The organism is Pseudoalteromonas sp. T1lg76, from assembly GCF_002964725.1.
Taxonomy (GTDB): domain Bacteria; phylum Pseudomonadota; class Gammaproteobacteria; order Enterobacterales; family Alteromonadaceae; genus Pseudoalteromonas.
Genome location: NZ_PQCE01000042.1, coordinates 1 through 41,965, shown reverse-complemented (window position 1 = coordinate 41,965; position 41,965 = coordinate 1). Strand labels below are relative to the sequence as shown.

General features: G+C 52.1%; 35 protein-coding genes and 2 pseudogenes. 19 read left to right on the top strand and 18 right to left on the bottom strand.

Features of this window, described 5'->3' with window-relative positions; translation table 11 throughout:
* The first annotated feature begins 598 nt into the window (after positions 1-598).
* Together C2M35_RS14510 and C2M35_RS14505 are read left to right on the top strand one after the other, a co-directional pair.
* Positions 599-1,279, top strand: coding sequence for a TorF family putative porin (locus C2M35_RS14510; protein WP_105265647.1), 681 nt, complete (start codon positions 599-601; stop codon positions 1,277-1,279).
* Between the two features lie 129 nt (positions 1,280-1,408).
* The gene (locus C2M35_RS14505) at positions 1,409-2,254 is read left to right on the top strand and encodes an endonuclease/exonuclease/phosphatase family protein (RefSeq protein ID WP_158677994.1); all 846 of its coding nucleotides are present in this window, start codon (positions 1,409-1,411) and stop codon (positions 2,252-2,254) included.
* Here C2M35_RS14505 and C2M35_RS14500 read toward each other — a convergent pair.
* From C2M35_RS14500 to C2M35_RS14480, 5 genes and pseudogenes are all read right to left on the bottom strand, one after another.
* Positions 2,251-5,835 carry an ABC transporter permease/M1 family aminopeptidase gene (locus C2M35_RS14500; RefSeq protein ID WP_105265645.1) on the bottom strand — a complete coding sequence of 1,195 codons (3,585 nt, stop codon included), beginning with the start codon at positions 5,833-5,835 and terminating at the stop codon, positions 2,251-2,253. The genes C2M35_RS14505 and C2M35_RS14500 overlap by 4 nt on opposite strands.
* Before the next feature lie 9 nt (positions 5,836-5,844).
* Positions 5,845-6,729: an ABC transporter ATP-binding protein gene (locus C2M35_RS14495; RefSeq protein ID WP_105215363.1), complete on the bottom strand. Its 885-nt coding sequence runs from the start codon at positions 6,727-6,729 to the stop codon at positions 5,845-5,847.
* A gap of 160 nt (positions 6,730-6,889) precedes the next feature.
* Complete coding sequence (locus C2M35_RS14490) at positions 6,890-7,945, bottom strand: efflux RND transporter periplasmic adaptor subunit (protein WP_158677993.1); 1,056 nt, start codon at positions 7,943-7,945, stop codon at positions 6,890-6,892.
* A pseudogene (locus C2M35_RS14485) lies at positions 7,935-11,203 on the bottom strand (efflux RND transporter permease subunit). The gene C2M35_RS14490 and the pseudogene C2M35_RS14485 overlap by 11 nt, the downstream one beginning before the upstream one ends.
* Positions 11,204-11,206: 3 nt before the next feature.
* A complete protein-coding gene (locus C2M35_RS14480; protein ID WP_233997945.1) occupies positions 11,207-11,494 on the bottom strand; it encodes an ArsR/SmtB family transcription factor in 288 nt (95 codons plus the stop codon).
* Positions 11,495-11,644: 150 nt separating this feature from the next.
* Between C2M35_RS14480 and C2M35_RS14475 the strand changes: the two genes are divergently transcribed.
* From C2M35_RS14475 to C2M35_RS14465, 3 genes are all read left to right on the top strand, one after another.
* Positions 11,645-11,833 carry a YgaP family membrane protein gene (locus C2M35_RS14475; protein ID WP_105200336.1) on the top strand — a complete coding sequence of 63 codons (189 nt, stop codon included), beginning with the start codon at positions 11,645-11,647 and terminating at the stop codon, positions 11,831-11,833.
* A 1-nt stretch (position 11,834) separates the two neighbouring features.
* Positions 11,835-12,179 (top strand): rhodanese-like domain-containing protein, encoded by a 345-nt coding sequence (locus C2M35_RS14470; RefSeq protein WP_105200337.1) that lies wholly within the window; start codon positions 11,835-11,837, stop codon positions 12,177-12,179.
* Between the two features lie 75 nt (positions 12,180-12,254).
* The gene (locus C2M35_RS14465) at positions 12,255-14,045 is read left to right on the top strand and encodes an alkaline phosphatase D family protein (RefSeq protein ID WP_105265644.1); all 1,791 of its coding nucleotides are present in this window, start codon (positions 12,255-12,257) and stop codon (positions 14,043-14,045) included.
* Here C2M35_RS14465 and C2M35_RS14460 read toward each other — a convergent pair.
* The 3 genes from C2M35_RS14460 to C2M35_RS14450 all read right to left on the bottom strand — a co-directional run bounded on the left by C2M35_RS14460 (position 14,042) and on the right by C2M35_RS14450 (position 16,789).
* Complete coding sequence (locus tag C2M35_RS14460) at positions 14,042-14,551, bottom strand: PH domain-containing protein (protein ID WP_442792764.1); 510 nt, start codon at positions 14,549-14,551, stop codon at positions 14,042-14,044. The two genes, C2M35_RS14465 and C2M35_RS14460, sit on opposite strands and share 4 nt — an antisense overlap.
* A gap of 71 nt (positions 14,552-14,622) precedes the next feature.
* Positions 14,623-15,027: a DUF3224 domain-containing protein gene (locus tag C2M35_RS14455; protein ID WP_105200340.1), complete on the bottom strand. Its 405-nt coding sequence runs from the start codon at positions 15,025-15,027 to the stop codon at positions 14,623-14,625.
* A 79-nt stretch (positions 15,028-15,106) separates the two neighbouring features.
* Complete coding sequence (locus C2M35_RS14450; protein WP_105258452.1) at positions 15,107-16,789, bottom strand: hypothetical protein; 1,683 nt, start codon at positions 16,787-16,789, stop codon at positions 15,107-15,109.
* A 130-nt stretch (positions 16,790-16,919) separates the two neighbouring features.
* Here C2M35_RS14450 and C2M35_RS14445 point away from each other — a divergent pair.
* Positions 16,920-18,714 (top strand): annotated as a pseudogene (locus C2M35_RS14445) (ABC transporter transmembrane domain-containing protein).
* Here the strand turns inward: C2M35_RS14445 and C2M35_RS14440 are convergent.
* Complete coding sequence (locus tag C2M35_RS14440; protein WP_105200343.1) at positions 18,711-19,355, bottom strand: OmpA family protein; 645 nt, start codon at positions 19,353-19,355, stop codon at positions 18,711-18,713. The pseudogene C2M35_RS14445 and the gene C2M35_RS14440 sit on opposite strands and share 4 nt — an antisense overlap.
* Before the next feature lie 115 nt (positions 19,356-19,470).
* Positions 19,471-20,217, bottom strand: coding sequence for a substrate-binding periplasmic protein (locus C2M35_RS14435; protein ID WP_158677992.1), 747 nt, complete (start codon positions 20,215-20,217; stop codon positions 19,471-19,473).
* Positions 20,218-20,323: 106 nt separating this feature from the next.
* Between C2M35_RS14435 and chrA the strand changes: the two genes are divergently transcribed.
* Positions 20,324-21,481, top strand: coding sequence for a chromate efflux transporter (gene chrA / locus C2M35_RS14430; protein WP_105200345.1), 1,158 nt, complete (start codon positions 20,324-20,326; stop codon positions 21,479-21,481).
* A gap of 79 nt (positions 21,482-21,560) precedes the next feature.
* Here chrA and C2M35_RS14425 read toward each other — a convergent pair whose 3' ends face one another.
* From C2M35_RS14425 to speA, 4 genes are all read right to left on the bottom strand, one after another.
* On the bottom strand, positions 21,561-22,754 hold the full coding sequence (locus tag C2M35_RS14425) for a mechanosensitive ion channel family protein (protein ID WP_105265643.1): 1,194 nt from the start codon (positions 22,752-22,754) through the stop codon (positions 21,561-21,563).
* 7 nt (positions 22,755-22,761) lie between these two features.
* Positions 22,762-23,685, bottom strand: coding sequence for an acyltransferase (locus C2M35_RS14420; protein WP_105200347.1), 924 nt, complete (start codon positions 23,683-23,685; stop codon positions 22,762-22,764).
* Positions 23,686-23,687: 2 nt separating this feature from the next.
* Positions 23,688-24,581, bottom strand: a complete 894-nt coding sequence (locus C2M35_RS14415; RefSeq protein ID WP_105200348.1) for an acyltransferase — start codon at positions 24,579-24,581, stop codon at positions 23,688-23,690.
* 100 nt (positions 24,582-24,681) lie between these two features.
* Complete coding sequence (gene speA, locus C2M35_RS14410) at positions 24,682-26,586, bottom strand: biosynthetic arginine decarboxylase (protein WP_105200349.1); 1,905 nt, start codon at positions 26,584-26,586, stop codon at positions 24,682-24,684.
* A gap of 161 nt (positions 26,587-26,747) precedes the next feature.
* On the opposite strand from speA, the gene speE reads away from it, so the two are divergent.
* Together speE and C2M35_RS14400 are read left to right on the top strand one after the other, a co-directional pair.
* A complete protein-coding gene (speE, locus tag C2M35_RS14405) occupies positions 26,748-27,611 on the top strand; it encodes a polyamine aminopropyltransferase (protein ID WP_105200350.1) in 864 nt (287 codons plus the stop codon).
* Positions 27,612-27,754: 143 nt separating this feature from the next.
* Positions 27,755-29,788, top strand: coding sequence for a glycoside hydrolase family 97 protein (locus C2M35_RS14400; RefSeq protein WP_105265649.1), 2,034 nt, complete (start codon positions 27,755-27,757; stop codon positions 29,786-29,788).
* A 19-nt stretch (positions 29,789-29,807) separates the two neighbouring features.
* Here C2M35_RS14400 and C2M35_RS14395 read toward each other — a convergent pair whose 3' ends face one another.
* Positions 29,808-30,185, bottom strand: a complete 378-nt coding sequence (locus C2M35_RS14395) for a DUF6768 family protein (protein ID WP_105265642.1) — start codon at positions 30,183-30,185, stop codon at positions 29,808-29,810.
* Complete coding sequence (locus tag C2M35_RS14390; protein WP_105265641.1) at positions 30,163-30,714, bottom strand: RNA polymerase sigma factor; 552 nt, start codon at positions 30,712-30,714, stop codon at positions 30,163-30,165. Before C2M35_RS14390 ends, C2M35_RS14395 begins: the two co-directional genes overlap by 23 nt.
* A gap of 164 nt (positions 30,715-30,878) precedes the next feature.
* Between C2M35_RS14390 and C2M35_RS14385 the strand changes: the two genes are divergently transcribed.
* Complete coding sequence (locus tag C2M35_RS14385) at positions 30,879-31,706, top strand: alpha/beta hydrolase (RefSeq protein WP_105265648.1); 828 nt, start codon at positions 30,879-30,881, stop codon at positions 31,704-31,706.
* A gap of 7 nt (positions 31,707-31,713) precedes the next feature.
* Here the strand turns inward: C2M35_RS14385 and C2M35_RS14380 are convergent, their stop codons facing one another.
* Together C2M35_RS14380 and C2M35_RS14375 are read right to left on the bottom strand one after the other, a co-directional pair.
* Positions 31,714-32,769 carry a potassium channel family protein gene (locus C2M35_RS14380; protein ID WP_105265640.1) on the bottom strand — a complete coding sequence of 352 codons (1,056 nt, stop codon included), beginning with the start codon at positions 32,767-32,769 and terminating at the stop codon, positions 31,714-31,716.
* 65 nt (positions 32,770-32,834) lie between these two features.
* Positions 32,835-34,613 carry a DUF885 domain-containing protein gene (locus tag C2M35_RS14375; protein ID WP_105265639.1) on the bottom strand — a complete coding sequence of 593 codons (1,779 nt, stop codon included), beginning with the start codon at positions 34,611-34,613 and terminating at the stop codon, positions 32,835-32,837.
* Between the two features lie 231 nt (positions 34,614-34,844).
* On the opposite strand from C2M35_RS14375, the gene ubiE reads away from it, so the two are divergent.
* The 9 genes from ubiE to hemB all read left to right on the top strand — a co-directional run bounded on the left by ubiE (position 34,845) and on the right by hemB (position 41,811).
* Positions 34,845-35,600 carry a bifunctional demethylmenaquinone methyltransferase/2-methoxy-6-polyprenyl-1,4-benzoquinol methylase UbiE gene (ubiE, locus tag C2M35_RS14370; protein ID WP_105200355.1) on the top strand — a complete coding sequence of 252 codons (756 nt, stop codon included), beginning with the start codon at positions 34,845-34,847 and terminating at the stop codon, positions 35,598-35,600.
* A 9-nt stretch (positions 35,601-35,609) separates the two neighbouring features.
* A complete protein-coding gene (locus tag C2M35_RS14365; protein WP_105258462.1) occupies positions 35,610-36,242 on the top strand; it encodes a ubiquinone biosynthesis accessory factor UbiJ in 633 nt (210 codons plus the stop codon).
* Between the two features lie 2 nt (positions 36,243-36,244).
* Positions 36,245-37,843 (top strand): ubiquinone biosynthesis regulatory protein kinase UbiB, encoded by a 1,599-nt coding sequence (ubiB, locus tag C2M35_RS14360; RefSeq protein ID WP_105265638.1) that lies wholly within the window; start codon positions 36,245-36,247, stop codon positions 37,841-37,843.
* 88 nt (positions 37,844-37,931) lie between these two features.
* On the top strand, positions 37,932-38,177 hold the full coding sequence (tatA, locus tag C2M35_RS14355; protein WP_105200358.1) for a Sec-independent protein translocase subunit TatA: 246 nt from the start codon (positions 37,932-37,934) through the stop codon (positions 38,175-38,177).
* Positions 38,178-38,183: 6 nt separating this feature from the next.
* On the top strand, positions 38,184-38,579 hold the full coding sequence (gene tatB / locus C2M35_RS14350; RefSeq protein WP_105265637.1) for a Sec-independent protein translocase protein TatB: 396 nt from the start codon (positions 38,184-38,186) through the stop codon (positions 38,577-38,579).
* Positions 38,572-39,324 carry a twin-arginine translocase subunit TatC gene (tatC, locus tag C2M35_RS14345; protein ID WP_105200360.1) on the top strand — a complete coding sequence of 251 codons (753 nt, stop codon included), beginning with the start codon at positions 38,572-38,574 and terminating at the stop codon, positions 39,322-39,324. The genes tatB and tatC overlap by 8 nt, the downstream gene beginning before the upstream one ends.
* Positions 39,321-39,887, top strand: coding sequence for a hypothetical protein (locus C2M35_RS14340; RefSeq protein WP_105265636.1), 567 nt, complete (start codon positions 39,321-39,323; stop codon positions 39,885-39,887). The genes tatC and C2M35_RS14340 overlap by 4 nt, the downstream gene beginning before the upstream one ends.
* A 1-nt stretch (position 39,888) precedes the next feature.
* Positions 39,889-40,659 carry a TatD family hydrolase gene (locus C2M35_RS14335; RefSeq protein WP_105265635.1) on the top strand — a complete coding sequence of 257 codons (771 nt, stop codon included), beginning with the start codon at positions 39,889-39,891 and terminating at the stop codon, positions 40,657-40,659.
* A 141-nt stretch (positions 40,660-40,800) separates the two neighbouring features.
* Positions 40,801-41,811 carry a porphobilinogen synthase gene (hemB, locus tag C2M35_RS14330; protein ID WP_105200363.1) on the top strand — a complete coding sequence of 337 codons (1,011 nt, stop codon included), beginning with the start codon at positions 40,801-40,803 and terminating at the stop codon, positions 41,809-41,811.
* The last annotated feature ends 154 nt before the right edge of the window (positions 41,812-41,965 follow it).

The following is a 41,965-nucleotide window of genomic DNA, read 5'->3' as shown; positions in this document are numbered from 1 at the left end:
TTGAAACGCAGATGTATCAGCCTAATCCCGTTAAAATTCGCGCTGAAGAAATCGGCTTTTGCTGCGAAGCGTGGCTAAGACAGCGAGGCAGGGCTGAAAGCGGAAATAAGAGAGTGAATAATTGCACTCTCGCCGCTTGAAGGCGAAGAGCTCTGCGATAAGCGGGGGCGACGAGTGACCGAAGCACCGCTTCGCAGCGCGAGGAGGTGGAGGCATGTATGCCGTAACTTCGTCACGAACAGGAACCCAGCTTCATGGACGAATTACTTGCATCCAAATTAATCACTCCCTCTTTGGGCGCCGTCCCCGGCCTTTCACTGGCTCAAGGCGTTCGCTTGGTAAAAATAGTCCACCGGACTATTTTCTTAACGCGCTCACCCACCGCGACAGATCTTAATTCAAAACCCATGCTTAAAATATGTGCAAAAGCATAAAATATGCACCACCGCAGTGCATCAGCACTCCCCCGCCCACCAGCCAACACAACCCAAAACACCACCAACCATCTGAAAAATAGTAACTTTTAAAAAATATTCCGTTATTGGCACACGCCTTGCCATCTAAGTATTCAACACAGCGTTACTACAGGAATGAGAAAATGAACAAAAAGAAATACGCGCCGGTGCTGGCTTTGTTGGCACTGTCCCTCACCCCGCTGGCCAGCCAGGCGGAAGTCACCGCCAATGTCGCCGCCAGTTCTAACTATTATTGGCGCGGTATTACCCAGTCGGACGATGGGGCCGCGGTATCCGGTGGCATAGACTACGCCTCCGACACCGGCTTTTATGCTGGCACCTGGCTGTCGAATATCGATTTCGGCGATGCTGCCAGCACCAGCTATGAAATGGACTTGTACGCGGGCTTCGCCGGTTCAATCGACGACATAGGCTACGATGTCGGCTATATCTATTACGCCTACCCGGATGCCGAGGGAGATATTGGTTTTGGTGAGATCTATGGCTCGGTGAGCTGGCAATGGCTCAGCGCCGGTGCCAGTTACCTGGTCAATGCCGAAGGCGATGCCACCGACGAAGAAGACATGCTCTACCTTGAGCTCAACGCCAGCTTTACCATTTTAAAAGATACCGAACTGGCGCTTCACTTCGGCCATTCCAGCGGCGATACCGTGGAGGAATGGTACGGTGAAGACGACAGTTACATAGATTATGGCGTCAGTATCAGCAAGTCAGGCTTTACCTTTGGTCTGCTGCAAACCGACCTGGACGCGGATGATGATTTAAAAGCGTATGTATCATACAGCTTAGACTTTGAGCTGTAAGGTAAAAGTCATACCCTCTTATTGTTGCTGCAAACCGGGGCCGTAAGGCCCTTTATCTTTTCTGTTTGGCATCTAAAGCCATTTTTGCCACTATAATTTTGCCAATCAGTAGGTTTACTAAGGCTGCCTGTGCCGAGTTTCTATTTTCTGCTTTATTTACTCTTTATTCAGTGGCAACAGGCCGTGCTGCCGGAGCCTTTGCCTGCGTCGCCCTTTAGTGCCGACTCACCCCAATCCTGCGCTGCTCTATTAACCCAGCCCGGTGAGCCGGTAAGCCTGCCCTTGCCGGTATCGGAACTCAGACTGCTCAGCTGGAATATTTATAAGGCAGCCAAGCCTGAACTACTGGCAGATCTGCAAGCCCTGTCAGAGCAAAGCCAGATTATGCTGCTGCAAGAAGCCATCACCGATGAGGCGCTGTTACAACTCAAGCCCCATACCCGTTTTTCGCCAGGCTACAAGGGCCTCAACCAGCAAACCGGGCTGGCCTTGCTAAGCGACTGGTCGCCCCAGCTTTATTGTCGTTTTTATCAGCGAGAACCTTGGTTGCGTACTCCCAAAGCATCGAGTATCAGTCGCTATCCTTTGGCTAATGGTGACTCCTTATTGCTGGTAAATATGCACGGCATTAACTTTACTCTTGGCATCAGCGACTATAGGCAACAGCTGGAGCGGTTAACGGGATTAATCAAGCTTCATTCCGGGCCGGTGATCTTTGCCGGAGACTTTAACAGTTGGAGTCGCGCGCGCTGGCAACTGGTGCAAGGGCTGCTGAGTGAACTAGATATGACAAGGGTCAGTTTTACACCGGATCATCGTACCCGGGTGTTTGATTTACCCCTAGATCAAATATGGATAAGAGGCGTGACCCTCACCTCGGCGCAAACGCTGGAGCGCACCAGTTCGGATCACAACCCTCTCTTGGTGTCTGTGCATATCACCACCGAGGAACCCGGCGGTGATAAACAGCCTTAGAGTTTCTTGATGTTATTGGCGCTGTCTCTGTCGACCAGCTTCACTAGGGGGTCAACCCCGGCATAGCTCGGCTTCTTGTCCACATACAGCTCCAGGGTATTTTCACCACTGGTGAGCTGATGCTTTTGCAGATAGATCACCGCGTCCTCGGCGCTCAACTTCTCTGGGTCCTCGCTAAACAAGCCAATATCCACCAGCTGTGCCATGGGCTGCTCGGTTTCATTGCCCTTACCATCGGCAAATGCCTTCTTAGCCGTTACCGTTAGCGTGACCTTAAACTTACCATCGGCATCGGCCTGCTCGGCCACTTCTACCTTTTCTACGCCCAGCTCAAACAGGGTAATGCGCTTAAACTGATCATCGATAAAGGCCTGCTCCTGCTCATCGACATCCGCTTTGAGGTAAGACAACAAGTCCAAGGTAGTTGGATAAGGGTCGTCTTTATACTTAAAGGCCTGTAAAAATGCCTTTAACGCCTCATTGGTGCGCTCTACACCGATGCGATCGGCGATGGCCATCATCACCACAGAACCCTTTTGATAGTGCAGGTATTGCTGGTTCTCCGAACGATACAGCGGCATTTCCTCATGGGCTTCACGGGTTCGCCCCTGCAGGTAGCGATCCAGCTCATACTTTAAGAACTTACGCAGCTTTTGCTCGCCATACTTTTCACGCAACACCTGAATGGCGCTGTATTGCGACAGGGTTTCGGAAATAACCGCCGAACCTTGTACATCGGCGGCACCCACCTGATGACCCCACCACTGGTGCGCCACTTCATGAGCGGTAACATAATAAGGCGCATCGATATCATCCGGGTCGCGCAGGTCGGTAATAAAACCGATATTTTCAGAGTAGGGCACGGTATTGGCAAAGCTTTGCGCAAACGAACGATAGCCGGGGAACTCCAAAATACGTAACTGCTTGTGCTGGTATGGGCCAAAGGCCTGGGTAAAGTAGTTGATAGAGTCCTTGGTGGACTGGATCATGGTATCTATATTCCAGGCATGGTCGCTATGATAGTACACCTCGATATCTATGCCCTTATACTCTTCCTTCTTCACCTCAAGCTGGGCCGACATAATGTTGTAGAAGTGCACCATGGGCGCATCCATCTCATAACGGAAGGTACGGCGTCCACGCTCCTCGTCCACCTCTTCATGCTGCAGGTAACCGGGCGCAATGGCGAATTGATCCAGACTCGTGCTAATGGTGGCGCTAAAGTCGATAAAGCCCACACCCTGACCAAAGAAGCTTTGCTGGTAATAACGGCTGTCTTTAAGGTCATGAGCGCGCTCCAGCTCCGGCAGGCCGCGCTTGCGACGTTCGTTGCGGTCTTGCAACTCATAGTCGCCACGGTAACCAAATACCGGGAAGAGTTCATAGTTATTGATAAAGGTGCCATTCTCAACCAACTGGGTATCAAAGCCACTGTTCTTAAAGCCCTGATGTTCACGCACCACGGACATTTCACCGCTGCGGGTTTCGCCTGGCTGTAACGGGGTATCAAATTCATACCACCAGGATTTAAACTCGCTGAGCTCCTCCCCTAACTGCCCGCCCTCAAGCTTAAGCTGCCACTGGGAGCTAAATCTTGGCTTGCTTACCAGGAAACGGCTGATTGGCTGCTCACTGGTATTGGTAAACTCCACCTCGGCCTTGGCGAGCATGCGACGTTCCTGCGGGTAAATATCCGCGGTGACATCCACCTTGGTAATTGCAGGAATAGGAGCATCCTTATACTGCACCAGTTGTTGCTCGTACTGGGCGCGCAGGTCTTCGCTCTGATCTTGGGTTTGGTAATCATTCAACACCCGGGTGTTGTGATATATCCAGCTGCCGCTGGCAACAAAGATCACCAGACCGCAGGTCGCGACCAGCTTACCCTTATTACCTAAGTGATAACCCAGCAAACGCAGGCGCGAAAGCAGCGTCTGCTGCGGACCACGGTGCCACAGGCCATAGCCTAGGGCCGCTAAGACCAGGGTTAAACCCAGCCAGTATAAGTTGTACCAGTGCACTGCGGTTAAGAAGTGACCATAGGTATTCAAATCGGAATAAGGTGCCGCCGGCGAAGAGGCAAAGCGATACATATTATGGCTAAAACCGTAATTGCTGAGCACCATGTTCACGGCGTAATAGATGATAAACAGCAGCATGCCCACGTATTTATTCCGGCTGATCACCTGGAAGAAAAACGCCAATATGGTGGTCATCACCAGGGGCACCATGGTCAGGTAACCAAGGCGGAACAAATACTGGCTAAGTTCGATATTAAACTGCCCCTTCACCAACTGATAGGTGATGGTAAAGAGCATGCCGGCACCGTAGAGCAGCACCAATACCGTGGTGATAGCCAACAACTTTGACGCCCAAAAAACCAGGTTATGGGTGGGGTAAGAGTCGATAATGTCACCGAAGTTGGAATTGCGCTCACGCCACACCACCTCGGCACTGTAATACACCAGGATGATGATCATAAACATGCCCATCACTCCCTTGATCAGCGGGATCATCGCCTGCGTCAGCGGCCAGTTTGAGGTGCCATACCATTGACCCGGCACCAGCAAGGGCGAGATCAACATAAACAGGGTCAGCGCCGCGAGAATCATAAAGGGCGCGCTAAAGACCACCTGTACTATCTCGAAGCGGGTACGCAGTAAAAACTGGCTTTTAGTGCTGATCTGCGCCGGATGCACGGCAATCTTATTGCTAAGCGCCTGCTGCGCGCGTTTAAGCATGGAAGCAGAAACCTGCTGCGGCTTTTTATCCTTACCGCCGCTTTGATACCCGCCCTTCAGGCCCATGGTGACAAAGAGCACCAGGGCAACAGTCAACCAAATCAGGCGGTTATAAAGAACATTTCCTTCCAAGGCCAAGGTTTGCGTGTCTTTCTCTGCCACCGTCCAATAGCGAGTGGCATCCATAAAGGCGCCAAAACCGAAGGGGTCGAACAGTGCCGCCCATAAGCGGAATTCCGGTTGCTCGAAAAACACCGACACCACGTTATAACCAATAAAGAGCACCACGGCGGCAATATATACCGCCATCATGGTACGAAAGCGCAGCGCCGCCACATGGCAGCTTACCGCCATCACCAGGAGGGTTGGCACCGCCAGGATCACAAAGGGCTGCAGGTAATATTGCAGTTTGTTGGGGGCCAGTAACTCAGGGTCTAACCAACCCACTAACGAGCCGAACCAGGTACCGAGGAAGATCCCTAGCGGCACAAAGGCAAAAACCAGCACGGTGACACAAAAAGCGCCAAGGAAGCGGCCGAGGTGATAACTGCGCTGAGCTATGGGTTTGCTGTACACCAGCTCAGCCATATGTTCGCTGTCGTTGCGTATGGTCGAGGAGGCGACAAAGTTCACCACGGCAAACAGAGCAAAGATCAACAGCACCGCCGTCATCATTAAGATGGTATAGGGACTGTTGGCGTTCACATTACTGCCGCCGATTTGCACCTTATCGGAAACGGTGGCGAAAAATGCCAGTAAAAAGAACAGCAGGCTGGACACATAGAATGATGGCTGGCGCACAAAATAGCGCAGCTCAAAGGTGAGCATTTTTAACAACATAACCCCTCCTTAGGCCGATGCTGCCAGGCGTTGCTGATGCAAGGTCGAGAAGTACACGTCTTCCAGATTACTGGCCACGGTTTCAAAGCCTTCCGGCGCCTGCTCGGCAAACACATGCAATATGGTGTTACCGGCAAACAGACGCTTGGAAATCACCGGCAGATTTTGTTCAAGCTCTTGTGCTTCTTGCTGGGTGACCACTTCTTTACGCCAGATACGGCCGTTAAGCTGTTGCGTCAGGTCGATGGGGTTGCCCTTAAGCAGGATTTCGCCACCGGCCAGTACCGCCATGTTCGGGCACAGCTCGCTGACATCATCAACGATATGGGTAGAGAGGATCACCACCTTTTGCTCGCCTAGGCTCACCAAGAGGTTATGGAAGCGGTTACGTTCCTCCGGGTCAAGCCCGGCGGTGGGTTCATCGACAATCAGCAGATCCGGGTCGCCTAGTAGCGCCTGGGCAATGCCAAAACGCTGGCGCATACCGCCGGAAAAGCCACTCACCGACTTAGACTTATGTTGATACAAATTTGTATGGGCGAGCAGACCTTCCACCACCTCTTTACGCTCTTTGGCCTGGTCTAAGCCTTTAAGAATGGCCAGGTGGTCGAGCAGCTCATAGGCGCTAATACGTGGGTACACACCAAAATCCTGAGGCAGATAACCTAAACGGCGACGAATTTCCTGGGGCTGGTTGAGCACATCGATACCATCGAAGGTGATGCTGCCACCGTCGGCACTTTGCAGTGTCGCTATGGTTCGCATTAACGATGATTTACCCGCGCCATTGGGGCCCAAAAGACCGAACATGCCCTTGGGGATATCTAAGTCCACGCCCTTTAAAGCCTGCACACCATTGCTGTAGGTTTTGGTAAGACCTTGAATTGTTAGCACCTGATTGTCCTTAAATTAGCTTTATTATTATAAAGTTACTCTTATATCACATGGCTAATTAGGTACAAAGGTGAAGTAAATATTAATAATGTAAATATTTATGAATGAGGATGCCCAAGAGCACCGACAGCGGTGATCTTGGGCATATCAATAAGGCAGGCTATAGCCTTGGTGGTTTGGCATCGATAGCGATTTCATCGCCAGGGCGCAGGCCGCTGAGTACTTCAACCTGATCGCCAATCACTCGCCCAAGGCGCACATAGCGACGTACCAACTGCTGATTCTCCACCACTAAGACCATATCGAGCTGGCCGTAGCTGTGCACATACTGCGGCGAGATCATCACCGCCTCATGCTGAGGCAAGGGCAGCTGTAACTGGGCATAAAGACCGGGCAGCAACTGCGCATTTTTAGGGGCCGACAATCGCACCAGCAGCGAGCGCGAAGCACTGTCGGCGGCGGGCACGATTTCTACTAACTCGGTGGCCTCGCTGACATCCAGGGCCGGGACCTCCACCTGGCGCATATCGCCCAAGCGCAGATTGACCGCCTGGCGCTCACGCACCGCAAATTCCAGCTGTAACTGCTGTGGGTTGTATATGGCCAACAAGTCGCGACCCGGCGTGGCTGTGTCGCCCGGCTCGGCAAAGCGCTCTACCACACGCCCGGAAATGGGCGCGGTAATGGTGGCATAACCCAAGGCAATTTGTGCCTGTTGCTGGCGCTGCCCCGCCTGTTGCAAGCTGGCGGATAAATTATCATGATTGGCGGTGGCCGCATCTATATCGCTTTGCGCAATAAGTCCCTGGGCAAAAAGCTCCTTTGCGCGCTGTAATTGCTTTTGCGCCTGGGTGAATGAAGCCTGCAGCGCCTGCACCTGGGCCTTGGCCTGTTGCAATTGAGTGGTTAGCTCCTGCTCATCGAGACGGATCAGCACCTGGCCCTGCTCCACCATATCGCCAGCACGCACGGTAATTTGCTCAATTTGCGCCATCACCCGTGCCGCTACCTTGGTATTTTGCTGGGCAATCACCTGACCGGGTACGGCCTCATAAGCAACTACCGGCTCGCTGCCAACGCGCTGGGTTTGCCCGCTGTAGGGCGCGGGCGCCTGTTTTGTTCCAGGCGCCAGATGTTGATCCAGCACCCCGGAAAACCAAATAATCGCAGCGACTAAGAAGCCGACCACAAGGACAATCACTAACTTAGGTTGCATGCGTGTGTTCCTCATCAGCAAAAACCAGGTAGTACACTAGTGGCACCACCAATAAGGTAAATAAAGTGGAGGCAATAATGCCGAAAATAATGGCGATAGCGAGGCCGCTAAACACGGGGTCAAAAACAATCACTATGTTGCCCAACAAGGTGGTGCCCGCGGTCAATAACACCGGGCGCATACGCACTCGTCCGGCGGTCACCAAGGCCTCCTTAATGGCCATGCCCTGAGCCCGAGCCTGATTAATAAACTCAACCAAAATGAGTGAGTTACGCACCACAATGCCGGCCAGCGCTATCATGCCTATCATGGCCGTAGCGGTGAATAACACCGGCTCTGGCGCACCGGCAACCTGGCGCTCGCCAAACTGATTCAGCAGCCAAAAGCCAGGCATAATGCCGATTACGGTCAAAGGGATGGCCGACATAATGATCAGGGATAAGCTCATGGAGCGGGTTTGCACACGCAAGAGCACCAAGATGGCGGCTAGAGCAAAGGCAAAGGCAATGCCCATATCGCGAAAGACATCTATGGTAATGCGCCACTCGCCTTCCCCACTGAATGACACATCAACGCCCGGGGGCAACTGCCAGGCTGCACTGCCGCCTGGGTTAAAGAAGCTACGTTGCTGCCAAGGTACCGGCTCCACTTCCTCTGGGCCACGGTCGGCACTGATATCGGCGATCACTTCCGCCGGAGTGCGACCGTTAAGCTCGGCGGTGACATAGATCACCCGTTTAAGATCCTTACGCATAATGGCCTGCGGTCGTGGCTCAAGATGAAACTCACCCACCTCGGACAAAGGCACCAGGGGTTGCGGCGCGCTCACCAGACCGAGATCGTTACTGGTCTGGCTAATTTGTCTTTGCCCCTTCACCTGCAAGGCCAATAAGTGGGCCTGATCACGCTGGGCATAGGGAAGCGAGACACGAATGGGCAGCATTTTTGCCTCTTCGGTCACATACAGGGCGCCCACTTCTCTGCCCTGCACCGCCACAGCTATGGCATCGACCACATCTGAGGTACTCAAGGCAGACAGCGCCGCCTTGGTTTTATCGGTGACAAAACGCAGTTGCTGCTGCTGGCGCTCCAGGGTGCTATCCACCTCCACCACATGGGGCTCCTGGCGCAAACGCTGGGCAATTAACTCGGCACCAAGACGATGTTGTTGCTCACTCACAAAGGGCTCGGCATAGACTTCGGCAACCAGGGTACTAAGTACCGGTGGCCCGGGCGGCACTTCGATCACCTTGATGCTGATCCCTTATTGGCCAGTGACGCCAACTGTTGACGCAAACGCAATACCACGGCATGGGACTGATGCTGACGCTCGGTTTTATCGCGTAACAGGATGCGTAACTCACCCAAATGATCGCCATAGCGGCGATAATAACCCCGCACCATGCCATTAAAGTCCATACTCGACGGCTGACCGGCATAAGCGGCTATGGTTTGCACCTCGTTCAACTGCCAGCTTAGCGCCTGCACCTTGCTCAGCAGCGCCGAGGTATCCTCCAACGAAGTGCCTTCGGGCATATCCACCAAGACCTGTACTTCACTCTTGTTATCGTAGGGCAATAACTTAAGCGGCACCGCGCGCAACAAAGGTAAACAGGCACTGAATACAAACAAGACCAACACCAACAGCAGCATCAGCTTGGCACGACTGCGGCGCAGTAATAAGTAGTCCAGCATCCGGGTATAGAGATTGGCGGCCTGGGCTTGTTCGGCCACCTCATCGCCCTCGGGCTTAAGAATTTTCATCGCCAGCCAAGGGGTTACAAAAAACGCGACTAATGTAGAAAGCGCCACACTGATCGGCACGTTAAAGGCCATGGGTGCCATATAGGGCCCCATCATCCCGGTTATAAAGGCCAATGGGAAAAAGGCCACCATAATGGTCAGGGTCGACATCAACAAGGGCGTGCGAATCTCCGCCATGGCCCCCACTATGCGATCCTGCACACTGCCTTGATGGCTAAAGAAGCGGCTGATGTTGTCGATACCGGTGATCGGATCATCCACCAACAAGCCCAGGGCCAAGATCAAGGCAAACAGGGTCACTCGGTTAATGGTGTAGCCAAAGGCCCAGTCAAAACTCAGGGTCAGGCCATAACAAATGGGCAGGGCCAGGGCGATCACTATGGCCGGACGCCAACCGAGGAACACACCAATAAAGAGCACGACCGTGACTATGGCAAATACCAGGCTGGCTCCCAGGTTATTGACCTTTTCATTGGCGGTTTGACCATAATCGCGCAGCGTCACCACCTTAACCTCGGGCGGTAACAACTCATCTTGCAGCTGTTGCATTTGCGCATGAACATCGCGAGCCACCGCCACGGCATTGGCACCGGCCTGTTTCGCCACACTCAGGGTAACCATGGGCAGTTGGGGCTGACCATCCTGGGTTTGCAACCATTGATAATGCTGCGCCTCACCGGGGCCATCGATTATGCTGGCAACGCTGTCGAGGCGCACCGCCTGACCATTCACCACATTGACCACCAGGGACTCAAGCTGCTCCAATGAGCGCAAGGCATCGCCGCCTTGTACTTGCAGGCGCCAGTGTCCCTGAGCATCTTTGACCTTACCCACATCCCGCAACTGGTTAGCCACGCTTAGGGCATAAAGCACATCCGAAATCGTCGTTTTATGGGCATTAAGGGCGGCGCTGTCGAGATAGATATTGGCGCTGCGGGTACGCCCGGTGATCACCTTAACCTCACTGGTGTCTTCGAGCCGTTGCAATCGGGTTGCCAGCTCCTGCGCCATACGTGTCAGTTGATAATCGTCGTATAACTGCGGCGCCGAGCTGTATAAACCCAGCATGACGATGGCCACATCATCCACTTCTATGGGTTTAATTTGCCACTGGCGTACCACCGCCGGCATGGTGTCCTGATAGGCATAAAGCTTGGCATAGGTATCAATCAGCGCCTGCTCGCGGGAATGACCGACCTCAAACCGTAAGGTACTGACCAGGCGGCCATTTTGGGTGGCCGAGTAAATATGCTCAACGCCCTTTATCTGCGCCAGCAGCTTTTCCAGCTCCACTGTCACCAGGCGTTCGACCTCTGGGGCTTCTATATCACTGACATCAACCAGGATATCGAACATGGGCACAACAATTTGCGGCTCTTCTTCGCGGGGCGTTTGCTGCAGTGCAAAGGCGCCGGCCACCAAGGCGATAATAAAGATAAACAAGGGCATTGGCCCACCCAGGCTGGCCCTCACTCCTCTATCTAACCAAGTCACGGCCTACTCCTCACAAAACAGCGTGTACAGGGTGTTGAGTACGGCCCGTACCTGGTCGTTGCACAAGCTATAATAAATGGTCTGACTCTCACGGCGGGTACTCACTATGTTTTCCTGCCTCAGTACCGCCAAGTGCTGAGACAAGGCGGACTGGCTTAAGGGCACACTTTCATTAAGCTGAGAAACACTGAGCTCACCTTGTTGCAGGCAGCAAAGAATCATCAGCCGATTTTTATTGGCCAGCAGTTTTAGTAAGGCTTGAGCCTGCTCGGCATTGTCTGCCATTTTCATCAAGTCCACGAGTTCCCCCGGTTAAGCTAGAGAATTGAAGTATGCAAATCAGTATAGAAGCTAACATTAGCAAAGTCTAATATTAACTATTGCTAAATTAGATTTTGCTAATATAATTAAATTGAACAAATTACCAACAAGGGGCTTACCATGAAAATACCCGCCGCACTCAGATTGATCGCTGGCATCATGATTTTATTGTCGCTATTGTTAACTTATCTGGTCAGCCCAATGTGGCTGTGGTTTACCGCGTTTATCGCCGTTAACCTGATCCAATCGGCGTTTTCCGGCTGGTGTCCAATGATGGCCTTACTACGCAAATTAGGCATGGAGGAATAATATGCTCACCCCAATCCCAGACTTACTAAAAACCATAGTTCCCAAGCAGCGCCGCGTTGATGCGCAACAAGCCAAGGCGGAGCTGGCCGAGAACCACGGCCTGTTAATTGACGTGCGTGAGCCTGCCGAGCACGCTACCAAGGCGGCTACTGGTGCCATTAATATTCCTCGCGGTGTGCTGGAAATGAAGCTGATGGAAATAGAAAAAGACGCCAGCCGTCCTATCTATTTGCACTGTGCCAGCAGCGCCCGCGCCACCTTAGCCGCCGAGCAACTCACCCGGGTCGGTTATGAAAATGTCACCGTGATCAGCTGTAAGGCCGAGGAGGTATGTAGCGTCTTCTAGTTGACATGCTTGTCACCGAACAGTAACACTGGTCGGATAAGCTCTGCATCATAAAAAAATAACAGGTACAAACCAATGCAGTTTACTCGTAGACGTTTTTTAAAAGCTTCGGCAGCGGGATTTGGCGCTGCCGTTTTATCTCTTGGTCTAAGCGGCTGTGTACTCGACAATGACAGCGACGAAGAACAGATTAATGTTAGCTTCGACCATGGCGTAGCCAGCGGCGATCCCCTTAACGATAGCCTGATAATCTGGACTCGCGTGACGCCCAAAGACCCAAGCGTTACTCGCGTAAAGGTACAGTGGCAAGCGGCCACCGACGCCAACTTTGAATCCCTGGTTCATGATGGCCAAACCGAGGTGAGTGCGGACACCGACTTTACCCTGAAGGTCGATTTACAAGGGCTGGATGCCAACACCACCTACTATTATCGCTTTATTTCCTACGGTATCACCTCGGCCACAGGTAAGGGTAAAACCCTGCCCGTCGGCGACATAGATCAGGTTAAACTGGCGGTACTTTCTTGCGCCAACTACCCGGCCGGTTATTTCCATGTGTATGGCGAAGTCGCCAAGCAGGAAAACCTAGATGCCATCCTGCATCTGGGTGATTACATCTATGAATATGGTGCCGGCGGCTATGCCAGTGAAGACGCCGCAGCCCTTGGCCGCGAGCTAGCCAGCGACAATAACGAAGAAATTATTACCCTGGACGACTACCGTAAACGTTACGCCCTGTATCGTCAGGATGCGGATCTGCAGGCGGCGCACGGCCATTGCGCCTTTATCACCGTCTGGGATGACCATGAAATCAGCAATGATACCTGGCACAGTGGTGCTGAAAACCATGATGATTCGGAAGGCCCGTTCGAAGAGCGAAAAATGCAGGCGCTGCGCGCCTATTTTGAATGGATGCCAATCCGCAACGTCGCCGACAAAGAAAAAATCTATCGTCGTTTCGACTTCGGCAACCTGGTTTCTTTGTACATGCTCGATACCCGCGTCTTGGCACGTGATGAACAACTCAGTTACGGCGACTTTGACCTCACCACGGCCGCAGGCCAGTACGACTTTGCCAGCGCCATTGGTGCTCCAAGCAGGACCTTACTTGGTGGCGAGCAGCTTACCTGGCTTACCGACGGTATCAGCACTTCAAGCCAGCAATGGCAGGTATTAGGTCAACAGGTATTGATGACCAAGATGCATCTGCCCGCCGAGGTGATGATGTTATTGGCCGCGGTGCAAGGCACCCTGGCTCAAGGTGGCGACACCGCGCCGCTATTGGCACAGGCCAACATTTTATTTGCCGAGCTGGCACAAATTAAGGGCCGCATTTTAGCCGGCGACCCCAGCGTCACTGAGGCTGAGCGCGCTCGTGTAGAAACCGTATTGCCTTATAATCTGGATGCCTGGGATGGCTATGCCTATGAAAGAGAAGTAATTTTAGGCACAGCCCTGGCGACGCAGAAGAATCTGGTGGTGCTGGCCGGTGATACCCACAACGGCTGGGCGGGACAACTGCGTACCGACGCTGCCAACCCCATCGCCGGCGCTCAGGCCGCCGGGGTCGAATTTGCTACCGCATCGGTTTCATCACCGGGTCTTGAAGAGTATTTGTCACTTAACACGCAAGACCCACAAGCCATAGCGCAAATGGAACAGGTGATTGCCCTGCTGATCGATGATCTGAGCTATAACAACCTGGTAAACCGCGGCTTTTTGACCGTGACCTTCAGCGCCGCTGCGGCGCAGGCACAATGGCATTATGTTGATACCATCAAGGCCCGCGCCTACCAGGTCAGCGCCGAGCGTGGCCAACAGCTGCAGATGCTGGCAGGCAATCCGCAGTTGCAACCTCTGGGCTAGTCGGACGAAGCCTTTGGCGTGGCCTTTGGCTCTTGTTCAAGGCGCGCTAAGCGCGCGTCTATGCGCTCCACCGCATCGACCAGGCGTTGCATAAGCGCCTGGTTATCTTGATTAGTGCCGCCTTGAGCGGCGCTTTGTCCATGATGGTGCTCACCCTGCTGTGTTGCGGCTCGCTCCTTTTGCGTTAAAATCGCTTCGCGAAAATGATGCGCATCCACCACCCCAAGCAAGGACACCAAGGCTCCCGGCCCGGACTGTCCGGCGGTTTCAAAACTTAACCTATGCAAGCCGAATACTCGCATCAGCGGGCCCTGAGTCATGGCCACATCGGTAATTTTATCAAGCGGAATGGATTTCTCCTCACGCACCCAGATACCACGCTTCACCACCAGCTTCTTTTCACTTAAGGTCGCCGACATGGCCGCCAAAATGCGCCCACCAAGCCACCATACCAAGACAGCGACAATGGGCAGTAAGGCGATGCCAAACAAGGTGATACTAGCCACTAGCAACCAAATTGGTCAGCCAGTATTGCTTAACCCTGGGGTCAAACTGGGCGGTGTTTAAAATCGTTTCGCTACTCATCATCAAACTCCAAGCGGTAATCGAATTCATAATGGTGCACACCCTTATCGATACGAATACGCATCAGCCCAGATAGACCACGCAATTCGCCACTGGCGGAGTCAGGCACCACTTCGAGGACGAGTCGGTCCTGGCCCTGATTCATGGTACCGAAGTGCTGCAACACAAAGCTGCCTTTTCTGCCATCCAGGGTACCGGTCACCTGCTCGATGGCAACATAACCGGCGGAGCCTTGTACCACAGTCATGGCGCTCAACATCTCTCCCTGGCTAATGCCATGCAGATCGCCGCTAAAGGTTTTGTCTATCGACATGCGCCCAAGGTTAATGCCGTCGACACCGGTGGCATAGGCATCCTGGGGGTTTAGTGTCACGGTAAAGGTGCCGATCGCGTTCATAAGTAAACCTGTTAATGATTGTTTTATGTTTATTAGTATATAAAAAAAGCCCGCAGTTCAATGCGGGCTTTATCAATAGTTATTCGACGTTTCGTCGCAGCTCTTTAAAATGGACACGCTGCTTAGCGTCAAGCTGAGCGTTGGCCTGCCATTGCAACCACTGCTTGAGGGCGATGGACATCTGCAAGGAATAGTCGAGCGAACGCCACTGCTTGGTATCATCATCGGCATAATTGGGCGCATTGCTGTCATGCATCAAGTTAACCTTCTGGCCCTGTTCATTGACCACCATCATGTTAAACGACTCTCCAGCACCCACATTGGTAAAATAAGTCGCATCCACTGTGTCAAACGCCACCTGATACTTCACTTCGGCACTGTCACCCCCTCTGTCGATTCCGGCACTGGTGCTGCTGATCAGCGGCGCCACACATTGATGGGTTTGATCGCCGGAAAACTGCGACAACAAGGGGGGTGTATCGAAGTTTTTATCCGGTACCGAAGCGCTGCCATGGCACGACATACAGGAGCTGTTGCTGTTATCGGCAGGACCATTGAGGCGCTGATTGCAGCCCAGGTGCCCAGGTGCTCGCATGCGTCCTGAGCCCGCGTATTTGTTCAGCTCATCGACGCTGTCCCAAATAATTACCGCCTCTTTAAAGCCATTTTCTCGGGGTGCCTGAGGGTAACTGATGGCATAGTGACCAGCGGGCGGTGTGTCATTACCCCACATCATGCCGAGCAGGCTGATGCGCTGCCATGGGTTTTTCTCTTTCGCTTTACGCAGGCCATCGGCGACGAAGGTGCCATAGACCCATCCCGTATCGCGAGCACGGCTGTCTTTGACGGCAAAATCGAATTGCAGCAGCTTTACATCACCCCATTGAGCATAGCTGCGCGGGCATTGCTGACTTTCTTCCTGCAAGGTGCACTCGTGACGATTGCTATCGCTGGGCTTACAGGCGCAAAAAGCCGGATCGGAAATATTGGCGTCCCAGCTGGGCATATTGGTCAATATCGGCAACTGTGCCACGGTTGAGGTATTAAATAAGGGCTTGGCGATCACCGCGCCCTCATCAAAGCGAATATTGTCGCTTGGTACCTTAGCACCGCCGTCTTGCCACACCTGCCCCAACGTATAAGCCGCGGTCGCATTGTAAATAGCCACCGCCCACATGGTAGATTGATCGGTGCCGGTGCCCGCCTGCACCGAGAAGGTCACCGGCGCTTCACGGGTTAAGCCATGGGTAAACTCCCGACCCGACATGGCATCATAGGTTTGAAACGGCATATGGAACCAGGGGCGCACCTGGTTTTCGCACACATCGAAGTCTTCCCTGTCCTGGCGCTGCACATTACCGGCGAGAATATAATCCATCACCGCCTCACTGTAGGCCAGCGCCAGCTTATACTTGTCTTTGGCGCTGGTGCCCTCGGCAAACAAGGCGTCGAAGCGTTTATCCCGCCAGGCCTGCGCCTGTTTATCGTCAACTGGCTGGCCAGGGAAGGCATCGGATAACTGAAACACCGGACCAGCGTAGGCCTGATTAGGCACATTGGTCAATGTTTGTCCCGCCCACATTGGCTGAAAATTCGGGTCCTGCCAATAGCTGGGATACTGGCCCTGACAGGTGTTGATGGATTGATACTGCTGATTATAAATCGGCTCGTTACGCCAGTCGGCCAGCGCCGCCGTGCTGGTCAGAGACATGGCCCCGACGAACGCACATAGGGCACGAGATAGGGTGTTTACCTGCTTCATTATCATTCCTTTTTATTAGTTGCTTTTAAATTGATAGCCATTAAAGCTTAGTCGCAAAAATAAAAGGCGTTATTACATTTGCTTACGCCGCTCTGTTACACTCAAATGGACAATTCAATCTGGTACCCCCATGGCTGCATCCAATACCGAAACATCCATTAATGAGAAAAGTGCACTGCGTCACTTACGACCGATTTTCCGCTTTCTTTTACCCTACAAGTGGGTGGTGGCCGCTGCGCTATTTGCCTTGGTACTCACCGCAGGCATTAACCTTTCCCTGGGTCAGGGCTTGAAGCAGGTGATAGACCAGGGTTTTATCGCCGGCTCCATGGAGCAATTGCGCGGCTCGGTCTTTTTATTGATCAGCTTGATTGCATTGATGGCGGTAGGCATCTTTTGCCGCTTTTATCTGATGTCCTGGCTTGGCGAACGGGTCAGCAGCGATATTCGTAAGGCAGTGTTTGCCCGCATTCTCGCTCTGCACCCCAAGTTATTTTGAAGAAAATCGCAGCGGCGAGATCATGTCACGCCTGACCACGGACACCACCTTGCTGCAAAGCATAGTCGGCTCGTCCTTATCCATGGCGCTGCGCAGCACCCTGATGCTGATCGGCGGCGTCATTATGCTCTTTATCACCAATGTGAAACTCACCCTGATAGTGCTCTTATGCGTACCCATGGTGCTGCTGCCCATGAAGCTTTTTGGCCGTCGGGTGCGCACTTTGGCCAGCAGCTCACAGGATGCCATCGCCGATATCAGCACTTATGCCGGCGAGGTGATGCAAAACATCAAAACCGTGCACAGTTTTAATCGCCAAGGCAGTGAACTGGCTGCCTTTGACGGCGAGGTTGATAAGGCTTTTGCGGTAGCTAAAAAGCGCATTATACAGCGCTCTTTTCTTATCGCCTTTGTGATCTTTATCAGCTTTTCCGGCATCAGCTTTATGCTCTACAGCGGCGGTGTCGATGTGCTTAGCGGGAAGATGTCCGGCGGCGAACTGGCCGCCTTTGTGTTTTACGCCATAGTTGTGGCCATGGCGGTGGGTACGGTGGCGGAAATTTATGGTGAGCTGCAAAGAGCCGCCGGCGCGGCCAAACGCCTGATTGAATTACTGGAAGTGCAAAGCGAAATTCTTGACCCGACACAGGCACAAAGCCTGAATACCCAGGCTCAGGCTGATGTTATCGAATTTACAGACGTCAGTTTTCATTATCCTTCCAGGCCACAGCAAAGCGCCCTATCGGCCTTTAACTTACAGATCACCCAGGGCGAAACTGTAGCCATAGTCGGCCCTTCCGGCGCCGGCAAAAGTACCCTGTTTGAACTGCTGCAACGTTTCTATGATGTCAGTGCCGGCAGCATTCGCCTGCATGGCACGGATATCCGCGAGCTTAGCTTGCATGATATTCGCGAACAAATGGCCATGGTAGCCCAGCACCCCGTACTGTTCAGCGCCGATGTTTATCACAATATTGCCTATGGCAAGGAAGGAGCTACGCAGGACGAGGTGAGCGCCGCCGCCAGGCAGGCCTATGCCGACGAGTTTATCGAGCAGTTACCCGATGGCTACCACAGCTTTTTAGGAGAGCGCGGAGTGCGTTTATCCGGCGGGCAAAAACAACGTATCGCCATTGCCAGAGCCATACTCAAAGATCCGAAAATTCTGTTACTTGACGAGGCTACCAGCGCCCTTGATGCGCAAAGTGAGCACCATGTACAGGCGGCATTAACCGAACTGATGAAGTCGCGTACGACCCTGATCATCGCCCATCGCTTAAGTACCGTGATGCACGCCGATCGAATTGTGGTAATGGATAAGGGGAAGGTGGTTGCCAGCGGCGATCATGCTAGCTTAATGCAACAATCACCGCTGTATCGAAAGCTTTGTGAGCTGCAGTTTAATCAGCCCAGCGCCTCCGCTTAGTTTTGTACGTTAGGTACGATTTGAATTTCTACGCGACGGTTTAGAGCGCGGCCATTTGCCGTGCTGTTGTCGGCGATAGGACGGCTTTCACCGTAACCCTGAGTACTGATACGCGCCGCCAGGATCTGGCTGTTCACCAAGTAGTTTTTCACACTTAGCGCACGCTGCTCAGACAGATTTTGGTTGTATTCGCTGCGACCCGTGCTGTCGGTATGACCTTGTACACTTAGGTAGGTTTTCTCGTACTTGTTCATCACGCTGGCGATGGCATTCAGAGTGTCATGAAAACCGCTTGAGATGTACGACTGCTCGGTAGCAAAGGTAATGTTTGACGGCATTACCAGGCGAATGTTGTCGCCTTCACGCACAACTTCAACACCAGAACCGGCTAGCTCATCACGAAACGCCTGCTCTTGGTTATCCATGTAGTTACCTACCGCGGCACCGGCTAGTGCACCGATAGCGGCACCGATGAAGATACGCTTATCATCATGATCGCCTGTGGCTTTACCTAATACCGCACCGACACCGGCACCGATACCTGCGCCTTTTTGCGTATTGGTTGCCTGACAGCCCGTTAATAACAATGCCACTGAGGTTAGTGCCACGACAGGAGTCAAAGTGTTTAGTCGTTTAGCCATGATTTATTTTCCTATTATTTGTCCTATTGGGGGATGGTAACAGATTTGCATGAACTTACGGTTAAAATGGTGCCAGTAAAAATGATTTATTGCACTAATTTCAATGGTCTTGTTATCAATACCTGGCGATCGGCGGCAGCGCATAAGGCTTCACCAGCTCAGTTAGCTGACCTCCTTCGGCAAGGTCCTGGTATAAAGAAGTGATTTGTTTTGCCTGGGACGTCTTGGCAAAATCGCGACTGTAGGCCATATAGCCAAAGATCGAATCGCGATACTGATAAGGCTGCTTAACCAATTCGTGCATGGGCTGCTGCAAGATGCTCATGGCATGCTCGGCGGTATCTTCAACCCCAATAAATAAATCCACCCGGCCCTTTAGCAGCATTTGCACCGCCACCTGCTCCGAGGTTACCGGCACCTTGATGATATCCCGGTCTTTATCGAAACGGGCAAAGTGCGCCGCTCCGCGCATCACTGCAATACGCTTGCCGTAAAGATCTTCGTAATCGGTGATTTCTATGCCGTTGGCGCGCAAGGAATAAAAACGAAAAGATGAGTGCAGCGCCATATAAGCGGGAGGAACAAAGGTCAGTCCCTGCTCGCGCTGCTTAGTACGAATAAGGCCGCCCATAATATCGACCTCGCCCTGCTCCAGCATATGCACGCAGCGCGAAAAGGGGCAAGGGACCACCTTAAGCTCAAGCCCAAGCTCATCGGCGATGGGCGTAAGAATATCGAGCAAGAGGCCTTTAGCCTGAGCGCCATGGGTAGAACTATAAGGAGGCGCATGATCTATAGCGACGGTAATTGTGCTGGCTTGCACAGCGGCCATGGGAATGAACAGCGATAATATTAGTGGCACCCAGCACCCTGTGCGCGTCTTCATAACAACCTCAATGTTGTTGCAACCAAATGGAACACCTCTATAGTGTCACATAATCTACACAAGCTCTAAGTATAATGAAACTATGAAATTGTTATCCATCTTCTACCAGTTCCTGTTGCTTGGTTGCACTAGCTTTGGTGGCCCGGCGGCACACCTGGGTTACTTTCAACGTCACTTTGTGGAAAATAAAAAGTGGCTGACTCAGCAGCAATACGGGCATTTTATTTCCCTTAGTCAATTGCTTCCCGGACCGGGCAGCTCGCAGGTAGGTTTTGCCATTGGTGTAGAGCGCGCCGGTTTAGCCGGGGGGATCGCCGCCTTTATCGGTTTTACCCTGCCCTCCATGCTGATCATGGTGCTGCTGGCATTGGGAGCACAACAGCTGCCTTGGGCCACTACGGGGCTGATCACCGGGCTTAAATTGTTCGCCGTGGTGATTGTCGCCGATGCAGTGTTTAGCATGAGTAAAAGCTTCTGCCGCACCTGGCATACCCGGGCGTTGGCGTTACTCAGTGCGGGTGCCCTGATATTAATCCCCAGCCTGTATACCCAGTTATTGATCTTGGTGCTGGCGGCGATCTGGGGGGCTTGGCAACTGCAACCCTTTAAGGATGAAGGCACAACGCAAGACGCAGACAAAGCAAGCACAGGCCTTAGCAAGCTACCGCTGCTGCTTTTTGCCCTGCTGTTTATCCTGAGTTTCGCCGCCACGGGTGAGTTGTGGCAGCTCAGCGCCCAGTTTTATCAGGCGGGCTCTCTGGTGTTTGGCGGTGGGCATGTAGTGTTGCCCCTACTCGATACCATATTGACCGATGTGGATGCCGACAGCTTTTTAACTGGCTATGCGGCGGCGCAGGCCATTCCCGGTCCCATGTTTACCTTTGCGACTTATCTCGGTGCTGTCTTAGCGCCTTCAACCCCCTTGTTGGGCGCCTTAATTGCCACTTTGGCCATTTTTCTACCCGGCTTCTTACTGGTGCTGGGGTGCGCCCGTCATTGGCAAGCGCTGATGAGCAACCCCCTGCTGGCCGGCGTAAGCACTGCCATCAACGCTACTGTGGTCGGTTTTATTTTGGCGGCGCTCTATAACCCCATAATTCCCGCTGGTGTAACCCAGTGGTGGTACGTTGTTTTTGTCGCCTTGGGATGGTGGTGGTTGCAACGCTTTAAGCCACCTGTGCTGATGCTGATTGCCGTCTTTGCGGCGCTGGGACTGCTGTTAGAACAATTGCCGCACTGATGAGGCTGAGTTTTTGAAATGCGCAACTAAAAAGCCCGGCTTGCCGGGCTTTTTAGATTAAATGCTTAAGGTTATTCGGCTAACTAGAGCCATTCATTTGCCCGCTTACGCTCTGATAAGGCCTAAGCTCAAAGATGGGCAGGATCGCCAGCAGATGATCCATAATTTCCGCCTGAATATGCTCGTAGGAAATCCAGCGCTTGTCGGCACTAAAGCAATAGAATTCAATGGGCAGACCATGGTTCAAGGGCTGTAACTCACGCACCATCAGGGTCAGGTCCTTATTGATACGGTCGTGCTGTTTCAAATAGCCCTCGGCGTAACGACGAAACAGACCCAGGTTGGTGACCTTATCCGGCAAGGATGTGGTGTTGATATACTCGCACAGCTGCAATGTTTCCTCTAGGCTTTGCTGCAACTCGTCATCGGCGATACGGATACTGTTCATATCTATATTGAGCGAGCGCTTAATACGCCGGCCGCCGGACTCCTGCATGCCGCGCCAGTTTTTAAACGAGCCGGAGACCAGGGTATAGGTCGGCAAGGTGGTGATGGTGTTATCCCAGTTGCGCACCTTCACGGTATTCAAACCCAGGTCGATCACCTCGCCATCGGCGCCATAGCTGTCTACCTGAATCCAGTCACCATAGGTCACCAGACGGTTGGCGGCTATTTGTATGCTGGCCACAAAACCTAAAATAGTGTCTTTAAACACCAACATGGTCACCGCGGCAATGGCACCAAAGCCGGAGATAATATAGGTAGGTGACCTTTCCAGCAGCAGGGCAAAAATTAAAATCGCACAGATGATGAAGGTGATCAGCTTAACCAGCTGAATCAGCCCCTGAATCGGCACCTCGCGGGAGAATTCAAACTGGTTATAAAGCGCACCGCCTATGCTCACCATGCTGCTGACGATAAAACCACCGTATACGATAAGCAAAATCTTCACGCAGGAATGGATAATATCCAGGGAAAGTTCGGGGATTTGCACCACGGTTTGGAAGGAAGCCAGAAAGGCAACACAGCAAATAAAGCCGGCCAAACGACGGTTCAATTTAATCAACAGCGGCTTCAAGGCCGAGGTACGCTGTGGTGCTATGCGCATCATCAGGCTTTGCAGCGCCGGTAACATTAAACTACTTAAAAAGAAGTACAGCAGGATAATGGCCATCAGACCAATACCCGTCGCTGAAATCGTGCTTAGCAACTCGGCACGCTCGGTGTCGGCGAATAAGGGCTTAAGCAATTTTTGTAAATGACTTTGGGTCATAGCTGAGTTACACCTTTCCTGTGTTATCTACTACTTTGGCGCAGTCGGGGGCGGCTGTGGGTGCTTGTTGCTGGGCGATAAGCTCATCCTTGGCCTGCCAAATATCGTTGAGTTGTTGTTGGAACTCGACCCGAAACGCCTTGTCTTGCTGATAATCACCGATCAGCTGCGGCGCTATGTCACGCACATTGACCAGTAAGTCTATCTGGGTCAGGCGTCCGAGCATAAAATCACGACAGATATGGGTTCCCTGAGATTGATAGCATAGTGTGGCATCGAGCAAACCGTCAAACCTTTCCCCTAAAACCTGTAACGCAAAGGCGATGCCGCCAGCCTTGGGCTTGAGCAAATAGGCAAACGGGCTGAGTTGGCGCTGCTGTTTACCCGGAGTAAAGCGCGAACCCTCAACAAAGTTAACTATGCAGGATGGGTATTGCTTAAAGTTATTGCAACTGCGTTTGGTACGCTCCACATCCATGCCCTTTAACTTTGGATTCTTGGCAATTTGTTCCTTGCTGGCGCGCTTCATAAAGGGCATACCCATGGCCCAGGCACCGCTGCCGATAAAGGGCACGTATTTTAGTTCATCCTTAAGGAAAAACTTCGGCGCCGGCAGCTCGGTAACGGCGCTTAGCACCACGATATCAAGCCAGCTCAGGTGATTGGCAATCAACAGATACCAGGCATTGGGGTCGACCTTACCGTCAAAGCGCACATTAAAGCGCTCGCAACCTAGCTGTAACGCCAAGCGATTGCCAAGGCGCCAGCCACTGTAGGCCCAATGCAACACCACAGTAGTGGCATAAAACGGCAGGATAAGTTTTACCAGCCCAAGGATAAAAACGATCACTCCCCACACCAGGGTATTTACCAGCAATAAGCAGGTCGCCAGGCTTCCCACCAGCCATTTGGGCAATAATCGTTTCAGCATAATTAGTTCCTATTCTGCTGCGTTAGCTGCTTCAGGGTCGAGTCTTTTTCTTGCCAAAGAGCATTGAGATGCTGCTGAAACTCTACGCGAAATGCATTGTCGTTGCTATAGTCGCCGATCAGCTGCGAGTCCAGTGGACGCACTTCCACATGCACCACAACCTCTTTCACCCTACCGCCAGCAAAGTCCATAAAAGTAGGAATACCGCCCGGGTAATGAATGGTGACATTCACTATTTTACTGATCTGCTCGCCCATGGCCTGCAACACAAAGGCGATCCCGCCGGCTTTAGGCTTAAGTAAATGGTTAAAGGGGCTGTTTTGACGCTGATGCTTGGCGTCTGTATAGCGGGTACCCTCAACAAAGTTGACTATGGACACCGGCATTTCCTTAAACTTTTCACAGGCCTTGCGCGTGGTTTCTATGTCTTTACCGCGCAGTTTAGGGTTTTTCTTCAACTGCGACTTGCTGGTTCGCTTCATAAAAGGAAAATCCAGCGCCCACCAGGCCAGGCCTAAAAACGGCACATACAGCAGTTCTTTTTTCAAAAAGAAGTTCAAAAACGGGATGCGGCCGCGAAAGATGCGCTGCATCACCAGAATATCGACCCAACTTTGGTGATTAGCCACCAGCAGGTACCAATCTTTTTTGCGTAGTTGCTCAAGCCCGATCACTTTAAGTTTATAAGGAGTAATCAGTTTTTGATTTAAGGAGTTACCCGCAACCCAACAACTGGCCATGGTTTTTGCCAAGGCGCTCATGGCTTTTTGCCAGGGCCTAATGGGGATAAGCTTAAAAACACCACACAGGACTATGGGGAGAAACCAAAATAAGGTGTTCAGGGTATATAAGCCAATACTCACAATTTGCCGAAATAAAGCAACCACTGCACGCACAACAACTTTCCTATTTGGGTATAAAAAACAAGCGCTAATGATAGCGCTTTTTTGTCTTTAACGGAAAAGGGTTCTGTTGCCGACTGGCAACAAACCCAGGCTAGTCTTCAAAGTAGGTATAGCCGCTTAATCCGTGATTTAGCTCATCCAGATAACTCTGCTTCAGCGCCGCATCGATAGCCATTGCGCTGACTCTTTGCTGATAACGCGCCGCCAAGGCTTCACTATCGTAATGAACAAATTTTAATACGTCCTGAACACTGTCGCCCTTGATTTCATTGGTCAGGCGGTACTCTTCACCGTGCATTTCCACATGCACAGAATCGGTGTCACCAAACAGGTTATGCAGGTCGCCCAGGATCTCCTGATAGGCACCAACCATAAACATGGCAATATGATATTGCTGACCAAACTCATAGCGTGGAATGGGCAGACTGGCTTCGATACCGGCACCATCTACATACTCGCGAATTTGTCCGTCTGAATCACAGGTAATATCCTGAATGATCACACGCTGATCCAACGGCTTATCTAGATGTTCGATGGGCAATACCGGGAATAACTGACCAATACCCCACACATCCGGTAGCGACTGAAATAATGAGAAGTTTACAAACAGCTTATCCGCCAGCTTTTCGTTCAGCTCGTCAATCACTTCGCGATGGGCACGAGCCGACTCGCTCAAACAAGCACGCACCTTGTGCAGGGTACGGAAATAAAGTTGCTCAACCAGGGCCCACTGCTCAATACCCAGCATGCCATGCACATATTGAGCATGAGCCTCGCTGAATAGATGCATGGCATCGTGATAGCTTTCAATGGCCATTCGGGCGTTAACACCGGCGCAGGTTTGCTGCATTTCCAGCACCACCTTAGGCAGGTTTGCATCATCGGCTATCGCCACCTCGTTATTAGGTGCTTTTTCTACGTCCACCACATCGGTGATCAATACCGCATGGTGTGCGGTCAGCGCCCTGCCCGATTCGGTAATAATGGCCGGATGAGCCAGATCGTTGGCATCGCTCACCTCAGCAAAGGCGGCCACCACGTTTTTGGCATACTCTTCAACCGTGTAGTTCATTGAGCAGCTGCTGCGTGAGCCCGAACCTTCGTAGTCAACACCCAGGCCGCCGCCCACGTCCACGGTTTTCAGCGGCACGCCCATTTGGCACAACTGCGCATAGTGGCGGGCACATTCGGTTAGCGCTCGTTGGATATCGCGAATATTGGCGATTTGCGAACCTATATGAAAATGCACCAGCTCCATTAAATGCAGCTTATTATGTTTCTTTAAGGTCTCAACGGCCTGCAGCACCTGAGAGGCGGTCAAACCAAATTTGCCGCGCTCACCACCGGTATTTTGCCACTTGCCCTTACCCACGGAATTAAGACGAATACGAATACCGATTGGCGCTTCAAGGGCCATGGCATCCATTTCGCGGATCAGCGCATCAAGCTCGGAAAGCTTTTCGATAACAATATTGACCTTGTGGCCGGTCGCCTGACCGATCAGCGCCAGACGCATAAACTCACTGTCTTTGTAACCATTACAGACTATGGTGATGTCTTTTTCGGCCAAGCCGAGAATGGCCATCAGCTCAGGCTTAGAACCGGCTTCTAAGCCGACCTGACCACTGCTGTGCGCCAATAACTTGGACACCACAGAGCGCTGCTGGTTTACCTTGATCGGATAGACGCAGGTATAGTCACCCTGATAGCCCTTGGCGGTTTTGGCCTGACTGAAGGCAGAAATTAAACGCGATGCACGATGCTGCAAAATATCGGTAAAACGCACCAACACCGGCAAGGTCAGGCCTTGCTCTTTAAAACGCTCGACTAAGGCATTTAATGCCAAACCGGGTTTATTTTTATCGCCATCGGGATAAGCCACCAGCTCGCCCTGAGCGTTAATATCAAAGTAGCCATCGCTCCAATGACTAACGTTATAAACGGATTGAGCGACCTGGTAACCCGCTGGGTGACCTGTCAGGGGACCCTTTTCCATAACTCTGCTCTCAATATTGACCCAAGAATTTGCCGCTAGTTTAATACCTCTTATTGCCACTAGCGAATAGAAAATCACATAAATGCAGCTAAAATGTGATTGAGCATTGCCCTGCACACTGGCAAAATTGCGTTTCTCATTTATTGGTGATTATGTAACACATGACAAGTTTAGATAAAAACCACTGGTTTACCGAAATCAGTGACCGTGATGGCAGTGCTTTCTCACTGCGTATCAACAAATTACTTGAAGAAAAACAGTCTCCCTTTCAGCATGTTGCCATGTATGAAACCACCGACTTTGGCAACCTGATGATCATTGACGGCTGCACCATGGTGAGTACCCGCGAGAATTTCTTTTACCATGAAATGATCGCCCACCCTGCGCTGTTCAGCCACCCGAATCCGAAAAACGTGGTGATCATCGGCGGCGGCGACTGCGGCACCCTGCGTGAAGTGCTTAAGCACGACAGCGTAGAGTCGGTCACGCAAATCGATATCGATCAAGTAGTTACCGAGATGTCGCTGAAGTACTTCCCTGAGCTGTGCACTTCAAACCAGGACCCACGCGCCACCTTGTTATTTGATGACGGCATCAAATACATGCGCGAAGCCGCGCCTGAGTCTATCGACGTAGTGATTGTTGACGGCACAGATCCGGTTGGCCCGGGTGAAGGCCTGTTCAACCACGCCTTCTACCAAAGCTGCTTGCAAGCCCTGCGCCCTGGCGGCGTGCTGGTACAGCAAAGCGAAAGCCCGCTAATGCATATGCCATTACTATTGGAAATGCGCGGGGCGATGAAGGAAGTGGGCTTTGGCGCCTTGCAAACCTTGCCATTCCCTCAGCCTATTTACCCGTCGGGTTTATGGTCTGTGACTCTGGCTCGTAAAGGCATGGGTTTCGACGGCTTCCGCGCCTGTGATCCACAAGCACTACAAACCGAATACTACACCCCGGGTATCCACCAGGGCGCCTTAAGCGAGCCGCCATTTATGGCAAGAGCCTTCGCAGGCGAAACAAAATAAAAAAAGGCGAGTTCAACTCGCCTTTTTTACCTCTGCAGCTAGCCCCTCGCCTTTGAATACGTATGCAATTTCTATGTGATCACCCTGGATTCACCTTACCCTAAGATTTCTCTTTAGGCGTTATGTATTACCAGGACAAGTCAATGCGAGTATTTATCCCTTTGCTTTTGGCATCGCCATTAGCGCTGGCAAAAACCGTGAGCGTCAGCTCTCCCGACGGCCAGATCCAAATTTCTTTAAGTGATGAAGGCGCCCCAAGTTACCAGGTGACGTTTGCCGGTAAGCCGGTGATTAACTCATCCAAGCTCGGCTTTTACTTTAAGGACGCGGCACCGCTACGCGATGGCCTGGTGATCACCGAGACGCAAACTCAAAGCGTCGACCAAAGCTGGCAACAGCCCTGGGGCGAGCAACGCCTTATCCGTGACAATCACAACGAACTGGCGGTTACCTTCAGCGATGAAAGCGATGCCAGCCGCAACTACAGGGTGCGGGTGCGCGCCTTTAATGACGGTCTGGGCTTTCGTTATGAATTAGAAGGCAAAGAGCGCCCCGACTACCAGATCACCGATGAGCTCACTGAGTTTGCTCTGGCCGGACAAAACAACGAAGCGCTGTGGATCCCGGCCCGTGGCTGGAACCGTTACGAGTACGTCTATAAGCGCACCGACGCCAGCGAGGCGGCCCATGTTCATACGCCCTTTACCCTGAAAATGGGCAATGGCGTCCATATCAGTATTCACGAAGCCGCGCTGGTCGATTATGCCGGCATGACTCTGAACCAGCGTCGTCCGGGTATTTTTAAAGCCGATTTAACGCCCTGGTCCGACGGCATTGCGGTAAAAGCCGAAAACGGTTTCACCACCCCCTGGCGTACCATTCAAATCGCCGATAAGGCCACCGGGCTACTTAACTCGCACCTGATCCTCAACCTCAATGAACCGAATAAACTCGGCGATGTATCCTGGGTTAAGCCGGGTAAATACGTGGGTATCTGGTGGGGCATGCATATCAATGAAAACACCTGGGGCAGCGGTGAAAAACACGGCGCCACCACAGAAAACACCATTGAATACCTGGACTTTGCCGCCAAATATGGCTTTGATGGCGTGCTCGTTGAAGGCTGGAACCAAGGCTGGGATGGCGACTGGTTCTTTAATGGCGATGTCTTTAGCTTTACCAAAAGCTATGATGATTTCGACCTGGCCGCCATTGCCAAACACGGTGAAAAGGTGGGTGCGAAACTGATCGGTCACCATGAAACCTCGGGCAATGTCAGCAACTATCGCAACCAGATGGAAGACGCCTTTAAGCTCTACCAACAACATGGCGTAAGCCAGATCAAAACCGGCTATGTTGCCGACGGCGGCAATATCAAACGCATCGATGAGCAGGGTATCGCCCGCTACGAGTGGCACGACGGCCAGTTTATGGCTAACGAATACCTCTACAATATTGAACTGGCGGCCAAGTATCAGCTCAGCATCAATACCCATGAGCCGATCAAAGACACCGGCCTGCGCCGCACCTACCCGAACTGGATCACCCGTGAAGGCTCGCGTGGTCAGGAATTTAATGCCTGGGGCACACCGCCGAACCCACCGGCGCATACGCCAATGCTGGCCTACACCCGCATGCTGGCGGGGCCGATGGACTTCACTCCGGGGATCTTCGATATGGGCTTTAACGGCCTAGGCGCGGATACCAACCGCCCGCAAACCACCTTGGCGAAACAGCTGGCCCTGTATGTGGTGCTCTACAGCCCGGTGCAAATGGCGGCGGATTTACCCCGGAACTACCTGGCCAAGCCGGATGCCTTCCGGTTTATCCAGGATGTGCCCACCGATTGGGAGCTAAGCCAGGCCATTGCCGGTGAAATGGGCGAGTATGTGGTTTTTGCCCGTAAGGAGCGCAAGCGCGATCACTACAGTGGTAACGACTGGTATCTGGGCGCCATTACCGATGGTGAAGCCCGCAAGGTCGATATCAAGCTCGACTTTTTAGACCCGGGTAAACACTTTGAGGCGCAGATCTATGCCGATGGCGAGGATGCCGAATGGGTGAATAACCCCTACAGCATGACCATCAGCAAGCAGGTGGTCACCCGCAAGGACCAGCTTACGCTTAAGCTGGCGCCCAGCGGCGGTACGGCGATTCGCTTTAAGGCCCTGGACTAACAATGAACGAAAAAGCCACCTACTCGGTGGCTTTTTTTTGGCTGCGCTCAAGTAATAAATACTCGGTGCGTTTAATCTCGCGAATAATGGAGTTGCGGTTCATTTCCATAAAAATCCACAGCTTCACCGCAATTTGCACCATAAGGCCGACGATAAACCACACCGCCCAAAAAACCTGGGCACCGACCTCGGTGGCGATGTAAAAGCGATAGCCGCAATAAATAAAGGCCGCCGTGGCAATCAAGGCCAACAGAGTTGAAAACCACACCCAGAAGCGCATGGAGCCCTGATAGGTTTGCCCCAAGCGGGCAAATAAGCCCTCATCCCGGCTTAAAATACCATCTAATTGCTGGCGCTCCTGCGCCAGCTCCGACTTAATTTGCTGCTCTAGATTCATGCTCGCTTCCTCTTTCGTCTTGGGCCCATTGGCTTAATTTCTGTCTGGCACTGTGTAAGCGCGATTTAATTGTGCCAAGGGGTGTATCTAGAACCCTGGCGATATCCGCTATGGGCAACTCTTCTAAATAAAACAAATACACACTATGGCGCTCCACGTCTGGCAGTTGGGCTATCAGGGCGAGTAAGTCTAAATGCCGCTCTACCTTGGCCGTATCCCCGCATTGTTGCTGCGGTGGCTCGGCCACCAGCAGCTCTTTTTGCCGACGTCGCGTTAGGTCGATAAAGCGCCGATACACGGCGCGAAACAACCAGGCTTTAAAGGCACTGGGCTCGAGTAAAGCGCGAATATCTTTGGCCACCTTGCTCCATACCTCCTGAGTGAGATCCGCCGCCTCCTGCTCACACTGGCAGAGCTTAAAGGCAAAGCGGTAACTGCCCTGATAGTGGCGCTCACACAAGGCCGAGAAGGCGCTCGCGTCCCCTTTTTGTGCGGCCAAAACCAATAACGCCGTGGTGGTTTCTGTCATAGTGAAAATCAAATCTTTATTACAAGACGCAGTAGCAAGCAAAAAGGTTGGCAACCAAGGTAATTAATTTATGGTCGCCGTCAAAGTATAGCTGCTAGATAGCTGCTAGATAGCTGCTAGTATGGTGTAAAATTGAAGCAAATTAATTGATTTTAGGTGTGTTTATGCGGTTATTCTCACTGCTGTTATTACTCTTTTGCGGACTTGCCTATGGCCAACAAGGCGCGTATTCCATCCCCCGCAGCCAGGTCATCGAATTAACGGATCACCATAGCCAGCATACCTACCCTCTGTATATTAAGCTGCCTGCTTCCTATGCTAAAAACCCAAGTAAACACTACCCGGTTATTTACCTCACCGACGGCCATTACAGTTTTCAACTGGTCTCCGGGGCCACTCGCTTCCCGATGAATTCAGGGGCCATACCCGAAGCCATTTTAGTTGCCATTGGTTACGCTCTAGGCGACAAGGGCCAGAGCAGCCGCGTTCGTGATTACACCCCAACCAAAGAATCGAGCTGGAAGCTGGCCACTGGCGAAGCAGCGAAACATGCGCGCTTTATTCGCGAACAGGTATTTACCCATATACAAAAAAATTACCGCGCTCTGGCAACGCAGCGCACCTATATGGGGAATTCTTTAGGTGGACTGTTCGGCGCCTATTTACTGCTGCAAGAACCGGATATGTTCAGCAACTATATTCTGGGCAGCCCATCGGTGTGGTTTGATAACCAGTCTATTCTGGCTTTAGAGCTAAAGCCCAGTAAGGCAGCGCCCAAGGTCTATATAGGTGTGGGTAGTTTAGAAACCCCAGCGTATGGCGAGGGGCAAGATATGGTGGCCGACGCACAGGCCCTGTTTGATAAGCTGCGCAGCCTGCCGGCGAGTCACAGCCAAATCAAACTGAGGATCATAGATGAGGCTCGTCATGCCACCGCCTTCCCAAGCACCTCAATCCAAGGGTTGGATTGGCTGCTCAGGGAAGGTGAGTAACACCAAGTTACGGCCACTTTACCTCGGCGGCAAGAACGCGTACCGGGGCAATATAGTGAATAATATCGCCGCCCTGAATGGCGTAATCCAGCGGTGGGTTGAGATCCATATCCAGAGCGCTGCGATTATGGGCAATGCCTAAAATGGTGGCGTCATACTGGCGCTTAAAGAGCTCAAAAATATCCGCATAGGTGAAGCGACTGACTTCGTTTGGGATCACCATGGAGAAATGCGTGTCACCATGGAGACTCGACATAATTTCCTGCTGCACTCGACTGGCACCTGGGTCTTCCATGGAGCGAACCAGCACCTCGGCGGTACGGTTAGAGCTGCATTCAACGTTGGCACAGTGCTCGCTCAGCATTTGCGCCTTACTTTCATCATCGAAATAAGCACAGATATGGGCTCTTTCCTTCACTAACTTGCTGATTTTCAGCGCCGTGGTAAAGCTTTGGTTATCGTCGGCCCCTTCCACTATGATGCGATCGGCGGTACTGATACCAACACGCTTGAGTTGCTCTTCATCGGTATAGCTGCTCAGTTTTACAAAGCTGACATTGGGCTCAGAAAAGAAAGGGTGCTCAATATCATCGGTCACCGCCAGCACTATGTCTCTGCGCACCCGTTTGTCATCGGCAAGAATGTAGCGCACCATTTTGCGAGTGCGCACTGGGTGCCAACCGAAAATAATGATGTGGTTAGCAAAATGCGTTACGTCTTTTTCACCTGTCATAGCACGCCTTATTATATGTGTAATGGTTTGTCCGGCCTTACCCAGCAGCATACCGAATAATGCCAAACCGAAAGGAATTTGCACTAGGGCCACCAGCAGGCGCCCCAGATCTGAGCTTGGGCTTAAATCGCCATACCCCACGGTTGAAGTGGTGACCACGTAATAATAAAAAAACGTGTTTGGCGCCAGCAGCGCCTGCTCACCGGCGGCCGCCAGCAGCAGCCAGGTTATCCCCATATGCGCTAAAATTGCGAGTACCACCGCCTGCCAACTGAGCTGGTCGATATGGCTGCGAATGGTGAGCAAAAGGCGCTTAATCAATATCGGCATAATTCGCCTTATCCCTAACTATTTGGGCGCCTTAGGCGCCCAATTTTTTGTAATATTTCAGCATCCTAGCTTTTCTTGGTCGCTAATGCCTCAGCAATATACTGGTCAATTTGCTGCTCTAGTACATTAAGTGGAATAGAACCATGACGCAAGACCTGATAGTGGAACTCGCGAACGTCAAAGTCATGACCCAGGGCTTTTTCCGCCTTGGCGCGTAAGCGCTTAATGGTCAGCTCGCCAATTTTGTACGACAGTGCCTGAGCCGGCCAGGAGATATAGCGATCCGTTTCCGTTTTCACATTATGCAGTGATAATGCTGTGTTTTCGCTCATAAAATCCAGCGCTTGCTGGCGCGACCAACCGAACATATGCATGCCGGTATCCACCACTAAACGCGCCGCACGCCACATTTCATAGGTGAGGCGACCAAAGTCGCTATAAGGGTCTTGATAGAAGCCCGCTTCAATACCCAAGTATTCACTGTACAAACCCCAGCCTTCACCAAAGGCCGATAGATAGGCATTACGGCGATAGCTTGGCAGGTAATCCAGCTCGGCATTAAGGGAAATTTGCAGGTGATGACCCGGTACCGCTTCGTGCAAGGTCAGTGCTTCCAACACATACAAGGGGCGCTTATCCAGGGCATAGGTGTTGACCCAGTAGAAGCCAGCTTCGTCATCACGGCTGGAGCCAGAGTAGCGGCCCGTGGTGTATTTAGGGGCTATGTTGGCGGGAACCGGCGCAACACCATAAGGCTTACGCGGCAACTCCTTAAACAATTTTGGCAACTGAGCGTCCATCTTTTTGGCGATATAAGACGCTTCCTTCAGCAACTCTTCCGGGGTGGTGGCGTAAAACTTCGGATCGGTACGCAAGAACTCAACAAAGTCGGCAAAACTGCCTTCAAAGCCAAGCTCATCGATGATCGCCTGCATCTCACCACGGATGCGTTTTACTTCCTGCAAACCCAGTTCATGGATTTCCTTTGGCGTCATCTCGGTGGTGGTGTAATGCTTGGCGCGATTGGCATAAAAGGCCTCGCCGTTAGGCACATTCGAGATGCCTATGGTATCGCGGGCACCGGGGCGATAGGTGTTAACGAAAAAGTCGTAATACCCCTGATACGCTGGCAACACCTGCTTGCCGATCACTTCCTTGGCCTGGTTTTGCAGCTGTACAAACTCGTCATCGCTGATACCGGCGGTATTTTGCTTAAAGGGCGCATAAAACTCGGATTCGGTAACATCAGTCACCAAAAAGGCGCTGATGGATTCTTCATAACCGGCGAGTACCGCCTTAGGTTGAGTCAGACCGGTTTCCAGGCCCTTGTTCATCCAATAAATATTCTGCTCGAAGAAACGTGGCACCTGGCTTAAGCGCTTAAGGTAGGTTTCAAAACCAGCTTTTGAGCTGTAATCGCCACGGGCAACCATAAAGGACAGCGACGAGTGAAAGCCGTACTCTGAGGTCAGCGGCATATAGTGGGTATTAAAGCGATACTCATCCAGCTGGTTCTGCACCTGAGCGCGGATAATCTGTAGATTGATCTTGTTCTCGCCGCTGAGTGCCTCGCTATCTATGGCATCAAGCTGGGCAAGCAAGGCCTGGCGTTGCTCGTACTGCGCCCTGAGGTACTCGGGGCTGAGGTTGGCCAGCAGATAACCGTCCACCTCTTGCCTGTAAGGATTCACACTTTCGCGATATTTGACGATTTGCTCGGCGACCTGGGTAAAGGTCTCATCCTGGTTCAGGGGCGCGGTTTTGCTGGGCGCCGCACAGGCACTAACGCCCAATACCAAGGCAGTGGCCAGGGCCAATGTTTTCAACTTAAAGGGAGACTGCATATTTCTGTTCTCGTTATTGCAATGCACTATGATGCCCTACTCTAGCCCAGCGGCTATGTGTGTCAAAGTCGATGCGACCAAATCTCCCTTCTTTTGTTCGCCTCGCTGTTTTGTGCCCTGCCGTTATAGGCATTAGGCAAAATCAGAGCGAGCGTAAAAATGGCTTAATCCTTGAGCTGTTACGGGCCCTCAAGTACACTATGGCCAAATTCCCTCTAGGCTTGAATTACCATGAAAGAAGCTGAGCAAAAAACCACGCATTTTGGTTATAAAACGGTCGCGGCAAACGAAAAAGCGGCTCATGTTGCCGATGTTTTCCACTCGGTCGCAGCTAAATACGATTTAATGAATGATTTGCTCTCTTTTGGCATTCATCGTCTATGGAAACGCGTAACCATAGCCAGCTCGGGCGCCCGCAAAGGCCAGACAATTCTTGACTTAGCCGGTGGTACCGGCGACCTGACCGCTAAATTCAGCCAGCTGGTTGGCGATACCGGCCGCGTGATCTTGGGCGATATCAATGATTCGATGCTCAAGGTAGGTCGTGACAAATTGCGCGACCGTGGCCTGGTCAGCAATATCGAATATGTACAGATGAACGCCGAAGAGCTGCCATTCCCGGACAACAGCATAGACGTGATCACCATCGCCTTTGGTCTGCGTAACGTCACCGACCAAAGCAAGGCTTTGGCTTCCATGTATCGCGTACTTAAGCCAGGCGGTCGCCTGCTGGTATTGGAATTCTCCAAGCCTGAGCATGAAGTACTGACTAAGCTTTATGATATCTATTCCTTCAATATTCTGCCTAAGGTGGGCCAGGTAGTGCTCAATGACAGTGAGTCTTACAAATACCTTGCCGAGTCTATTCGTATGCACCCGGATCAAGAGACCCTCGAAGGCATGATGAAAGACGTGGGCTTTGAGCAGACCAGCTATCAGAATATGAGCGGCGGTATCGTTGCCCTGCATCGCGGCTTTAAGTTTTAAGGAGCGGCCATGCTCGGGCATTTTGCTATCGCCGCCATAGAAACACTCGCCAACAGGCTAATCTCCCTCGCCCCCCAGGTGCAGGCCCGTCTTGCCAAGGTACAGGGGCAAAGCCTTGTGGTACATGTGCGCGACTGGCAGCAATTTATCAGCGTCGTCTACGCCAGCGAAGGCCTGATGCTGCAAGTGCACGATGCACAGCCCGAGTACAGTGATTGCTTTATCAGTGCCGATACCGACACCCTGATGAAGCTTAAAGAGCCATCGCGCCTGACCCAGCTTATCCGCCAGCATAAACTCGATATCGACGGCGATATTCATCTTGCCCAGGCCTTTAGTCAGGCCTTTAGCGAGCTCGATATCGACTGGCCGGAACATTGGTCGCAATATATCGGCGATGCGCCAGCGCAGTTATTATGGCAAGCTGTCAGCCAAGGCAAAGCCCGGGCGTTAGAAGCACAAGGCAAGCTGGATCATATCCTGCTGACGCTGTTACAAGACGAGCTTAAAGTAAGCATTCACCCGCTGGAACTGACCCAATTCACGCGTCAGAATCGCCAATTAAAGAGCGATGTCCAACAGCTGGAACAGCGCCTAGATAAACTATTGGCGCAAATGCCAATGCAGCAAACAAGAGGTTAATTGTGGCCGTAGCGCGACTGTATTTCATCACCAAAACCTTATTGCAATACGGCATTGATGAGCTGCTGCCGCGCCATAAACTGCCCTGGTTTGCCAAACTGGCCAGAAGCAGCGCCTTTTGGTTGCGCAACCGCCATCGCGACAAACCCGCTGGTATGCGCCTACGCCTGGCCCTGCAAACCCTAGGGCCGGTGTGGATTAAATTTGGACAAATGCTGTCTACCCGCCGCGACCTCTTGCCTCCTGAGATCGCCAACGAACTGGCGCTGCTGCAAGACCAGGTGCCGCCGTTTAGCGGCGACCTGGCGCAGAAAATTATCGAACAGGCGTTAGAAATCGACGATATTAGCGTCGTATTCAGCGAATTCGACACCACCCCATTAGCCTCTGCCTCCATCGCTCAGGTACATACCGCCAAGCTGGCCGATGGCAGCGGCGAGCATCAGGAAGTGGTGGTTAAGGTCATTCGCCCCGATATCAAAAAGCAGATCGATGCCGACCTCACCCTGATGCAACAATGCGCCAAGGTGGTGGCCAAATTACTGCGCGAGGGCCGTCGTTTACGCCCGGTTGAAGTGGTCAAAGAGTATAAGAAAACCCTGCTCGATGAGCTGGATTTAATGCGTGAGGGCGCCAATGCCATTGTGCTCAGACGCAACTTTGAAGGTTCTGAATCCCTCTACATTCCCTATGTGTACAGCGATTACAGCCGCAGCAATGTGCTGGTGATGGAGCGCATTTACGGTATTCCTGTCTCCAACACCGATGCCCTGCTTAAGCAAGGTACCAATATGAAGTTGCTGGCCGAGCGTGGCGTTGAGGTCTTCTTTACTCAGGTATTCCGCGACAGCTTCTTCCATGCCGATATGCACCCGGGCAATATTTTTGTCTCTCACGAGAACCCGCACAACCCGCAGTATATAGGCATAGACTGCGGCATTGTCGGCACCCTGAACAAGGACGATAAACGCTACCTGGCTGAGAACTTTATCGCCTTTTTTAACCGCGATTACCGCAAGGTGGCGGAGCTGCATGTGGACTCGGGCTGGGTGCCTGCCGATACCAGCATAGAAGAATTCGAATTTGCCATTCGCACCGTGTGTGAGCCCATTTTTAATAAGCCACTGGCGGAGATCTCCTTCGGCCATGTGCTCGTTAACCTGTTCAACACGGCGCGACGCTTTAATATGGAAGTGCAGCCGCAACTGGTGTTACTGCAAAAAACCTTGCTCTATGTTGAAGGCCTGGGACGTCAGCTCTACCCGCAGTTGGACCTGTGGCAAACGGCGAAACCTTTCCTCGAAGATTGGGTCAAACAACAAGTAGGTCCTTGGGCCGTGGCCAAGCAAATGTATGCTAATTTGCCATTTTGGGCGGAAAAGATGCCCGAGATCCCGGATTTGCTCTATCACGCGCTGAAGCGCCAGCATCTGCAGCCGCCACCCCAGGCCAATAACCACAAACCCGTGCTGCTTACCCTAATTGGTTGCAGTGCCTTGATAGTCAGTAGTATTTTGGTCATCAACCACTGGTATACTGGGGCCGCACTTAGCGCCACCTTGGGAGCAGGCCTTTGCTTGCTGGGTTGGCGAAAGGGATAGGGTCTCCCCCGTAAAGATTTATACTATTAGCTCGACGTAGTACAAGGTATACTCGTCGAACAATTATCCGCATATTGGAGTACATAATATGGGCATTGGTAACGTCGGCTGGGTACAGCTACTTATCGTTTTAGCGATCATCGTATTGCTATTCGGCACCAAAAAACTACGTAACATCGGCAGCGATCTAGGCAGTGCGGTGAAAGGTTTTAAGAAGGCCGTAAAAGACGAAGATAAAACCGAAACGACCACTCAAGAAAAGATCAGCGAGCAAGATAACGCGACCAACCCGGCCGCCGATAAAACCGCTGCGCAAGATAAAGACAAGGTATAAGCGCCGATGGGCATGTGGGAATTGCTGGTTGTGGCCATAGTTGGCCTGATCGTATTGGGCCCCGAGCGTTTGCCGGTGGCCATACGTACCGTCAGCACCTGGATACGCAAAATCAAAACCATGGCTAATCATATTTCCGCCGAAGTCAGCGAAGAGCTGCGCGTGCATGAGCTACATCAGAACCTCAAAAAAGCCGAGCAGCAAAATATGAGCGATATTTCCCCGGAACTGCAAGAATCGGTGGCGCAATTACAGCGCGCCGCACAGTCGGTCACACGCAGCTATGAGAATACGGATAGCACGGCAACAAGCGTCCAGAGTAAAGAGCAAGCGGGCATAACGTCCGAGCCTACCACAGACACCAGCAACGACCTGCAAAGCACAAAGAAAAATCATGACTGAACCCGCGCAATCCGGCTTTATTTCGCACTTACTTGAACTGCGTAACACCTTGTTGCGCTCTGTGATTGCGGTATTGGTGATCTTTATTGGCCTGGCTTATTTCGCCAATGATATTTACTCCTTCGTCGCCAACCCCTTGGTAGAAAATCTGCCGGAAAACAGCCAGATGATCGCCACAGATGTGACGGCCCCGCTGTTTACGCCCTTTAAATTGACCTTGTTTGTCGCGCTTTTTGCCGCCATTCCCTTTATTTTGCACCAAATCTGGTCCTTTATAGCGCCCGGCTTATACGCCCATGAAAAGCGTATGCTGATCCCCGTGCTGCTCTCAAGCATAGTGCTGTTTTACGGCGGTATCGCCTTTTGTTATTTTGTCGTGCTGCCGATTATCCTCAGCTTTTTCACCGGCATTGGCCCCGAGGTCATGACCCTGACGCCGGATATCAGCAGCTACTTAGGCTTTGTACTTAAGTTGTTTTTGGCCTTTGGCATCGCCTTTGAAATTCCCGTCGCCATCATGTTGTTATGCTGGAGCGGCGTCACCTCGACCACCAGCCTTAAAGAAAAGCGCCCTTATATAGTGGTCGGTGCCTTTGTACTGGCGATGTTTCTAACGCCACCGGATGTGCTATCACAAACCTTGCTTGCCTTGCCCATGCTGTTATTATTTGAGCTTGGCCTTATTTTGGCTGCATTTTACAGCGCGAAACCGTCATCGGAAGAATCACAGGAAGAAAAGCAATGAAAAAATACCTCGTGCCCGCCTCGCTAGCATTACTAGCCACCCTAAGCACCACGGCTCAGGCCGATGATGGTGTAAATATTCAGGCCTTAAAAGCGTGTAGCTTTATCGAAAACGATTTTCGTCGCCTTTTATGTTATGACAACATCATGGCCGGCAAACCAATCGACAGCATGCCAGCCAATGTGCCCGCCAATGTGCCTGCTAACAAGGCTGGTAAGTCACAAGGCAAAGGTGCAGAGGCTTCTGCCGCGGCTGCAGGCAATGCCAATGCAAACGCCGCCAACAAGGGCAAAAAAGACAAGGGTGATTTTGGCTTAGAGCACAAACAGCGCAATGAAGAAAATGGTGATGAACTTGTAGCCAAGGTCAGCAGCATTAAAGAAGCGCCATACGGTGAGCTTATCATTACCCTGGACAACGGTCAGCGCTGGCGCCAGGTTGGCACTGAATCATTCCGTATCAGTAAAAACGATACCGTAGTGATCAGTCGCGCCATGTTCAATTCCTTCTTGTTGAAAAAACAAGGCAGCAATAAAAGTATCCGCGTAAAACGCACCGACTAATATGATCGACGCCGGCGTTAACCTCAGCAGCAGTCAATTTCGCCATGACTTTGATGCCGTTGTTGCCCGCGCTCGCGAGGCCGGCGTTCAATCCATGATGGTGATCGGCTGCGATGAAGCCGACAGCCGAGAAGCGCTGGCTCTGGCGCAGCAATTTAACCTTTATAGTTGCGCCGGCATTCACCCCCACAATGCCAAGGATGCCACGGACGATTTCGCCGCCAATCTCAGCGCCATGGCCCAGGCCAAGGAAGTGATTGCCATAGGCGAATGCGGCCTTGACTATAACCGTGACTTTTCACCCCGCCCCCAGCAAAGAAAAATATTTGCCAGTCAGTTAGCACTTGCTAACGAGCTCAATATGCCGGTGTATTTACACGAGCGTGATGCCCATGACGATATGCTTGCCATGTTGCGTGAGTATCAACCCCGCGGGGTATTGCACTGCTTTACCGGCAACCGCCAGCAGGCACAAAATTATTTAGACCTGGGCCTGTATCTGGGCATTACCGGCTGGGTATGCGACGAGCGCCGTAGCGGCGAGCTTAACGATGCGCTCAATGTTATTCCCATGGATAAGCTGCTTGTGGAAACCGACGCCCCCTATTTGTTGCCTCGTACCATTAGCCCTAAGCCTAAATCACGCCGCTGCGAACCGGCTCATCTGCCCTATGTAGTTGCGCATCTAAGCGAACATTATCGGGTACCGGAAGAACAAATAAGCGCCCTCAGCATCGCCAACTTCAACACCCTGTTTGCCCTCGACCGCTAAAGACAAACGCGCCGATAACTATGCGCGACATCAACAAATTATCTCATTGCCAGAGCATCCCCTTGGATTAGCTGGTAAAATGGCCAACTATACTGCGCGGCATCGCCTTGCCGGCTTACACTCAATGTACAGGAGAGCACCATGCCTCAATCAGGACTCGATTTATTTCCTTACACCCGTATGCGCCGTTTGCGCAAAAACGACTTTTCACGCCGTTTGACCCAAGAGCATGAGCTTAGCGTCAATGATCTGATCTACCCCGTTTTTGTGTTGGAAGGAAAAAACCGTCGCGAAGCGGTAGAGTCAATGCCGGGCGTTGAGCGCCTGTCTATCGATCTTCTGGTTGAAGAAGCCAAAGAATTGGCAGCCCTTGGTGTGCCTGCCATTGCCTTGTTCCCGGTGACGCCTGGCGATAAAAAGTCGCTGCACGCGGAAGAAGCCTACAACCCGGAAGGTTTGGCTCAACGCACTGTACGCGCCCTTAAAGAAGCGGTACCTGAGCTTGGGGTGATCACAGATGTGGCATTAGACCCCTTCACGGTACATGGTCAGGACGGCATCATTGATGACAACGGCTATGTGATCAACGACGTGACCACGGAAATCCTGGTGAAGCAGGCGCTGTCTCATGCCGAGGCTGGTGCCGATGTGGTGGCCCCATCGGATATGATGGATGGCCGTATCGCCGCCATTCGTGAAGCCCTGGAAGAACATGGTTTTATCCATACGCAAATCATGGCCTACTCGGCCAAGTATGCGTCCAGCTACTATGGCCCGTTCCGCGATGCGGTGGGCTCTGCGGGTAACCTTAAGGGTGCGGATAAGAAAACCTATCAGATGAACCCGGCCAACTCGGACGAAGCCTTGCGTGAAGTGGCTTTGGACCTGCAAGAAGGCGCCGACATGGTGATGGTAAAGCCGGGCATGCCGTATCTGGATATTGTCCGTCGCGTAAAGGACGAATTTGCGGTACCCACCTTTGCCTATCAGGTAAGCGGCGAATACGCCATGCATATGGCCGCCATTAACAACGGCTGGTTAAACGAGCGTGACACCATAATGGAATCCCTGCTGGCCTTTAAACGTGCTGGTGCCGACGGCATTCTTACCTACTTCGCCAAACAAGCCGCTGTTTGGCTTAACGAGAAATAATTGCTTAGAGGACGGTAACTTAGATTATCGTCCTTTTATTAGGGTCTGTTTATCTTTGCGGTTTACTTTATGTTCAATCTAAACGCATTCTGATCACGACGCTCGTTATGATGCATAGTCATTCTATGTTCATAGCGAGTAACACAGAGCAGGA

Excerpts from the sequence above, each read along its gene's own strand:
- C2M35_RS14510 (WP_105265647.1), top strand. The coding sequence starts at position 599 with ATGAACAAAAAGAAATACGCGCCGGTGCTGGCTTTGTTGGCACTGTCC.
- C2M35_RS14500 (WP_105265645.1), bottom strand. The coding sequence starts at position 5,835 with ATGTTGTTAAAAATGCTCACCTTTGAGCTGCGCTATTTTGTGCGCCAG.
- C2M35_RS14490 (WP_158677993.1), bottom strand. The coding sequence starts at position 7,945 with ATGCAACCTAAGTTAGTGATTGTCCTTGTGGTCGGCTTCTTAGTCGCT.
- C2M35_RS14480 (WP_233997945.1), bottom strand. The coding sequence starts at position 11,494 with ATGAAAATGGCAGACAATGCCGAGCAGGCTCAAGCCTTACTAAAACTG.
- C2M35_RS14475 (WP_105200336.1), top strand. The coding sequence starts at position 11,645 with ATGAAAATACCCGCCGCACTCAGATTGATCGCTGGCATCATGATTTTA.
- C2M35_RS14470 (WP_105200337.1), top strand. The coding sequence starts at position 11,835 with ATGCTCACCCCAATCCCAGACTTACTAAAAACCATAGTTCCCAAGCAG.
- C2M35_RS14465 (WP_105265644.1), top strand. The coding sequence starts at position 12,255 with ATGCAGTTTACTCGTAGACGTTTTTTAAAAGCTTCGGCAGCGGGATTT.
- C2M35_RS14455 (WP_105200340.1), bottom strand. The coding sequence starts at position 15,027 with ATGAACGCGATCGGCACCTTTACCGTGACACTAAACCCCCAGGATGCC.
- C2M35_RS14450 (WP_105258452.1), bottom strand. The coding sequence starts at position 16,789 with ATGAAGCAGGTAAACACCCTATCTCGTGCCCTATGTGCGTTCGTCGGG.
- C2M35_RS14440 (WP_105200343.1), bottom strand. The coding sequence starts at position 19,355 with ATGGCTAAACGACTAAACACTTTGACTCCTGTCGTGGCACTAACCTCA.
- chrA (WP_105200345.1), top strand. The coding sequence starts at position 20,324 with ATGAAATTGTTATCCATCTTCTACCAGTTCCTGTTGCTTGGTTGCACT.
- C2M35_RS14425 (WP_105265643.1), bottom strand. The coding sequence starts at position 22,754 with ATGACCCAAAGTCATTTACAAAAATTGCTTAAGCCCTTATTCGCCGAC.
- C2M35_RS14420 (WP_105200347.1), bottom strand. The coding sequence starts at position 23,685 with ATGCTGAAACGATTATTGCCCAAATGGCTGGTGGGAAGCCTGGCGACC.
- speA (WP_105200349.1), bottom strand. The coding sequence starts at position 26,586 with ATGGAAAAGGGTCCCCTGACAGGTCACCCAGCGGGTTACCAGGTCGCT.
- speE (WP_105200350.1), top strand. The coding sequence starts at position 26,748 with ATGACAAGTTTAGATAAAAACCACTGGTTTACCGAAATCAGTGACCGT.
- C2M35_RS14400 (WP_105265649.1), top strand. The coding sequence starts at position 27,755 with ATGCGAGTATTTATCCCTTTGCTTTTGGCATCGCCATTAGCGCTGGCA.
- C2M35_RS14395 (WP_105265642.1), bottom strand. The coding sequence starts at position 30,185 with ATGAATCTAGAGCAGCAAATTAAGTCGGAGCTGGCGCAGGAGCGCCAG.
- C2M35_RS14390 (WP_105265641.1), bottom strand. The coding sequence starts at position 30,714 with ATGACAGAAACCACCACGGCGTTATTGGTTTTGGCCGCACAAAAAGGG.
- C2M35_RS14385 (WP_105265648.1), top strand. The coding sequence starts at position 30,879 with ATGCGGTTATTCTCACTGCTGTTATTACTCTTTTGCGGACTTGCCTAT.
- C2M35_RS14380 (WP_105265640.1), bottom strand. The coding sequence starts at position 32,769 with ATGCCGATATTGATTAAGCGCCTTTTGCTCACCATTCGCAGCCATATC.
- C2M35_RS14375 (WP_105265639.1), bottom strand. The coding sequence starts at position 34,613 with ATGCAGTCTCCCTTTAAGTTGAAAACATTGGCCCTGGCCACTGCCTTG.
- ubiE (WP_105200355.1), top strand. The coding sequence starts at position 34,845 with ATGAAAGAAGCTGAGCAAAAAACCACGCATTTTGGTTATAAAACGGTC.
- C2M35_RS14365 (WP_105258462.1), top strand. The coding sequence starts at position 35,610 with ATGCTCGGGCATTTTGCTATCGCCGCCATAGAAACACTCGCCAACAGG.
- tatA (WP_105200358.1), top strand. The coding sequence starts at position 37,932 with ATGGGCATTGGTAACGTCGGCTGGGTACAGCTACTTATCGTTTTAGCG.
- tatB (WP_105265637.1), top strand. The coding sequence starts at position 38,184 with ATGGGCATGTGGGAATTGCTGGTTGTGGCCATAGTTGGCCTGATCGTA.
- tatC (WP_105200360.1), top strand. The coding sequence starts at position 38,572 with ATGACTGAACCCGCGCAATCCGGCTTTATTTCGCACTTACTTGAACTG.
- C2M35_RS14340 (WP_105265636.1), top strand. The coding sequence starts at position 39,321 with ATGAAAAAATACCTCGTGCCCGCCTCGCTAGCATTACTAGCCACCCTA.
- C2M35_RS14335 (WP_105265635.1), top strand. The coding sequence starts at position 39,889 with ATGATCGACGCCGGCGTTAACCTCAGCAGCAGTCAATTTCGCCATGAC.
- hemB (WP_105200363.1), top strand. The coding sequence starts at position 40,801 with ATGCCTCAATCAGGACTCGATTTATTTCCTTACACCCGTATGCGCCGT.